Consider the following 42794-nt stretch of genomic DNA (forward strand, 5'->3'; position numbering starts at 1 on the left):
GCATCTCACTTTTTTCGATCAGCTGCCGCACAGCGGCACCGACCCTTCATACTATATCACGCTCTCTACTCAAAATCAAGAGGAAATTTCTAAGAAGTTATCTTTTTTCATTCTCTTTGAAATTCCCCAGTTGAGAAGCGCAAGATTCATCATACCAACGTGACCGCCAAAAAAGCAAGTGAAAAAAATGGAAGGCCTGCAAGAGAGCGAAGCCTTCCTACCGGCACAACCCGTCCACAAGCGGCGGCAGTTCGCCGATCGTGCCAATCACCGCCTGCGGCGACAATTCCGCGGGAAGCAGGGCAGCCCCCTGCCCTTCCGTCTGTCCCCCGCTTTCCCTTTTCCATTTTTCCAGGCAGAGCTGGTTCATCAAGTCGTGCCTGCTCCTGAGACGGGGATCGACGGCACGCAACTCTTCGGGAAGGTCGCGGCAGACAAAGACGGAGAATACACCGCAGCGATTGGCCAACTGCACGTCATGGTCGAGGCGGTCTCCGACATGGGCCACCACCTCTCCTCCGAACGAACGGAGAATGGCCGGGTCAGGCTTGCCCGCGCCCGCCCGCTCCGGCGTCACCACAGCCGCAAAATACTCCGCCAGTCCGAGCGCCTTCATGACAGGCTCCTGATACTTGTAATACCCGTTGGTGACAGCTGCAAGCGCATAGCCTTTCGCCTGCAGGGCGGCCAGCACGGCCGGCACCTCCGCTTCCAGCAGCCGAATTTTGGGCGGTACGGCATGCTTTTGCACGATACTGGCAATCTCCACGCTTTCCCTGACCCCCAAGCGCTCGAGCAGTTCCGACAGCATGCCGTCCCAATCGTACGCTTCTACATATCGTCCCTGCCTCAGCCGCCTTTCATGCTCCCCCACCAACTCCGCAACGACGTCATGGGGCCGGCCCAGCCAACCGGCGACGGCAGCCGCAATTTCCGGGAACACCCATCCGCCAAACGGATTTTGCATCAGCGTACCGTCGAGGTCAAACGTAATCCAGCGTCTCTTTCTCATTTGATCGCCCCCGAAGTCAGGCCTTCAATAAATTGTTTGGACGCGAACAAAAACGCCACGATCATCGGCAGAGACGAAATAGTCAGGCTGGCAAACAGCAGATTCCACTCCGTATCGTATTCCCCGAACAGGGTCAATACCCCCAGCGGAATTGTGCTCAGCTCCTCGCTTTTGAGAAAGATCAGCGGATAGAAAAAATCGTTCCAGACGCCGATCAAATGGACGATGCCCACTGTTGCCAGCGGCGGCTTCATCAGCGGCAGAATGATCTTCCAGTACACCTGAAAACCATTGCAGCCGTCCAGCCGTGCCGACTGGTCCAATTCCGTCGGGAGCGTCTTGAAAAACCCGTAAAAGACAAACACGGCAAAGGGGATTCCGCCGGCCACGTACAGAATCACCAGGGACGTCAGCGTATCCAACAGCTTCAACTGCAGCATGATCATATACAGCGGCAGAATCGCCAGCTTCATCGGCAGCATCAAGCCCAGCATGAAGAAAAACAACACGTACGGATTCCAGCGAAATGGATAGCGGGACAGGTAGAAAGCGGCAAGTGACGAGAGAAACAGGATCAACAAGACAGACAGCCCGCTCACGTAGACGCTGTTCCACACATACGCGCCAAAGTTCACCTTCTCCCACACCAGCTTGTAGTTTTCCAATGACAGCGAAGCGGGCAGACCGAGCGGCGACGTGAGGATCTCCAGATTGGATTTAAACGACGACGCGATCATCAGAAAAACGGGATACAGCATCAAAACGGAAAAAACCAGCAGCACCAGATACTTTGCAAACTGTCCGAGCCTTGCTGTCATGGTCGAACCTCCTACAGTTCGTATTCCTTGCGTTTAAAGAAAAAGAGCAGCACCGCCGTCGCGCTGGAAATCATCAGGAACAGCACGACTGCCAACGCCGAGCCCAGCCCGATGGACTCGCCCCCCTCCACTGACCCGAAGGCCAACCGGTAGAAGTACGTGGCCAGTACATCCGTGGAATAGTAAGGGCCCCCTTGCGACCCCTGCATGGCAAAAATCAGTTCAAACGTTTCAAACGAGCCAATGAACGTCAAAATCGTCATCACCATGATCGACGGCATCGCCAGCGGCAGGGTTATGCGCAGCAGCATGGTCAGTCCGGAGGCCCCGTCAATCTTGGCGGCATCGTATATTTCCGCCGGGATGGCCTGCAGCCCGGCCAGGAAGATCAGCACGGCAAAGCCGAGGCCGTACCAACTGTTGACGAGGATGATTGCGTAGAGGGCCGTATCCGGGTCGCCCAGCCAGGGGCGGGCCCACTCTTCCAGTCCGACATGCTTCAGCAGGGTGTTCAGCGCCCCGTACGTCGGGTTCAAAATCAGGCTAAACAGGAAGCCGACGACGATCACTGACAGCAGCTTGGGCAGAAACAAGACCGTTTTAAAAAACTCCTTGCCGCGAATCCTGCTGTTGATGATCAGGGCGAGCAGGAACGCAACCACCAGCTTGGCGACGATCGTCCCCACGAAAAAGATGACGTTGTGACCGAACCCGCGGAAAAACATCTCTTTAAACGGCGATTCGGTAAACAGGCGCACGAAATTCTCCAGACCAATAAACGCGCCCCGCTTCAATCCGTTCCACTCGTAAAAGCTGTTCAAAAACGCACTGAAGATGGGATAGACCTGAAACCACACGTAAATGACCAAGGCCGGCAGCAGGAACAGGTGAACCAAATGCTTGCTCAGGTTCAGCCCCCGACGCGGAGCGGTCTGCCGCTTTACTTCGGTCGATTTTTCCAACACGGCCATGGGTGAACCCCTCCCGAAAAACAGGGTACAGCCAAGCGCTCCGGCCTGACTGTACCTCTGCTTGAATTTTTTTCCGGCGCGCCGCTACTTGTTCGGCTTGAACCACTTGTCGGCGGACGCCTGGGTCGCTTCCGCCACCTGCTCGACGGTGAGCTTGTTGATGTACATGCCCTGCAACGAATCCTCAAACGTGGTTTTCGTGGTCGGCGTTCCCTCCCCAAAATGAACGAGCATCAGGTACGGGACCATGCTTGCTTCGCTCAGCTGCGTCATTTTTTGCACCAGCGGATGCTTGGGGGTCACGCCGGGAATGGGGCTGACGCGGTTTAGTTCGTCGCTGAACAGTTGGCCAAACTCCTTTGAGGCGAGGAACTCCATGAACAGCTTCGCCTCTTCCGGATGCTTGGACGCCTTCACTATACCGTAGGAGCCGTCCACCCAGTTGACGATCGGCGTGTCGCCGCCTTTCTCTTTGGCCAGCGACGGGATCACGTCAAGAGGCATGTCGGGGTTGTGCTTTTCAAACGTTTCCAGCCGGTAGCTGCCGTTGATGTACATGGCAGCCTTGCCGGTATAGAACAGCGCCTGCGCGTCATTGTCGTCGATTCCCACAAAATCGGGCGGGAAAAATGGTGCCAACTCCCGCATCTTTTTGATCGAATCGAGAAACGCCGGATCGTTGAAGGTGGCCTCGCCCTTCATCAATTTGTCCACGAAGTCGTTGCCGCCGTATGCACTGATGCCAATGACGCTGTGCGTGAGGGAGAGCAGATAGGCCGCTTTGCCGGACTGCGCGATGGGAATGATTCCCTTTTGCTGGAGTGCACGGCACACCTGGAGAAATTCGTCCCAGGTTTGCGGAGGCTGCAGGCCGTTGTCGGCAAACAGCTTTTTGTTGTAAAAGATCACGGCGGAGTTGATCGACAACGGGACGCCGTACACCTTGTGGTCACTGCCCCTGGCTGCGTCCAAATACGACTGCGGAATCTCCTGGAGCCCTTTGAGATCGTCCAGCGGCAGCAGATACCCGGCGTCGGCCATCGCACGGGTGCCCGCATACGGACGAAGCTGCACGATGTCCGGCCCGGTTCCGGAGGTGAGGGAGTTGGTCAGAATGGTGTTGTACTCAGTCGATTTGAACGGTTTGAACTTCACCTTGATCCCGGGATGCTGCCTTTCAAACTCGGCAATAAACACAGCGTACGCATCCTTGTCTTCCGGCCGCCAACTGTACATGACCAGTTCCACCGGCTCCCCTTTGGCCGGTTCACCCCCGCCCGGCTGATCACCCGCAGACGACGACGGACTGCTGCTGCAAGCAGCCAGGACGAACACCAGACATGCACATAACAGCCAGACCCCTGCTCGTTTCATTGTGAATCGCCTCCTTACCCTTTTTTCGCTTGGCTCGCTGTCAACATATCTCTGAAGTATTATTTTACATTTTATTTATAAAATACGAAACATTTTTTCGGTAAACATTTGTACTATTCAGAAAAATAACCAGAAAACGCAAGCACCTCAGGCTTGCCTTCCAAATACAAATAAAAAAAGAGAGACAGACTGCTGTCTGCCTCTCGTGTTGAATCGGTATCCCGATTCATTACATCATGCCCATGCCGCCCATGTCCGGCATGCCGTTGCCTGCTTTGGTCTCTTCCGGTTTGTCAGCCACAACGGCTTCCGTGGTCAGGAACATAGCTGCCACGGATGCAGCGTTGGACAGTGCGGAACGGGTAACTTTTGCAGCGTCTACGATACCTGCATCGATCATGTTTACCCATTCTTCGGTAGCAGCGTTGAAGCCGATGCCAACCGGTTCGTTTTTCAGGCGCTCCACGATGACGGAGCCTTCCAGACCTGCGTTCGCAGCGATTTGACGAACCGGCTCTTCCAGTGCGCGCAGCACGATTTGCACACCCACTGCTTCTTCGCCCTCGGCAACCACTTTCTCAACAGCTTTGATCGCGTTGACGAGCGTGGTACCACCGCCAGGCACGATACCCTCTTCCACTGCAGCGCGAGTGGAGTTGAGTGCGTCCTCGATGCGCAGTTTTTTCTCTTTCAGTTCGGTTTCGGTAGCTGCACCGACTTTGATCACTGCTACGCCGCCAGCCAGTTTTGCCAGGCGTTCTTGCAGTTTTTCACGGTCGAAGTCGGAGGTGGTGTCTTCGATTTGTTGACGGATTTGAGCAACGCGGCTTTCGATTGCAGCCTTGTCGCCTGCACCTTCCACGATCGTGGTGGTTTCTTTGGTAACAACAACTTTACCAGCGCGGCCCAGTTGTTGCAGTTTGGTGGATTTCAGTTCCAGACCCAGTTCTTCGGTGATCACTTCACCGCCGGTCAGGATTGCGATGTCTTGCAGCATAGCTTTGCGGCGGTCGCCGAAGCCAGGCGCCTTAACGGCTACTGCAGTGAAGGTACCGCGCAGTTTGTTTACTACCAGGGTAGCCAGCGCTTCGCCTTCTACATCTTCTGCGATGATCAGGAGCGGTTTGCCGCTTTGTACCACTTGCTCCAGCACCGGCAGGATCTCTTGGATGTTGGAGATCTTCTTGTCGGTGATCAGGATGTACGGATCTTTCAGAACCGCTTCCATTTTGTCGGTGTCGGTGATCATGTACGGGGAAGCGTAGCCGCGGTCAAATTGCATACCTTCTACAACTTCCAGCTCAGTCGTGAAGCCTTTGGACTCTTCAACGGTGATAACGCCGTCTTTGCCCACTTTTTCCATAGCTTCAGCGATCAGTTCGCCCACTTCAGTGCTGTCAGCGGAAATGGACGCAACTTGCGCGATAGCCGCTTTGCTTTCCACCGGTTTCGCGATGGACTTGATTTCTTCAACGGCAGCGCGTACCGCTTTTTCCATACCGCGACGAACAACCATCGGGTTGGCGCCGGCGGTTACGTTTTTCAGACCTTCGCGAATCATCGCATAAGCCAGAACAGTAGCGGTGGTCGTACCGTCACCAGCGATGTCGTTGGTTTTGGTCGCAACTTCTTTCACGAGCTGCGCACCCATATTTTCATAAGCGTCTTCCAGCTCGATCTCCTTCGCGATGGTCACACCGTCGTTGGTGATCAGCGGAGAGCCGAATTTTTTCTCCAGAACCACGTTGCGGCCTTTCGGACCGAGGGTTACTTTCACGGCGTTAGCCAGTGTTTCCACCCCGCGAAGCATCGCGCGGCGTGCGTCTTCAGAGAACTTGATTTGTTTTGCCATCTCAAACTCAACCTCCTGCGTTATGTGTTTTCCGTACGTTCCTTATGTGAAAAGCCTTAGCCGATGATCGCGAGGATATCGGATTCGCGGAGCACGAGGTATTCTTTGTTGTCCACTTTTACTTCGGTGCCGGCGTATTTGGAGAAGATTACCTTGTCGCCTTCTTTCACTTCCAGCGCGATGCGCTCGCCGTTGTCGGCAACGCGGCCGGAACCGACTGCGATTACGCGTCCTTCTTGCGGTTTCTCCTTCGCAGTGTCAGGCAGAACGATACCGCTTGCAGTCGTTTCTTCTTTGGAGATTGGTTCGATTACCACACGGTCACCCAATGGCTTCAGCACAAAAAACACCCTCCTTAAAGTCTAGGTTCATGAAGATGATTGTTGTTAGCACTCGATCGAGGGGAGTGCTAACACCCATTACCTATAATAATGAATCCCTATGTACTTTGCAAGTAGTTTCCCTCACTTTTTTCCATCCGGCCTGTTCTCGTTCCCTCTCATTTTGACAGTCTTTTCTTTGGCATTTGCTAGATTTTCGGTTCTACCAGACCAGCTTGTTCATATAGATAAACCATGAAATCAGACAAGCCATCCAAGGAGGGAACCTGCATGCGCAAATGGATCTGGATCGGCGTGTTCGCCCTCTTGGTCGCGGGCATCGGCCATTTCCTCATCGCGGGCAATTCGTCCGCCATCCTCGCCAACGTCCAGCCGACCACGCTGTATTGGGACGGCAAAGCCGTAACCGGCGTTGATTCGTCCGGGTATTTTCACGACGGTACCCGTTACCTTCCCGCCGCACTTGAATACAAGGGGGTCACGTATGTTCCCCTGTCTTTGATCGGCCGCCATCTGAACAAACCGACAGGCAGGGACGAGGCCAGCCATTCCGCCTGGCTGGGACAAGCACCGGGGGCGGCAAAACGCCCTTCGCCCCAGCAGACAGGCCCTGCCGCAGTCAAACTTCCGCCTGCTCAGTCAGCGACCGCGCCTGCCGAGACCAAACGTCCCGCTCCGAACACTTCCGCCAGCCTGTTCGGCATTTCTCTCGGCATGCCGGCCGAGCAGGTGGTCAAAGTGCTCGGCAAGCCGGCTCGCCAGGAGCCGAGCGGTCTGGGGTACCAGTGGTGGATCTACAACCGCGATCCGGCCCGTTACCTCCAGGTGGGCATCAGTGACGGCAAGGTGGTGGACATCTACTCCAACGCGCCCCAAGCCAAGACCGGCAATGCCTCCATCGGTACCAGCCTGCCGGCTCTTGTCCGCCACTACGACATCGCCCATACCGTCTCGTTTTCCTACATGAACGCCCACGTGCAGATCACCAACCAAAAATACCAGCGGCCGCTGGTCATCGTCGACGGTATCCCCCACATCTTTTACCTGGACAAGCAGAACGGCGACAAGGTGACCGCCATCCGCCTGATTGACACGCTGATGCTCTTGCGCGGCAGCTTTTACGAAACGAAGTGGACGTATCAGGGCGAGGCTCCCAATTTCGATCCCCCTCCGCTGAGCGTAAAGGAGCGGGAGCAGGTGAACACCGCGATGGAACGTCAACTGCTCGACCTGGTCAACGTCGTCCGCTACCGCTACAAACTGCCCCTGCTTACCTGGAGCGACCAGGCCGCCCGCGTCGCCCGCCAGCACAGCCGGGACATGGAGTCCCACGGCTTTTTCGACCACGTCTCCGCCACCACCGGCTTAAATCCATTCCAGCGGCTGCAAAAAGCAGGGATCGCCTACAGCATGGCGGGAGAAAACATCGCCGCCGGCTACCCGGATGCCATCGAAGCCCACGAGAGCTGGATGAACAGCCCCGGTCACCGCAAAAACGTGCTGGAAAAAGGATTCGCCCAACTGGGGGCGGGCGTGGCGACCGACTACTACACCCAGACGTTTCTCACGCTCAAGCAATAAGGACGGGAGTTCTCCCGTCCCGTTTGCCCTTTTTTAAGCCCAGTCCAGCCGCTGCGGGTACGCCGCACCTTCAATCCTGCAGGCGGACGAGCTTTTTTAATCCGTCCACCTCGCCGGCAAACTCGACGACCAGGGTCTCGTACTGCTTGGTGTGCAAAATCATCCAGGGGCGACGGCTGCCCGCCTTGGGCATGACGACAAACATTTCGGCAATGGCGGCGTCGATCTTTGCCGGCCGGTGAACCAACTGCCTTGGCGGCACCAGCGGGATTTTGACGATCAGCGCATGTGAAAGCGGCGGATTCAGCTCCTGCACCCGCCCGCTGACACTGTTCAGGAGAACCTGGGCTTCCGTCTGAAATGCCTCTGTGTTGTCAAAGGTATTCACCACCCGCTCTTCGTCCGTGTCAAACAGTTCTACTTGTTCGGCCGCTTCTGCTTTGACCGCTCCCGTCTGCAGCGGAGAGGCCAGCAGTGCCAGACAGAGAATCAGCCACATGGATGTACACACCTCCTGTTTTCCCGTAGTAGTATGCCCGGCCACCTGCAAAAGTAGAAAGGACGGCATATGCCGCCGACGTCATCTGCATTCCGCCTCACAACGGGCCGGCGTACCTCGTGCTTACGGTTGGTACCGCCGCTCCCTGGTCGGGACCTTTACCGACAGACTGCCCATGCCGGACGCACCAAAAAAAAGCCCCCGCCGCATTTCGGCAGGGGCCTTTGCACGCATCAGCGAACTGCTTCGTCCGCTTCCCATCCGTATTCTTTTTCCCAGGTCTCATCCTCTTTCAGCTGTTTGCGGTAGACGATCCGCGACAGCCAGACGCTCAACTCGTAGAGGAGCAGCAACGGGATAATCACCAGGATGTCGCTGACAATATCCGGCGGCGTCAGCGTAACTCCCACCACCGCCAGACCGAAGTAGGCAATGCGGCGAACCTTCGCCAGCCGCACCGGGTTGAGGATGCGCAGCCGGGTCAGAAACATGACGACAATGGGCAGTTCAAACAAAAACCCGAACGGAATCACCATGTTCATCAGAAACCCGAAGTACTCAGCGATCCCGTAGTTCGGCTTGATGTCCATCCCCAGCGAGATGCCGCTCACGAACTGCATCACCATCGGGAACACCACATAGTAGCCAAACAGGAGGCCGACGACGAACAGCACGCACGCAGCCGGGATGAACATCAGCGTCACGCGCCGCTCGTTGTCGCGAAGACCCGGCGAGACAAACAGCCAGGTCTGATACAGGGCAAACGGCAGCGTCACCACCACCCCGATCAAAAAGGCAAACTGCATGTACACCCTAAGCGCGTCAGACGGGTGCAGGGAGATGAGCGGAACTCCCTCGGTGATCGGCTTTTCCTTCAGATATTCGACAATTGGGCCGGCAGCAAAAAAACCAACAATCAATGCAGCAACAAATACAACCAGCACCCAGATAATCCGTCTGCGCAGCTCAGTCAGGTGCTCCACAACGGTCATTTCACGATCGTCCGACATGTCCACCACCCGGTTACGCCTTGGGCTGTCCGCTTTCGGCCTGCAGCCGCTCCTGTTCCAGCTTTTCCCGAATCTCCTTTTCCAGGCGTTCGCGTTCCAGCCGTTCGCGAATTTCCCGCTCCAGCTTCTCGCGGTCAAGCGCGTCCTTTTCGGTAATCACAGCCTTGGCGGGCTGTTCCTTCACCTTGGATTCGGCTTCGTCATCGTCGTCCTTGGTCAGGCCGCGGGTGGCGTTCTTAAACTCCTTCAACGTGTGACCCACCGCGCGCCCCAGTTCCGGCAGTTTCTTGGGGCCAAACAGCACCAGAGCAAGCACAAGAATCAAGATCAACCCTGGAATCCCAATCGTAGAACCCATTCACATTCACTCCTTTTCTCCATCAGCCAACAGTGTTGCCAGCTAGCATGTGCGCAATCCGCCGTATCCCAACCGGGTCATGTCCGACTCGACGATTCGCTCGCCGGCCAGGATCCGGGGCAAAAACACGTCAAACGAGGTAAACGGCTCGTGCATCACCGCTCCGGGCAGACCCAGTATCGGCACGTCGCCCTTGTAGGCTACCATCAGCATGGAACCGGGCAGCATCGGCGTGCCGTAACGGACCACTTCCGCTCCAACACCGGCAATCGCTCCCGGCGTGCGGTCGTCGGGGTCAACCGACATCCCGCCGGTCACCAGCACCAGATCGACGCCCTCCTCCAGAAAACGGATAATCTCCCGTTCGATCGCTTCCTTGTCGTCGGGAGCAAAGCGCTGCTCCGTCACACGGGAACCGAGCGCCTCCACCTTGGCCCGAATCACGGGGCCGAACTTGTCGGCAATCCGGCCTGAATACACTTCACCGCCAGTGGTGACCACTCCCACTTTCTTTTCGTAAAACGGCTTCACCTGTACGATCGGACCGCTGAAGCCCTGCGCCAGCTCTTCCAGGCGGACGATTCGCGCTTCCTCCATGATCAACGGAATGATCCGCGTGGCGGCCACCGTCTGACCGGGCTGCACCACCTGGTCGCTGTAGATGGTGGACAGGGCGATGCCTTCCAGCGCGTTGATCGCGTGGACGGCTTCTTCGTTAATCTTCGCCAGCCCCAGCCGGGTCGCCTTCAATGACACCTTGCCCTCATAAGGCTCGGTCAGCGTCAGTCCGTCCCCGGACACCGCCCGGGCAATCCGCGTGCCCGCGTCGTCCTCATGAATGTACCCCTCCGGCATCTCCAGCACGTAGATGTGCTCCTTGCCGATGGAGAGCAGCGGTTCGATGTCCGCTTCCGTGATGACATGCCCTTTTTTGAACAGGCGTCCTTTAAATTCGCCGGGCAAAATCTGCGTCATATCGTGGGGAAGCATCATGCCTACCGCTTCCCTCACAGGCACTTCCTTCAGCTTTGGTTTTTCTACCAACCCAATCCTCCCCAATCTTCATTGGCCTCTCCCGTTCCCTGCAAAATGTGCAAGGCATCGGACAGCATGTCTCCAATGGCGTTGAAGCAGATTTCCACGCCGCTGGGATTGCCGGGGAGGTTGATGATCAAGGCGTTACCGCGCGTACCTGCGACAGCGCGAGTCAGCATCGCGCGGCGGGACTGCTGCAATCCGGCCCGACGCATTTCCTCGGCCAGACCCGGAACGGGCCTGTCCATGACCCACGTTGTCACTTCCGGGGTGACGTCGCGCGGACTCAACCCGGTACCGCCGGTGACAATCAACAAATCGCACTTCTCCCGGTCCACCAGCTCGATCATGTTCTCTTTCAGTTCCTCCATGTCGTCCGAGACGGCGCGGTAAATGGCCACATCCACCTGCAGCCACTCACGGGTCAGCTTGCGGATGATCGGGATTCGATCGTCCACCCGGTCTCCTCTTGCAATGGAATCACTTGCCGAAATGACGCCAATTTTCCAGTTGCCCACAGTCCATTCCTCCAATTGTCCTTGCAGTTGTATTGTACACCGTTTTGATCCCGCTGTAGATAGTGCAGTTGGAAAATATGCAAACCTGACACAAAATTGCCGCAGACCGGCATCCACTCAGCGCGGATCGGCTGCCCTGGTCTCAAGCACGCCCGCTTCCGTCACGAGGTAATCGAGACGGACGTCATGCGGCTCTACCGGCACGGATGGCACCACCTGAAAATGGTAGCCGCAGCCGATCAGCATCGGCTTTTGGTCCAGCGAAGCGAGAAACCGGTCGTAGAATCCGCCGCCATAGCCCATCCGACCCCCCTGCCGGTCAAATGCCACACCCGGCACCAGCACCGCGTCCAGCGCAGCCAGATCGGCCTCCTCCGCTTTTTCCGGGTCCGGCTCCATGATCCCGTATGCCCCGGGCCGCAGCATGTCCGGTCCGGTATAGCGGTAGGGTATCAGCCGGCGCTCCGCCACGAGGGTCAGCGGAAGCCATACCTCCTGTCCCCTTTGACGAGCGCTGTCCAGAAACGGGACGATGTCCAGCTCCTCTCGTATCGGATGAAAGGCCATCACGGTCCGGCACGCTGCCAGTTTGGCAAAGGACAGCAAATGACGGCACGCCTCCCGGGAGCGATTGGCCCTTTCCCCGGCAGGCAGCGCTGCCCGCTCGGCCAGCATCTGCCTGCGCAACTCCTGCTTCAACTTGGCCCGTTCCATTCCCAACGATCCCCTCCCTGTTTTCGGTGCCTGCGACGGGAGGCGCAAGGGTTGTCCCCGGCGCGCTCTCTACGCTACACTTGTCTGATAGGATAAATTGCGACGGCGACCGCAAGCACAAAAAAGCGCCGCCCGCCCGCTTGCGGTGCAGGTATGTATTAAAGAGGTGACATGCAATGATATTGCTTCAGGCTGAACATATACACAAAACGTACGGGGTTGAGACTATTTTACAGGACATCTCCCTGCAAATACAAACCGGAGAACGGATCGGACTGGTCGGCGTAAACGGCGCCGGCAAGTCGACATTGATGAAAATCCTCGCCGGTCAGCTCAGCTATGACAGCGGAACCGTCCGGATTCCAAAGGATGTCACTGTCGGCTACCTGGCTCAGGACAGCGGATTGGAATCGGAGCGAACCATCTGGGACGAGATGCTCACCGTGTTCAGTGATCTGCAGGAGGAAGAGCGTGAGCTGCGAAAACTGGAAGCGCTGATGGGCAACCCTGACGTGCTGGCTGACGAGAAACGCTATCAGCAGATTCTCGAGGATTACGCCCGTCGTTCCGAGGCGTTCAAGGAGCGGGGCGGTTACGCCTACGAAGCGGCCATTCGCGGCGTCCTGCACGGGCTGCGGTTTGCCGACATGGACAGCCAGACCCCGATCAAGACGCTGAGCGGCGGGCAGAAAACCCGCCTGGCGCTGGCCAAGCTGCTGCTTCAGGCCCCCAGCGTCCTGCTTTTGGACGAGCCGACCAACTACCTGGATATCGAGACGCTCACCTGGCTGGAAACCTACCTGCAAAACTACCAGGGAGCCATCCTCGTCGTCTCCCACGACCGCTATTTTCTGGACAAGCTGGTGACCGTCGTCTACGAAATCGAGCGAACCCGCGCCACCCGGTACGTGGGCAACTACAGCCGTTTCCTGGAACAAAAGGCGGCGCGGCTGGAGCAGGAATTGAAACGCTACGAAAAGCAGCAGGAGGAGATTGCCCGGCTGGAGGACTTCATCGCCCGCAACATCGCCCGGGCGACCACGACCAAACGGGCCCAGAGCCGGCGCAAGATGCTGGAAAAGATGGAGCGGCTGGAGAAGCCCATCATGCAGAACAAATCGGTACATTTTTCTTTTGATATCGCCAAGATGAGCGGCAACATCGTGATCAAAGCGGCCGACCTGAGCATCGGCTATCCGAATGCCGCCCTCTCCCGCAACCTGACGTTTGAGATCGAGCGGGAAGAACGCGTCGCCCTGGTCGGCCCCAACGGCATCGGCAAATCGACGCTGCTGAAGACGATCGTGCAAAAACTCCCTGCGCTCTCTGGCAGCATCCAGTTGGGCAGCAACGTGACGATCGGCTACTACGACCAGGAGCATCGCGATCTCAACGAGCAAAATACCGTGTTGAACGAGATCTGGGACGAGTACCCGCAGATGCTGGAAAAGGATGTCCGCACCCTCCTGGGCAACTTTCTGTTCAGCGGTGACGACGTGCAGAAGCGCATCTGTGAGCTGTCCGGCGGCGAACGGGCGCGGGTCTCGCTGGCCAAGCTGATGCTGAAGCAGGCCAACTTCCTGATTTTCGACGAGCCGACCAACCACCTGGACATCTACAGCAAGGAAGTGCTGGAAAACGCGCTGTACGATTACCCGGGCACGATCCTGTTCGTCTCCCACGACCGCTACTTCCTGAACAAGATCGCCACCCGCGTGCTGGAGCTCACCCCTGATGGAGTGACCAGCTACCTCGGCAACTACGACTATTACGTGGAGAAAAAACAGGAGTTGGCCCAGCTGGCAGCCGAACAACAGGCACCCTTCGGCAAGAAGCAGGGAACAGCCTCATCCCCCCAGACGGAAAAATCCTCGTACGAGCTGGACAAAGAGGCAAAACGGCGCGAACGTCAGCGTCAGCGCCGGCTGGAGGAGATCGAGGCAATCATTCAGCAGCGGGAAGCCGATATCCGCAAATGGGAGGAAGAGCTGTGCCTGCCCGAGGTGTACAGCGACCACGTGCAAGCCAAAGAGCGAAACGACTTGATCGAGCAGGCGAAAGCGGAGCTGGAGCGGCTCTACGAGGAATGGAGCGAACTCTCCGAAGGGTGATGCCCCGACGATGTTTCCTATAGCCGACTTCCTTCGGGCGGTAAACAGGCGGCACCGGTGCAAGGCGACAGTAAATGGACTTTAAACCCGTCTGTGCCGCCGGGGCCAACCGTCCGGCTGCGATGACGCCAGCAAGGTCAGGATGTGGAGCAGCGCTGCTCCTCCGTCTTTCCCAACGCTGCGTACAAGGCTGGCACAACAAGAAACACGATGCAGGTCGCAGCGGTGATGATCCCGGAATCGTTGAGCAAAAGCCCGGCCAATGCCCCGGCGATCACGCCTGAAAACCCCTTGACCAAAAACGGATAATCGCGGGCCAGATGGCGCAGGTAGCGATCGTTGCAGAGAGCCAGCAGGCCGAGGACGACCAGCGAGACGGCAAACACCTTGCTCCACACTGACACGCGGATCAGCCGCAGGTTCATCTCCAGTTTGCGCTGCACGATCTGAGCCACGTCCGTCCACTCCCCTGAGGCGATCTGCTGCGCCACCCGGCCAATGTGAGTGGGCGGCTGACCGGACAGCAGACTGGCCACCGTCAACGCGACCATCCCTGCCAGGACACCTCCTGCCAACAGCAGGAGGCCTTTTTTTCCCATTCGCCACCCCTGCATCCGCACAAACGCCACGGAGAACCCGACCAGACCGGCGAGAAACCCGCCGGCGTCAGCCCCCAGCCCGGGAGATGCCATGTAATACAGGGTGAAGCCAAACAGGCCGCTGCCGACGACCACGGACAGCGGATCGGTCCCTCTCTCCGCGTCCTCCCGCCTGTCCCGCCGCCACTGAGCGAGCGCTGCAGCAAACAGGATGGCGCTGCCGATCAGCACCCCTTCGTATTCGTTGCCCAACCCGTAAAAACGGGCGCCAATCACCGGATCGTACCCCAGATAGGAACGGCGCATCGCCGGATTGCCGAACATGCCGTCCAACAGCAGCGCCAGCGTGGTCAATCCCGCCACGGCAGACAATCCGGCCGGAAGCGAACGCGCCTGTTCCAGCAGCATGCCCCCCGCCAGCGCAGCTGTGATGACCACCGACAGGACAACCGCTGACGGCACCTTCCAGCCGACCAGCCCCTCCACCAGAAACAGCAGGGGAAACCAGAGCATCGACAGCAGCGCCAGACGGACAACGCGCCGCGCCAGGTTCAGCCTCCCGCCGTCTGTTCGCCTTCCCCACAGCCAGAGGAACGAAGCCGCTCCCAGGATCGCGATCTGCAGCATGACGTACGTGTACAACACGGAAGAACGGTTGGCGTAAATGTGGTGAATCCGCTCCACTTCACGCAGCAGATCGGACACGTTCATTTCCTTCGACAGACGCAGCAGGTGGCCGGTCAGCCGCTCCGGCGGAGGCACGCGCAGCCATGACAGGACGGTAGGCAGTACATCCAGACCGCTGACCACCCCCGTCTGTCTGGTCGTCGCCGAAGTGAGCACCCCCGCCGCTCCTCCCCGCCACAACAGGAGCGGCGTCAGCAGCGCTTTCTCCTTTTGGGCCTGAACATGCGGCGCAGGCGACAGCAGCATCACCAACTGGTCCGGCCTGCGTTCCCTCAGCACCCGGTCCAAAAATGCACCAAGGTCAGACAGTACCTGATCGTACTGACGGGCGAACCGGTCCGGGGCCATGTCGTCCGCCGCTTGATAGAGGCGAGCCAGGTCAGACAGCTGCACGGTAATCAACCCGGAAGTGCGGTCTTCGCGAATCCGGTCGGCAAGGTAGTCGTAGCGAGTCCGCACGCCGTACGGGTAGTCGTCCCGCCGCTCCAGGACTGTAGCGGAGAGATCTCCCCGGGGAACGCGCCCCTGCTCATCCATGGCAAAAAGTACGGCGTGCCGCTGTCGCACGTCGTCGTAATCGCCGTTGCCGTAACTGGCAGCGGGAATGCCATGGCGGGCAAGCGTTTCGCCCAGCAAACCGATCCGGGTGGAGTACGGCTTGGACCGGTTTTCCGCGTGCAGGCGATATATGCCGGGAAACACGACCCGGAAACGAGCCGCGTCTGCCCCGTCGGCTGGACTTAGCTGCCGGGCACGCTCACCTGCCGTCACCCCGGAAGAGAGCAGCTCCTCCGGGTGATACGCCGTACCGCTGCGCTCCGTGTACACGGCCGGTCCGCCGCTGCCGAGCAGCAGGTAGCCATTGGCAGCCGTACGCGCCCCCGGTGTACGGATGGAGAGCGCGCCCGCTTCCGCCTGCTCCAGCCATGTATCCACATGTGGATAGCTGCGCAGGCGGTCCAGCTCCCGAAACGACATCCCTTCCACGAACAACGCCACCACCTGCCTGCCTGCCGGATGGTCTGCTCCGGTTGCATGCACCGGTTTTTCCGCTGTCACAGCAGCACCAACAGCGACTGCGGCAGCCGACGCTTCCGGATTTGCAACAGCCGCCAACAGCAGGCATAGAGCCAGTACCTGCAGCCCTTTTGTTCTCACCAGGCACCCTCCTCTGTTGATAACACCGATACTTTTATCCACAAATTCCACAAAAAAATCCACAGGAAAATGTCGATTTTCCCGGCAATTCTTCGTGTTATCACCAGTATTCACAGGAGCAGGTGAACGCATCCGCCGAAAATTATCCAGAGCCTGTGGATAAAGATGTGACGTGTCAGCTCGCTCTCTTCCGCTCAGCCGGCTGCCGAAAAAAATCGCGGCATTTTCAGCAATTTGTGCGAAAAAAAGAGACCCATACCTGGGTCACCATTGAGGAGATGGAGAGAGAATGGAGAGAAGAAGATGAATGTTATGTAATAAATTCTAACATGAAAATTCATGAAGTCAACCATTTTTCGGAAAAATCCGCAAATAAATGTTAGAAAATATGACATAGGGGATGGTCCAAGCGAGCTCCTTTGACGACCGGCTCAGCGGAAAAACGAAGACGCGGGGACCAACAGGGGACACAAGTCTCACTTCATCGAAACACCCAGATGTTTGTCCCCTGCCCGCGTCTCGTTTTGGAGCGGACTTCATCTGCTTCTGTGCTGGGCGTCAAGCGAGCGAGCGGGCCCGATCTCCCATGCGCCGCGAACTTTGTCTACACGCTGATATAATTTTCTTCCCCACACCGAGATGGAGTCCCTATGAAAAAAAGAGAGCCTGCGGAATCACTTCCGCAAGCCCTCTTTTATCACGATAGGGAAAGACCGGGCACGCCGTTCAAGTCAAGGTCGGCAAACTGGCCTTTCTGGTACTGGATGTACCCGGCGGCTGCGATCATCGCGGCATTGTCGGTACAGAGCGACAGCGGCGGGATGACCAGGGCAATGCCCTCCGCCTCACAGCGCTGCTGCAGCCGTTCACGCAGCCCGCGGTTTGCGGCCACGCCACCGGCCAGCAGCACCTGCCGGGCCTTGTATTCCTTCGCCGCCCGGATCGTTTTTTCCACCAGCACCTCGGTCACTGAATCCTGAAAACTGGCCGCCAGGTCGGCGGGATCGATCGTCTCTCCCCGCTGCGAAGCGTTGTGCAGCGTATTGAGCACCGCCGACTTCAGCCCGCTGAAGCTAAAATCATAGGAGTCGGGTTCCAGCCAGGCGCGCGGCAGCGGCACACGCGGCTCTCCTTCACGGGCCAGCCGGTCGATGTGCGGTCCGCCCGGATAAGGCAGTTTCAGCGCCCGGGCCACTTTGTCGTACGCTTCACCGGCGGCGTCGTCCCGGGTTTCTCCCAGAATCTCGTACTCGCCGTGCGCTCTCATCAGCACCAGCTCGGTGTGGCCGCCCGAGACAACCAGCGCCACCAGTGGAAACTGCATCTCTTCCACCAGCCGGTTGGCGTAGATGTGACCGGCGATGTGATGAACACCGATCAAGGGGATGCCGCGGGCAAAGGATATGGCCTTGGCCGCCGCCACACCCACCAGCAGCGCGCCTACCAGACCGGGGCCGTACGTGACCGCGATGGCATGGATGTCCTCCAGTGACCGGCCTGCCTGGCTCAAGGCCTCCTCGATCGTCAGCGTGATGTTTTCCACATGACGACGGGAGGCCACCTCCGGGACCACCCCGCCGAAGCGTTTGTGTATGTCCGCCTGTGAGGCGATCACGTTTGACAGCACGATGCGGCCGTCCTGCACCACCGCAGCCGACGTCTCATCGCAGCTCGTCTCGATCCCCAAAATGTACGTTGGTTCCCCCGAGTCCTTGTGCGCCTGGTATGCCTGCCGCACGCGTTCCTCGTAGCGGGAAGGTTCTCTTCTGTTCATTGCAGTGTCACCCACATTATGATCGCGTCTTCGTTATTGTCCGAATAGTAGTGTTTGCGCAGCCCCCGCTCCTCAAAGCCCAGTTTGGCGTACAAGCGTCGGGCCACGGTGTTGGACGGGCGCACTTCCAGCGTCATGCTCCTTGCTCCATACGCCACGGCCACTTCCATCATTTTACGCATCAGCCGCTCCCCGATCTTTTTCCCCCGCCAGGCGGGGTGCACGGCCACGTTGGTAATGTGCGCCTCGTCCAGCACAACCCACATCCCGCAGTAGGCAATTACCTTGTTTTCCCGGTTCACGACAACGACGTAGCGTGCGTTGGGGTTTCTTGTCAGTTCGTTGACAAACGCATCGGGCGGCCAGGGTGTGGTAAACGACAGCCGCTCCAGTTCCGCAACCGCTTGTACGTCGGCCAGTGTCATAAAGCGAAATCCTACCGGTTCTTGTTGCTCCATGCCTCTACTCCTTTTGGGAACCCTCCTGATTTTGGGCCAGCCACTTTGCTTCTGCTTCTGCCAGTTGCAGATACTCGGGCACCAGGGCATGCGCCGATCCGGCGTGCTCGATCTCGCCCAGTGCCAAAAGGCCGATATGGGCCGCCCGCGGATGGTTGTGCGAAGCCGGAGCAAACCGGGCTTGATCTCCCAGCGCCGCCGCAATCGTCTCCCGATGCAATCGGACGTCTTCGCCCAGGAACAGGATCGGTTCTCCTGCGGCTTCTTTGCACAGCAGCGGCAGCCAGTCGGAGAGCAGGATGATGCGTTCGGCCAACTGGACCTCGACCGCCTCCATTCCTGCTGTCCGGTACGCTCCGCTGTAAACTTGTCCCCGCCGCGCGTCGAACAAGGGAACGATCAGTCCCGGAAAGCCCAGCGCGTTTTGCGCCACCGCCTGCAGGCTGGAGACGCCGACGACGGGCAGGTTCAGCGCCCAAGCGATGCTTTTGGCCGTGGCGACGCCGATGCGGACACCTGTATACGATCCGGGTCCTTTTGCCACGCCGATGCCGGCAAGCTGTTCCGGCCGCGTGTCCGTCTCGTCCAACAGCCGGGAGACGCAGTCCATCAGGCGAACGGAGTGGTTTTTTTGCTGGTTGGTGGTCACTTCCGCCAGCACACGTCCCTCCTCCACCACGGCTACGCTCAATACCAGGTTGGACGTGTCAATCGCCAGTACGCGCATCACTATCAAACTCCTCGCACAAAGTCACATACCGCTCTCCCTGCGGCACGAATTCGATGCGGCGGGTGTCCGCCCCCTCGTTTCGCAAGATGATCGTCAGCCGCTCCTGCGGCAGCACATCCTCGATCAGGGAAGCCCATTCGACCACGCAGACTCCATCACCGAAAAAATACTCGTCCAGGCCGAGCGACTCCACATCGTCCCCCACCCGGTAGACGTCCATGTGATAAAGCGGCAGCCGTCCCTGATACTCTTTTATGATGGTAAACGTCGGACTGTTCACCACCTGCTTCACGCCCAGACCGCGGGCCAGTCCCTGGGTGAAAGTCGTCTTGCCGGCGCCCAGGTCACCCTCCAGCGCCAGAAAGTCGCCTGGCCGCAACCGTTCCGCCAGACGTTCGGCAAACTGCTGGGTCTCCGCGACTCCGGACAGCGTCCACCTGTATGTCATCCCTGTCATCCTCTCTTGTCAGTCGGCTTGTGCAAAATGATTGTAGCCCGCTTTTGCCATCGGACCGCATACGCCGTCGCGGCACAGCGTGACGGACGGTCCGCCCTTTTCCACGCGGCCGATAATGCGAAAGGATATGCCCGATTGGGCACATTGCCGCGCAAGCGTCTCCGCGCCCGCCGGGTCCACCGTGCCTGCCAACTGATAGTCTTCGCCTCCGTACAGCGCCCAGTCCAGCGGGTCCCTGCCCGCCTGTGCGGCGTACGCACGGGTCGCTTCGTGCATCGGCACCTGCGCGGCGTCCACCACCAGGCTCACGCCGCTCGCTTCTGCGATCTCCCACAGCTCGGAGGCAAGCCCGTCGCTGATGTCGTTCAGCGCCCCCGCCGCTCCGGACGCAAGCAGCAGGCGTCCTGCCTCAATCTGCGCCGCGGGCCGCTGGTGGCAGGCGACAAGCTCCGACCACTCAGACGGCACGCGCGCTCCCGCGTCTCTGGTCTGCAGCAGCAGATGAAGTCCTGCGGCCGATCCTCCCAGGTGACCGGTCACAAACACGAGTTGCCCCGGCCGTGCACCCGAGCGGCGAAGCGCCCGCCCCTTTTCCACTTCCCCCAATACAGTCACGGACAGGTGCAGGGCGTCGGGCGCCGCCACCGTATCCCCGCCGATCACCCGGACGCCATACGCAGCGCACGCCTCGTAAATCCCGTCGTAGATTTCCCGGCATTCCGCCGCTGTCCAGTGCGGGGGTACGGCGATGCTGACCAGGGCAAAGCGGGCGATCCCGCCCATTGCCGCCACGTCGCTGATGTTGCTGATAACCGCCTTGTAACCGATATCGCTCGGCTTCATCGTCTCCCGCAGAAAATGGACGGTTTCCGCCATGGCGTCACAGCAAGCGACTACCTCCATGCCCGGGGAGGGGGAAAAGACGGCGGCATCGTCGCCAATTCCCACGGAAAGCCCGTTTCCTTCCTGGCCGGCCGAACGGCTCGTCCACTGGCGGATGAGCGAAAATTCGTCGTGCGCCACCGCGAACGCTCCTTTTTCCACATAGTGCATTCATTATACCGTTGTCGTCCAAAAGCACGCAAGGAAGAGGGCTTTCCCTGACAAGCCCTGTTGTCTCCCGCGCGCTCCCCGCCGACAGTCAGCTGCCGTCCGCCCGCGCCAGCTCCCTGAGCGACAGCTTGCCCCGGCAGCGGCCGCAGCGGTACCGAGCCGGATTCATCTTTCGCTTGCGCTTGTAGCGCATGCCGCACTCCCGGCAGACCAGTTCGTACCGGTAGGGCAGCCGCGTCCGTCCGCCGCTTACCTGCTGGCAGTACCGGCTGCCGCCCACCTGTTTCAACAGCTCGCGAAACTCCCGGTCGCGGTGCCGATACCCCCGTTTTTCCAGGTGCAGGTGGTAGTGGCACAGCTCGTGTTTGATGATGCCGATCAGTTCCGCTTCTCCGTGCTCTTGCAGATGGCGGGGATTTAATTCGATATCGTGTGAATGAAGCAAGTACCGCCCGCCTGTCGTGCGCAACCGCCGGTTAAAGCGGGCGCGATGGCGAAACGACTTGCCAAAAAACGCCTCCGAGATGGTTTCCACCAGCGTCTGCAATTCCTGATCCGTCATGGGTTCCTCCCCGTCCTCCGCCTGTCCCCTCGACCTCTCCCGCACGTATTGAAAAGTAACGGATGAATGAGCTACACTTGTTGGGAAAGACACGTAGAATGGTGGAGGACTTATGCGTTATCTGATCTTGCAGGAACAGACCGGGCTGCGCTTTGTCGCCATGCCCGAATCCCATATGTACCAACTGGTCGCATTGCTCAAACGGCTGCACAAGGAGATCGGCAAGCTGACGATCGCCGACCGTCCGGAATTGCCCGTCATCATCGCCGAGTGCACCGGACTGGAACTGCTGAGCGACGCCTGCCCAATCGAAGAGGGCCTCGCTTACGTCAGCCGTCTGGAGCGCTGTTTTGCCGCGCTTCAGGAGAGCGAGTATCCGCTCATTTCCCTGCTCACGGAAATCCGCGCCCTGCAGGCGCAGCTTGAGTTTTTGAACGAAGAGGAATAAGCATCGCAAAGAAACAGGTACCTCCGGCGCGTCTTCGGCATACATTGCCTATAGATGATTGACGCCAGGAGGTACTCTCATGCCACAGTGGATGCGCAGGCAACTGCAGCGTGCCTTCTTCGGAAAGGACGTGCGGCAGATTCGCCTGTTGAACAGTTGCTGGTTTTTATATTTGGAAAAGCACGGCGGCCGCTTGGAGTAAGCAGAGGCCGCTTTTTTTTGCGTGCAGGCGGCCTCCCTCGGCCGAGACGGAAGGACGTCCGGGCACTTACTCCTCTGGGGCAATCATCGTCAAGCCGACGCGCTGCCGCTGTTCATCAATCTCCACCACCCAGACGTCGACGATGTCGCCCACCGTCACCACGTCCAGCGGGTGCTTGACAAAGCCTTTGCGCATCCGGGAGATGTGGACAAGACCGTCGTTTTTCAGCCCGATGTCCACAAACGCCCCGAAATCCACCACGTTGCGGACCGTGCCCTGCAGCTTCATTCCCACGGACAAGTCGGAGAGCTGGAGGACGTCGCTGCGCAGCAGGGGCTTGGGCAGTTCGTCCCGCGGGTCACGTCCGGGGCGCAGCAGGCTGTCGACAATATCGGCAAGCGTCGGTTCGCCAATCTCCAATTGCCGCGCCGTTTCCGCCAGATCCAGCGCCTGCAGCCGTTCGCGGCAGGTCTGGCTGCCGATCTCATCGGGAGTGATGCCGATGATCGCCAGCAGTTTGTGCACCGCCGCGTAGGATTCGGGGTGGATCGGCGTTTTGTCCAGCGGATTGACGCCGTCCATGATCCGCAAAAAGCCGATGCACTGTTCATACGTTTTGGCCCCGAGGCGAGGCACGTCTTTCAACTGCGAGCGATCGGTGAACTTTCCGATCTCCTCCCGCTTCTTCACGATGTTGCTCGCCACTTGGCGGGTAATGCCGGAAACGTACTGCAAGAGGGAGGGGGAAGCGGTATTGACGTCCACCCCGACGTGGTTGACCGCCGACTCCACGACGAACTGCAGGCTTTCCGCCAGGCGGGACTGGGAGACGTCGTGCTGGTATTGGCCGACGCCAATTGATTTGGGGTCGATCTTGACCAGCTCAGCCAGCGGGTCCTGCAAACGGCGGGCGATCGATACGGCGCTGCGCTCGGCCACGTCCAGATCGGGAAATTCCTCCTTGGCCAGTTCCGAAGCGGAGTAGACAGAGGCGCCCGCCTCGTTGACGATGATGTAAAACACGCTCTGCTTTAGCTCCTTCAAGACCCCGGCGATGAATTGTTCCGTCTCCCGCGAGGCCGTTCCGTTGCCGATGGCGACGACGTGCACGCCGTATGTTTCGATCAGCTCCACAACCTTGGCTTTCGCTTCCGCCACCTTGTTGGCAGGCGGCGTCGGGTAGATGACGGCCACCTCCAGCAGTTTGCCGGTCTCGTCCACGATGGCCAGCTTGCAGCCGGTCCGGTAGGCCGGGTCAACGCCCAGCACCACTTTGCCCTTCAGCGGAGGCTGCAGCAAGAGATTGCGGAGGTTTTCCGCGAAAATGTGAATCGCCCTCTCTTCTGCCTTCTCCGTCAGCTCTGACCGCACTTCCCGCTCGATCGACGGGGCGATCAGGCGCTTGTAGCTGTCTTCCACAGCCGCTCCCAGCCAGGGGCGGGCCACCGTCTCCCGGGTGATGACGCGTTTTTTCAGATAGGCGAGAATCTCCTCCACTGGCGCCTCGACCGCAACCTTGAGGATGCCTTCGTTCTCGCCCCGGTTGATCGCCAGCACGCGGTGGGGAACCACCTTTTTCAGCGGCTCGCTGAATGCGTAGTACATCTGGTAGACGTTTTTCCCGTCCGCTTCTTCCGCCTTTTGCTCCGACACCAGCACCCCTTTCTGGAACGTCCGCTGCCGGACCCACTGCCGAATCTCTGCATCGTCCGAGAGTTGTTCAGCTACGATGTCCATTGCTCCCTGCAGCGCCTGCTCCGCTGACTCCACGCCTTTTTCTGGGTTGAGGTACGCGGCCGCCTCAGCTGCCGGGTCACCCGCCGCAGGCAACCCCAACAGGTACATGGCCAATGGCTCCAAGCCCTTTTCCTTAGCCATCGTGGCCCGGGTCCGCCGCTTCTGCCGGTACGGCCGGTACAAATCCTCCACTTCCTGCAGCTTGACGGCGCGTTCGATGGCCGCCTTCAGCTCGTCGGTCAGTTTGCCCTGCTCCTCGATCAGCCGGATAACCTCTTCCTTGCGCACGGACAGGTTGCGCAAATAGCGAACGCGCTCGTCAATGGCGCGAATCTGTGTTTCGTCCAGCTGCCCGGTCATTTCCTTGCGGTACCGGGCGATGAAGGGCACCGTATTGCCTTCGTCCAGCAAGGCGATCGTGCGCTCCACCTGATGCGGCTTGACGCCCGTCTCCTGCGCGATCGTCTGGATCATCAACGTTTGGTCCATTCCGTACCTCCTGCTCTCATCCTACGCGGTTATTGTATCACAACCGTCAAATCGCCCCCAGCGCGCATCGGACCAAAAAACGGAGGTGATCTCCACCTCCGCCGTCGTTTGCGTTATGATGTCGGGTTGTCAGCTTGCAGCGCCGCGCGCAGTTTACCGAGAGCCCTGCGCTGCAGCCGCGAAACGTGCATCTGGGACATGCCCAGCAGATCCCCTGCCTGCTTTTGGCTCAAATTCCGAAAAAACGTAAGATGAATGATGGCCTGTTCCCGTTGGTCCAAAGCATGCAGGGCGCGGTCCAGCATCAATTGCCGGTCGATCCGGTTATACCCTTCCTCTTCTACCCCGACCATGTCCAGAAGCGAGACGGCGTTGCCGTCGCTGTCCGACTCCAGCTCGCTGTCGATCGACAGGGAATAGTAGCTCCGTCCCATCTCCAGCGTCTCCAGCACGTCCTCCTCACTGATGCCGAGCGCTTCCGCGATTTCCGCAATCTGCGGGGAGCGCTGCAGGCGGGCAGTCAGTTCGTCCGCGATACGCTTGATCTTCGGGCTCAGCTCCTTGATCCGCCGGGGGACGTGGACGCTCCAGGTCTTGTCGCGGATGTAGCGTTTGATCTCCCCGACAATGGTCGGCACGGCAAAACTCTCAAACGTGCGGCCCAGCGCAGGGTCAAACCGGCGTAAGGAGGCAAGCAGCCCGAGCATGCCCACCTGAAACACGTCCTCGTAGGAAATCCGGCCGCGCACGAATTTTCTCGCAAGCGTCTCGACGAGTGGGGTATAGGCGCGCACCAGTGTCTCCTGCAGACCGGGGTCCCCTGTCTCACGAAACGCGCCGACCAGCCGTATCAGTTCTTCGCGGCTAGGCTTCCGCTTCGGAATCCGCCCGGTCATCACAAGCCACCCCATCCCCCCGCAGGTACTTGGTCATGGTGACCGTCACTCCCTCGCTCACCTGAACGTCCACCTCGTCCATCAGCGCATGGATCAGGAACAGCCCCAGTCCTCCTTCGGCCACGTCATCGAGGTCGGCATCGGGGTGGATTGGCCGCAAATCTGCCGGCTCTCTGTCAAACCAAAACCCTTTCCCCTGATCGGCCACTTCGATGACCAGGCGATCCGGGAAGACACGGCAGGTGACGCTCAGCTCCATCTCCTCGGCGGCGCGGTCGTAAGCGTGATTCACCGCATTGGTACAGGCCTCGGCCACCGCCAGCTTGATGTCTTCGATCTCCTCGTAGGCAAATCCCATCCGGTTGGCAATGCCCGAAACAGTCAGGCGGACAACGCCCACATACTCCGCCTGGGCTGGCAGCGTCAGTCGGATCACATCGGCCTCAGGTCGTTGCGCCATTCGTCGCTCTCTCCTTTGCGGGGAACAATTCGTTCATACAATCCGGTGAGCCGAAACAGCCGCTCCACCCGCGGCGACAGGCGTTCCACAAGGAGCCGGCAGCCCGTCTGCCTGCACACTTTCATCGCCGCGACAAAAATCCCGATCCCCGTGCTGTCCATGTATTCAACGGCTGTCAGATCCACAGCGACGCTCCTTACGTCCGGCTGGTTGACCAGCGGCAGCAGGCGCTCCTTTAGCTGCGGCCCCGTATAGGCGTCAATTTCCCCTGCGAGTACCAGCACGTGTTCACCGCCGTTGCTCGTGTGCGTAATCGTCAGGTCCATCCGAACTCCCTCCCGTATGCTGTGCTCACGTCCGTCGAAGTACGATCATGGTGTAATCATCCGGCAGTTCAAACTGGGAGAGGAGCAGCAGCCTGTGGTAGAGACGGTTGGCCATCTCCTGGGCCGGCACTCCCACTTCCCCCTGCAGATAGGAAACCAGCTCCTCCCGTTGGAAGTACGCCCGTCCTACCTTGCGTTCCGTCACGCCGTCCGTCAACAGGATGAGGCAATCTCCCGGTTCGAGCTCGACTTCCCGCTCCTCGTACGTGCTTCCCGGCGCAATCCCCAGAGCTGCGCCCCTGCCTTCGAGATCGTAAAAGCGGTCCTCGGCCCGCCGGTACAAAAAGCCCGGTTCATGTCCCGCCGTCGCGTAGCAAAAGCGGTGAACATCCGCGTCGTAACGGCCGTACACCATCGTGACAAACATGCTCGGATCGAGGTTCCGCTCCACGACATTGTTCAAATGACGCAGGATGCCTGCCGGCCCCAGCTCCATCTCGCCCAGGCCGTCGATCGCGTATTTGAGCATCGACATGCACATGGCGGCGGGGATACCCTTCCCCGTTATGTCGGCGATCGCGAGGCTGAACCTGTGACTGTCGTGGCAGACAAAATCGTAGTAGTCGCCGCTCATCTGTTTGGCCGGCACACTGACCAACCCTACATCCACACCGGGGCAGGAGGGCAGCCGCTGCGGCAGCAGTGCCTGCTGCATCGCGGAAGCTACGGCGATTTCCGACTCCAACTGCTGGTGCCGGCTCCGCCAACTGTGAATCGAGCGGTACGCGTTCCCATACTCGATCATGATTTCCGTCAAAATCTGAAACGACTCCCGGACGAACTCGGGAACCGGCCCCAAACGCTCCAGCGCCCGTCCGTGCAGGTCGGCGAGCTCTTCCGGGGAGACGTTGCGGGCCAAGAGCTGCTTGCCCAACTGCTGGGCGCCGTACAAAGGGGCTTCTCCTTTGCCCTCCCGGTAATCTCTCAACAACCGTGCATACTGTTCTTCCAGGTCGTCATACGTCAATCGGGGTCACCTCCCCCCGCTTCGTTCCGCCACTTGACGACGATGACACGCGTTCCTTTTCCGGGAACGCTCTCCAGAAAAAACTCGTCCATCATCCGCTTCACACCCGGCAGTCCGGCTCCCAAACCGCCTGAGGTGGAATACCCGTCCTCCATCGCCTTGCGCATATCGGCGATGCCCGGACCGGTGTCGGCAGCCGTGATCCGCAACCCGATACGGCTGTCCCGCTCCACCTGTTCGATGAAAATCGTGCCGCTGCCCGCGTACAGGTAGATGTTGCGGGCCAATTCGGAAATGGTGGTGGCGATGCGGGACTGCATGATGGTGCCAAAGCCCAATTGTCTCGCCATGTTGCGGCCGATCTGCCTGGCCGTGACAATGTCCGCCTCTGTAGCGATGTTGACTTGTTCTGAAAAAGGCTCTGTCACAACCGGAAACTCCTTCCATCTGCACTTGTCACCGATCCGATTTAGCAAAACGTGTCAATTTTTGTCTACGAAATCATTTCGCTGCCGCTGTTTTGAATCCCTGCCCCGACAGCAAAAAAACCACTTGCTGCACAAGTGGTTTTTGCTGTCTGAGCATCAGGCAAACGATTAAAAGTCAATGAGTCCCAGGCTGATCTGCAGGGATTCATTGACGCGATCCATCATCTCGTCGTCCAGATGCGTTATCTTATCGGTCAGCCGTTGTTTGTCAATGGTTCGAATCTGTTCCAGCAGAATTACGGAGTCACGGTCAAATCCGTACGTTTTTGCGTCAATCTCTACATGCGTCGGCAGTTTAGCCTTCTGAATCTGCGCCGTAATGGCGGCGACGATGACCGTTGGACTAAAGCGATTGCCAATATCGTTTTGAATCACTAAAACAGGCCGTACGCCTCCCTGTTCAGAGCCAACGACCGGTGACAGGTCAGCGAAAAACACATCGCCACGTTTGACAATCACAAGTCACACCCCGCTAACTAAGCGGATAAGAGTATGGTCAGCCTCTTCCTCTGCGCCAAATGCCTCCGATGCCATTTTCAGATTGATTTTCGCCATTTCCATGTAACCTTTTTGCATGGTTTCGCGAATGACACGCTTTTTGCGCTCTTTCAAGTAAAGGTGCATCGCCTGGCGAATAAACTCGCTGCGATTGGATTTTTCTTTCTGAATAACGCCATCCACTTCCTGAAGCAGGTGATGTGGCAAGCTGATCATGATGCGTTTCGTGTTAGACTTAGACAAGACAAATCCACCTCCAACCATGACCGTAACATCCCGCAGACTCGTTCCACCGCGATCCAGTAGGAACAATACCATTATGTCGAACCATTTTCAAAAATATACCTGTCCGATCGCTGTTAGGCAAAAAAAAGCCTGTTTTGCGCTCTAGTTGTATTCGCGTTCCATCCGCAAATTCCTGCCTGATGTCGAGTGCTAGTTATTTACACTTTGTGACAGGGCACGCTGACCCGTCAGTAAATGGTACACGTCCACCACTTTGCCGTCCCGCAGATAGACGCGCGGGATGCGGTGATCAAGCATGCACGCGACCTCGTAATTAATCGTCCCCAAACAATCGGCCACTTCATCCAGCGAGATTTCCTCGTCCCCCTGTCTGCCGTACAGCACCACCTCATCACCTACCCGTGCCGTTCCGTGATCGATCCTGACCATGATCTGGTCCATGCAGACCCTGCCGACCACCGGCGCCCGACAGCCATTTACCAAAACCGATCCGCGATTGGACAGCAGCCGCGAAAACCCGTCGGCATACCCGATCGGCAGCGAGGCAATCTGCTCGCCCGGCTGCGCAGTGTACGTCGCCCCATAGCTGATCGTATAGGGCGGTTCGGTCATGTGCTTGAGATGGGCAATCCGGGTCTTCAGGGAAAGCGCAGGGACCAGCTGCACGCGAGCCTGCTGCTTCATGTAGGCGGATGGGTATAGTCCGTATAAACCTATGCCTAAACGGATCGTATCATACCCCCATTCGGGAAAGGCGATGGAGGCAGCGGTATTGGCGCAGTGAACGCGCGGCAAACGCCTGCCCGTCTCCCGCAAGGCACGCAAATACGACTGGAACCGCTCGTGCTGCTCGCAGACAAGCGTGACATCCGGTTCGTCGGCAGTAGCAAAATGCGTAAAAATGCCCGCCCAGCGGAGCAGGGGACTGTTTTCGAGCGCTTCCACCACGGCAAACAGCTCGTCTTTGGAGCGCACACCAAGCCTGCCCATGCCCGTATCCACCTTGATGTGAATACCGACAGGCTTGGCCGACGCCTCCTGCAGCAAGCGATTCGCCTCCGTCATCCAATCGGCATGGTAGGCGGTCAGCTCCACCTCCCAGCGGCTGGCGGTCACCACTGAATCCGTCGGCGTATAGCCGAGCACCAGGATGGGCGCGGTGATCCCCGCCTTCCTCAGCACGATCGCTTCGTCCAGCATCGCTACGGCGAGCGAGTTCGCCCCGCTGTCCAGCGCTTCCCTGCCGACGTGAAAGGCGCCGTGTCCGTAGCCGTCCGCCTTGACCACGGCCATGATGCCGGTGGAAGCCGGTATGTGGCGGCGGAACGCCTGCACATTGGCCCGAATCGCATCCAGATCCACTTCAACCCAGGTATCGCGGCAGTACGGTTTCATGTCGTTCGTTATCTCCTCTTTTGCAGCTTTTGATAGACAAACAGCCGTTCGTTGAGGTGGTTGAGGAACTGCCGGGACACCATCAACGAATGCCGCTTGCCGCCCAACTTGTACAAATGGCGGCCTTCAAAAATCGGCTCCACTTCCGACAACGGATATCTCGTCTCCCGACCGCCCATGGAAACGATCAGATGCGTCTTGGTCAGCTTGTACGACGGCCGCAGCGTATACTTGTACACAAATGGCGCAAGGCAGACGACCGCGATCGCGATGGCAAAGGCAAGCACTTTGAAAGCCGGTGATTGTGTGTTGAAAAATTGAGACAACAAGAGCATCCCGACCACAAAGAATAGCGTCTCCATAATGCGCATTTTCATGTTTTTTCGCAGCAGCAGGTCTTTGTAGCCGGACTCTTCCTGGTACAAAATCTCATCGGACGTTTTTTTCATGGATGATGCTTCACCTCATCGCGTAGTTACTTCGACTTTATCGCTTTCTGACGCTGTATGTCAATTCGCTTGTCGCGGGCAGTATGTACTTTTCGTCCACCCCGCTGCTATTCCCGGCAACCCGCTGAAATTCCCGGCACTGCAGTCGATGCGAAAGAGACAGCCCCATACACGACAAAAAAGGACGGCGAATGCCGTCCCGATTGATTATTTACCGCTCACGCCGTACGTGGATTGGGCCACCTTGACCATTTCCTCTTCCGGCAGGTCGCCGGTTAGCGTAAATTCCACGCCGTCCAGTTCCCAGCTCAGGTAGCGCTGATTGTCAGCATTTTGGATCAGCACCCCGATGGTGAAGCCCAGATCGACCGGAACCCCCTGCTCCGAGGACACCGATGTCGCCGTGGGGCGCGCTTCAATCAACTTGTAGTTGTACAAACCCTTGTACTCCAATACGACCGTCCGTTCACCGTCCCGGGTAACCGGCTCGATGTCGCCCTGCTTCACGCCTTCGGGGATGTAGGTGGGCACAATGACGCCGAACTGGCTGGATGGCGGTTTGCTTGTGTCGTTTGCCTGCGACAGCGTCGGCACCACCGGCAGCGAACTGGTGCTCATGTTGCGGTCTTTGTCAAACGCATCCTTGTCAAATTGCGGGTTGAACACAAAGTCGGTAAAGTTGATCGTAACCAGTGTATTCATATTGGAATCCATGATTTCCGCACGCGTCGGCTTCAGCTCCTCCGTCAGCCAGATCTTCTGCCTGGTCAGGGAGCGATTGCCGGAGTAATTGGCCTTGACTTCAAATACGTACTGCTTGTCGTCCATTTCCATCTTGCGTTCCGTGTCGTCAATGATGCTGCGGGCCAGCGTCTCGTACAGATAGAGCGGACCGTTGTTTTCCGGCCAGCCGCTCTGGAAGCGGAAGCTCTTGTTGAGATGCGGCGTCAGGACAAACACCCCTTCATTGTTGCGCAGGATGATCTGCGTAATGCCTCGCTGTTTGGACGTGAGCGCGACACGGTAGTTGGTCGGTTTTTCGTACCACACCGACACGTCGTACTCCATCGCCGTGGAGCCAGTCTGCATCGTCAGTACGGCCTGAGATTTGTAGCCGGCCATCTTGTCCAGCGTGCTGCTCAGGTCATCCACCACATCGTCCGGTGTTTTCTGACCGAAGCAGCCGCCGAGCAGCAGGGAAAAGACCAACAAGAAAACCAGTGGAAAAGCTGCCCGTTTCATTCAAAGAACTCCTCCTTGTCTGCTAATTTCGACAAAGAAGGGCACCCCTGTCTATTTCCTGGGAAATCTGTCAGTCTTTCGCCTCTTCCGCGCACATCGTGTCAATAATCCGTTCGGGTATCGGGGACGCGACATCGCCTTGATCGGCTGAAGACTTACCCTATCTGTTAGAGCAGGTAGTCCCTCCTGATCTACGCGATATAAATCTATGTCCATCCTCGTCCCGATATGCAGACAAGTTTTACAGTTCTTCCACTACAACCTGCGCCACGGCATAATCCCGGCTGTGAGAAATGCTGAGGTGAACCCGTACCCGCTCCGGTGTGAGTCCGACTCGCTCCAGCGCCTCCCTGCTGATGCGCAGGTCCGGCTTGCCTGTGTCTGAAGAGAAGATTTCCAGATCGTGAAAGCCTACCTGGCTGCCAATCCCGGTGCCGAGCGCCTTTGCCGCCGCTTCCTTGGCAGCAAACCGGCCGGCCAGATATTCCGCCCGCCGCGCCTTCTCCTTCCCGTCCAGCAGTGCTTTTTCCGCGTCCGTAAACAGGCGGTCAAGCGCTTTCGTACGCCGTTCGATCAGCGCCTGTACGCGTCCGATTTCCACAATGTCCGTGCCAATTCCCACGATCATACACAATCCCGCTCCCCATTCTTTGATTATGCAGTGACGATATCACCCCATTCTATTATTGGCAAGTGCTGCATCAAATCAAAAAACAAACCCCCGCAAAAAAGCGGGGGTGATTGTTCCTGTTATTCGGTAGGTTGCTGCGCTTGCTGAGCAGATTTCGCAGCGGATTGCTGGTTTTGACGGCGTACTTCCGATACGTTGGTTTCGCTTGCAAATTCGGTAGCGGTGTTTTGCGCAGCTTGTTGTTGCGCTTGGTTGGCACCTGCTTGTTTGTTTTGTTTCGGCATCGTCCATTCACCTCCTCCATGTCACTGAATATAATGTGCACCGCTAGCTATGTATCTATTCCACCTGATTTTTCCTCATCATGCAGCGAAACCACACGGGGACGGCTCAAGGGGCGGTGTCGGTTCGCTGTGGTTTTTGGGCATTCTAAGTGCCGATGGCGGCAGGAGTTCCCCTGTCCCGCCGCGAAGTATTCCCTTTCATTTGAGTACGAAAGGAGCAAACCCACATGGCTCGTACGGTCATTGTCTACACACAGCCTACTTGCGGCCCCTGCCAGGAGGAAAAATTATGGCTGACGCAGCAAAACATCCCGTTTGAGGACCGCGATATCCGCAAAAATGACGCCTATTTCCAGGAAGCGATCCAACTGGGAGCGAGCATGACGCCTGTTACCCTGATCGTAAACGAAGACGGCGAGCAAATCGTCGTTCACGGCTTTGACAAGGAGCAGTTAAAAAAAGCGTTGAATCTCTCTTGATTCAACGCTTCAGACTGAAGACAAACTGTACTTTTTCATTGAGGTTCCGCAAGGATACAATCTTTCCATCGTTGTCAGGCCGAAAGGCCTGCACATTGATCAACCGAAGGTGGAGATAAAGTACGGGCATGGAGTGATGGGCCAAGCGAGCTCCTTTGACGACCGACTTAGCGGAAAAACGAAGACGCGGGAATCAACAGGGGACACAAGTCTCACTTCATCGAAATACCCAGATGTTTGTCCCCTGCCCGCGTCTCGTTTTGGAGCGGACATCATTCGCTTCTGTGCTGGGCGTCAAGCGAGCGAGCGGGCCCGATCTCCCATGCGCCGCAGACTTTGTCTACACGCTGAAGCGTTGAATCTCTCTTGATTCAACGCTTTTTTCCTGATTAAAGAAATTTTATGCGTAAACATTATAAAGCCGCTTCCAATGCAGAAGCGGCTTCGCCAAATACTTTGGCGCACAGTCGTTTATTATGCGAGCGATTGCACACTCGCTTGTTTTTTCTCCTTGATGAGAGGCGACAGGTCCGGCAAGTGCGAAAGAATCTGCTTTACGGCAGGTGGGCACTCCGTGTTCAGGGAGTAAAACACCCAGGGACCCATGCGCTTCTCCTTCACCAACCCGTGTGTTTTCAATTTGGCCAAGTGCTGGGAAACAGATGGTTGGGATGTTTGCAAAATCTCCACGAGATCGCGTACACAGAAAGACTGTACCTGCAGGAGAGCCATGATCGTCAAGCGTGTTTTGTCGCCGAGAAGCTTGTAGATCTCAGACAAATACAGCACCTGAGTCAAATCCACATCCATAATACCCCACCTTTGCCTTGCATATCTGTTTATCAGTATACAATACACACATAAGGCAGGGAAGATATGATGTCGACAGTTCCGTGAACACCAATCAGACGTCTCTTGTCTTCATTGCTTCCACCAGGCGGTCCGCTGTCCGGGCGGCCAGCGCCATCACCGTGTTGGTCGGATTGGCGCCGCCTGAGGTGACAAACGTGGAAGCACCCGCGATGAACAAGTTGGGAATGTCGTGGGTTTGCCCGAATTCATTGACTACCGACGTCGACGGGTCCTTGCCCATCCGGCAGCCGCCCATCAGGTGGGCCGTGTCGTCGACGACGTGCTGCGGTGTGCCGCCCATCGCTTCAATCAGCCGTTTCATCTGCTCGATGGCGTGCGCGATCAGCTTTTTGTCGTTTTCACCGTAGGAAAAGGTCACTTTAGGAATCGGCAGACCGTACTCGTCCTTCTCGTCGCTCAACGTGACGGCGTTGTCGGGATTGGGAAGCACCTCTCCGACGAGCGTGATCCGGGCGTAGTAGTTGTAATCCAGCATCGTCTCCCGCAAGGCTTTTCCCCACAATAAGGTGCCGTCCATCCGTTCCGCCGCAATCCCACCGGCCATCGCCACCGGTCTGGCTCCATGGGCGCTGAGCGTGTACCCCCGGGCAAATCCCCGGTTCCGGTCCGTCTCGTAAAAATGCTGGGTCAACGCAAGCACAGGCGTCCCTTTGTACAGGCGCACTTCTTCCGGAAGCAGTCCGTACACGTCCTGACTGGAGTGGGTCATGATCGCCTTGCCCACCCACCCGCTGGAATTGGCCAGTCCGTCGGGAAAATGGGGCGTGGCAGAATTGAGCAGCAGGCGCGGCGTCTCCACGACATAGCCGGCGAGAATCACCACCCGGGCTGTCTGCTTGTAGGTGTCGTTGCCGTGTTGAAAGAGAACGCCGGTAACGCGCGTCCCATCGGTGAGAATCTGCGTCACCATGCAGTCGGACAGCACTTCCGCTCCCGCCTGGATCGCTTTCGGGATGTGGTGAATCAAGCCGCTGTACTTGGCGTTGGGCATGCAGCCCTGGTTGCAAAATCCACGGTTGATGCAGGGAGGCCGGCCGTCAAACGGCGCGGACAAAATGGCCAGCGGCGCGACGACGCTGTCGAAGCCCAATTTTGCGCACGCTTCGCGAAACAACTGGGAGTTGGCGCTGATCGGCTCCCGCACCGGAAACGGATACGGCCCGTTGAACGGCCCCCAGGGGAAGTAATCGGGACCGGACACGGCAATTTCCCGCTCGATCTTGTCGTAGTAGGGAGCCAGGTCCTGATAGCGGATCGGCCAGTCTTCGCCTACACCATCCACTGTCTTGGTCATGAAGTCGCTCTCGTGAAACCGCAGGAAAACCCCGGTAAAATGAACCGTGCCGCCCCCTACGCCCCTTCCCGAGTTGTTGTGCCCCAGCCGCAGCGGATTGTTCCCGTCGACCAGGCGGGTCTCCTGCCAGCCGAGGTTTTTCATCGCCAATTCGTCACTGGCAAAATCGGTCTGCGGATTCCAGAAGGGGCCGGCTTCGATCACGACGACGCGCAGCCCGGCCTTGGCCAGTTCGTATGCCAGCACGCCGCCTGCCGCCCCCGCCCCGACGATACAGACATCCGCCCCGTCCGCGTACCGGCGCTGATCCAGCCGCTTGGAACGATGCCCTTCATAATGGTCGATGTGATGCGTAACCCGGTCCTTATTCTCCATCCGCTTTCGCCTCCCAGGGATCCACCAGTCCTTTTTCCACGCGCACATAGCCGCGCGGATACGCCGGTCCTCCGTAGCCGATGTCCGACCAGACCAGGGGGTGAGAGTAATACGCCTCCACCGTGTCGCGGAGCAGCTTGGTGAAAAAGTCGACGGGGTTCAGCTGCGCCCAGGCGGTCGTAGCGGGAACCTGCCCGGCAGCCACCGCTTCCAGCACAGCCTGCTGCTCTTCCCGCTTCAAGCCGGGAAATTCCTCGCCGTACATCTCGCGGCTGGCCTCGTTGACTCCGGCCAAGCCCAGAAGGTACAACTGCTGTTTGGGCGGCACCCCCACTTTCCGCTGCGATTCACCGATCGGACTGGCGGCCGTTTCGTCCAGATGCTGGACCACGTACGTCAGCACCTCCAGCCGGTGGTCATCCACCAGCACGCTGACGATGGACTGCAGCAGTATCGCTTCCGTTTTGGTAAAAAAACGACAGGCCACTTGCGGAGTGCGCCGCTTGGCCACGATGTTCCGGGTGTGAGGGTCCCAGGCCTCGTGTTCCTCCCACACGTCATACGATGGGTAACGGCTCGTTTTCGCCATGCCGCCTCACCCCCAGTACAGGGCCAGCAGCCCCAGGGCCGAGATCGCTGTCATTAGCAGCGGCAGCATAATGGGCGGGCCAACCAAAAAGTTTTGGCTCTGGGAATACCCGCCTACGCGCTGTCCCACTCCCGCAGTATGCAGATAGGCTCCGTACAGACTGCCAACCAAGCCAATCCACATAAACAGGGCAAACAGCACGCGCAGCCACCCCGCATTGTAAAAAGCCAGGACGATGGCGGTCACGGCAAACAAAGGCCCTTCGATCACCGGCACCCACATCTCCCAGCGGCGAAAGTTTTGCCGGGCGTGGAACAGTGTCACCTGAACAGACAGCATCGCAAACGCAAGTCCCACAAACAAGAGCAGCACCCGCTCAAGGGGCCAGCCTTGCCACATTGGTCATCTCCTCCTAGGAATCACATGTTCATCACCAGTGCTGTCCCTATTTTTTCCTCGATTTCCAGCGGCTATTCTCCCAATCGCGGCTCACTGCCCCAAAGACCCGAACCCAGCACAACAAAAAAAGGCCAGCCTGTCCACAGGCTGACCATGAGCGACCCGTTTATCCCGAAATAAGCAGCGTGAGATACAGGCCAGTCAACGTGAAAAACAATGTGGGCACGGTAAGGACGATCCCGGTGCGGAAATACTGGCCCCAGGTAATCGTCACACCCTTGCGCCCCAGTACGTGCAGCCAAAGCAGTGTCGCCAGCGAACCGATTGGCGTAATTTTGGGCCCCAGATCACAACCGATGACGTTGGCGTAGACGAGCGCTTCGCGAACCACCCCCGCAGTCGCCGTGCCCTGGACTGCCAACGCGTCAAACATCACCGTCGGCAAATTGTTCATCACCGAGGACAGCACTGCTGCAGTAAAGCCCGTCCCAACGGTCGCGGCAAACAGCCCGTGGACGGACAGCACATCCAGCCAGTCTCTCACCCAGTCGGTCAAGCGGGCGTTGTGCAGCCCCCAGACGACCACGTACATCCCGATGGAAAAAATCACGACCACCCACGGCGCCTCTTTCACAATCCGGCGCGGTTGAATCGCCGCGCTCTTTCTCGCTGCCAGGTAAAACGCTGCAGCCGCCCCGGCAATCAGCAGCGACACGGGAAGGTGCAGCCATTCACTAGCGAAAAAACCGGCCAAGAGAACGGCCAGAATCGGCCATGACAGGCGAAACAGCTCCTGATCCCGAATGGCCTCACGCGGCTCTTTCAGGTGGGTCAGGTCGCAGCTTCGGGGGATGCTGCGGCGAAAATACCAAAACAGCACCAGCAGGCTGGCCCCCACCGATACCAGCGTGGGCAGCAGCATCCTGCCCGCGTATGCGGCAAAGCCGATGCCGAAATAGTCGGCCGATACGATGTTGACCAGGTTGCTGACCACAAACGGCAAGGAGCTGGTGTCAGCGATAAAACCGCTGGCCATCACAAAAGCGAGCACCACCCGCCCGTCCAGCTGCAGGGCGCGCACCTGCGCGAGAACGATCGGCGTCAGGATCAGGGCCGTCCCGTCGTTGGTAAACAAGGCGGAAACGACCGTGCCCAACAGAATCACATAGACAAACATCTTCCGGCCGCTGCCTTTGGCCAATCGGACCATGTGCAGCGCCGCCCACTCAAAAAAGCCGATTTCATCCAGGATCAAGGATATGACGATGATGCCGACCAGGCTGATGGTGGCGTTCCACACGATGCCCGTCACTTCTCCGACGTCTGCCAGCGTGACCACCCCGCAGGCCAGTGCCAGCAGCGCGCCGCCGACAGCCGGATACCCGATCGACAGTCCGCGCGGCTGCCAGATGACTAGAGTCAAGGTAACTGCAAAAATGATGAATGCAAGCCAGACCACTGTTGTTTCTCCTCTCGCTCATCCCCCGCTGTGTCTGTTGTGTACGCGCGGCGGGACACATACATGAAAAAGAGCGAACCTCAAAAAGGCCGCTCTTCTTATATTACGATACTGTGGAGTTATCCGAAACGCCCCGTGATGTAATCTTCTGTCCGCTTGTCGTTCGGATGTTGGAAGATGACCGGAGTGGCGTCGTATTCCACCAGTTCTCCGTTGAGGAAAAACGCCGTCTTGTCGGAGATGCGGGCCGCCTGCTGCATGTTGTGGGTGACGATGACGATCGTGTAGGTACCCTTCAGCGTGAGCAGGAGCTCCTCGATCTTCGCCGTGGAGATCGGATCGAGCGCCGACGTCGGTTCGTCCATCAGCAAAATCTGCGGTTGGACCGCCAGCGCGCGGGCGATGCAGAGACGCTGCTGCTGACCGCCAGAGAGACCGTACGCCGGCTTTTTCAGCACGTCTTTTACCTCGTCCCAGAGCGCGGCTGCCCTCAGGCTGTTTTCCACGATCTCGTCCAGCGTGACGCGGTCCGTTATGCCGTGCAGACGCGGACCGTAGGCGATGTTGTCGTAAATGCTTTTCGGAAACGGGTTGGGCTGCTGAAACACCATCCCGATGTTTTTGCGCAGACGCTCCACGTCCACGTTGGGGCCATAGATGTCTTCGCCAAACACCTTGACCGTTCCCGTGATGCGCGTGTGCGGAACGTAGTCGTTCATGCGGTTCAGCGTCCGCAAAAACGTGGATTTTCCGCATCCCGACGGGCCGATCAGGGCCGTGATCGAGTGGGGTTCCACATCGAGATGGATATGATGAAGAGCTTGCTGTTTGCCGTAGTAGAGATTCAACTCACGAACCGAAATGACGCTCATGCGGTAATCGCTCCTTCGTTTCTCGTCTTCTCGATCGCGTCGCGGTGGACCACGAGGCCCTCCACCATGCAGTCAACCTGCGCGGCGAAGAGCTAGTCGCATTCAACATGCGGGCAATTCGACAGAGGGAGATTCAGCCGAAACGGCCGCTGATATAATCTTCCGTTTTCTTGTTTTGCGGCGCGGTGAAGATTTTCGACGTGTCGTTCATTTCCACCAGTTCTCCCATCAGGAAAAACGCCGTCTTGTCGGAGATGCGGGCAGCCTGGTGCAAATTGTGCGTCACGATCACAATAGTGTACTCTTCCTTCAAATCCAGCACCAGTTCTTCAATTTTCATCGTGGAAATCGGGTCCAGCGCGGAAGCCGGTTCGTCCAGCAGCAGAATCGTCGGCTGCATGGCGATCGCCCGGGCGATGCACAGCCGCTGCTGCTGGCCTCCGGACAGGGAGAGCGCAGACTCGTGCAGCCGGTCTTTCACTTCATCCCAGAGCGCTGCCTTGCGCAGGCTTTTCTCCACCAGCTCGTCCAGATCCCGCTTGTCATGCACGCCGTGAAAACGGGGAGCGAACGCAATGTTTTCGTAAATCGATTTGAAAAACGGATTGGCCCGCTGAAACACCATGCCGACCACCTGGCGCAGTCCTTCGATGGTGATCTTCTCGCTGTTCACCTCAATCCCGTCCACCACGATCGAACCGGTGACGCGGCAGCTGTCAACGAGGTCGTTCATCCTGTTCAGGCTGCGCAGGAGCGTTGATTTTCCGCAGCCTGATGGTCCGATAAACGCCGTGACCGCATTGCGTTCAATGTCCATGTTGATATTGGAAACGGCGCGTTTTTCGCCGTAGTACACAGAGACGTTGCGCATTTGAATGATCGTATCAACCGCTGTACCTGTTTGCATGGCGTTTATCCCTCCCCTAATTCGTTCCCGAAGTCATTTTCTTGTACAGCCAGCTGCCAAACCAACGGGCACCGAGATTGAACACGAGCACAGCCAGGACGAGAATGGCAGCCGCCCCGTCGGCGACGTCCCGGGCATCGGGGGTCAGCCCTTCGCTGTTTACTTTCCAAATGTGCACGGCAAGTGTTTCAGCCGGGCGGAACGGATTGAGCGGAGACGTCGGGCTGAACAGGGAAAAATCGGTGAAATTCAAGGTGGGAGACGACATTCCGGCGGTAAACAGCAGCGCCGCCGCTTCCCCGAAAACCCTGCCGGAAGCCAGAATCGCGCCGGTAATTATGCCCGGCAGCGCCGCCGGCAGAATGACGGAAACAATCGTCCGCCACTTGGTAATCCCCAGCGCCAGACTGGCCTCCTTTTGGCTGCGGGGGACGTTTCGCAGGGCATCCTCGGTAATCCGCACCAGCAGGGGGAGGTTAAACACGGTCAGGGCCAAGGCGCCGGACAGCAGGGAATATCCCCATCCAGTCATGTTGACGAACACCAGCAGCCCAAACAGGCCGACGACGATGGATGGAAGGGAAGACAACACTTCGATGCTCAACCGGATAAACTGGGTAAACCGATTATCGGGAGCGTATTCAGCCATGTAGATGCCGGCCCCGATTCCCAGCGGCAGGGCAATCAGCATGGTCAGCACCAGCAGGTAGATGGAGTTGAACAACTGCGGCCCTACTCCCCCGCCTGCATTGACAATGTCGGGCGGAGAGGTGAGAAAGTCGAACGTTAGCTTGTGCCATCCCTGCGAGAGGATGAAGCCAAGCAGCCCCATCAGTGTGCCGATGATCAACAGCGCAATCAGTGTAAGAACAACCGTGGCCGCGCGATCAATAACTTTTGCTCTCATTTGGTCACCATCTTCCTTCTGCCGAGAATGCGCAAGACCATGATGAAGACAAACGACATCAGCAGAAGCAGGAGCGCCATGGACCACAGGGCGTTGTTGTAGGGCGTCCCCTGGATCGTGTTACCCATATTCAGCGTAATCGCGCTGGTCAGGGTGCTGATCGGATCGAGCAGGCCGCCCGGCAGCCTGGTGGTGTTGCCAATCACCATCTGCACAGCCAGCGCCTCCCCGAACGCACGGGCCATCCCCAACACGACAGCGGTCAGGCACCCCGGCAGCGCAGAATGAAGCACCACATTCCAAATCGTCTGCCAACGGGTCGCTCCCAGCGCGAGCGAGGCGTTGCGCAAATCCTGCGGCACAGCCTCAATGGCGTCCATCGCCACACTGGTAATCGTCGGCAGAATCATCAGGGCCAACACGAGCCCCCCAGCCAACAGGCTGAACCCCAAAACGTCAAACTGCTCGCGGATAAACGGCACCAGCAAGGTAAGACCAACGTAGCCGTACACGACCGACGGAATGCCCACCAGCAGTTCGATGACCGGCTTGAGCACTTTTTTTCCGAACCCCGGGAACATTTCCGTCATGAAAATGGCTGCGCCAATGCCCAACGGGGCCGCAATGAGAGCAGCCAGCAGGGTGACGAGAGACGAGCCGAGAATAAACGGCAGCACGCCGTATACAGCCGGTTCACCTTCCGGGTCCCATTTTACCCCGATCAAAAACTCGCCCAGGCTCACCCCGTTGACCAGGAACGTCGACAGCCCTTTGGAGGCGATAAAATACGTGATGGACAGCACGACAACCACCAGCACACCGGCGCACGCCATGGCGATAAAACGGCCAGTAACGTTCTCTGTAAACTGACGCTTGTTGTACGTCAGCAGCTTGCGATCGATCGCGGACGTCCGTTCCCCGACTTCCGACGTGCGGTCTGCGCTGATGCGGTTGTTTACGATGATTGACCCTTCCGAACGATGGCTCATACTCTCCCTCCATATGAATCAACGAACATATAAATCAGCGAAACACGCAAAATGAGGGGCAAGTGCCCCCCCACCCCTCATTCTGCTGCCGATTGTCTGTCCATTATTTTTGGGTTACATTGCCTTGGGCGTCGCGCTCCACCTTCATGTCGGTGATGGGCAGGAAGCCCAGGTCCGTGACGGTTTTCTTCTGTACCTCATCGCTCAGAATGAAGTCGAGAAACGCTTTTGCCGTGCCGGTCGGTTCCCCTTTGGTGTACATGTGTTCATACGCCCATACCGGATACTTGTTCGCGGCGATGTTTTCCGCAGAGGCTTCCACGCCGTCCAGTTTCAGCGCTTTTACCGAATCGTCGATGTAGGAAAGCGCCAGGTAGCCGATTGCACCCGGAGTTTCGGCTACGATTTTGCGGACAGTGCCGGAGGAGTCCTCGGTGATGCCTTCTGCTTCGTCATGGCCGTCCAGCGCGAATTTGTGGAAGGTGGCGCGAGTGCCGGAGCTCTTCGGACGGTTGACCAGCGTTACTTTCAGATCTGGGCCGCCTACTTCCTTCCAGTTGGTGATTTTGCCGGTGAAAATGTCAATCAACTGCTGCTTGGTCAGATTGTCAACCGTGACTTTCGGGCTTACCACCGCTGCCATCCCGACTACCGCCACTTTATGGTCAACCAGTTCGTTGGCCGGAATGCCTTGTTTCTCCTCGGCGAAGATGTCGGAGTTGCCGATGGTGGCTGCCCCGCTGGCAACCTGGCTCAAACCGGTGCCACTGCCGCCGCCCTGCACCTGAATTTGCACGCCCGGATTCTTGGCCGTGAAGTCTTTGGCAGCTTGTTCGACGAGCGGCTGCAGCGCGGTGGAACCTACGGCGGTTACCGACTCGCCGGATACGGAAGATCCGTTGTTTTGCGTATTGCCTTGTTGTTCCGGTTGTGCCGGAGCCGCGTTGTTGCTTCCGCATCCCGCCAGAAGCGCCCCTGCCACGGTCAGCACCATAAGCAATTTGCCGAGCTTTTTCATCTGATGAAAATCCTCCTTAATCATCGGTTTGGATTGTTTCTCTTTCCATGAACAAACTATATCGCTCGAATGTTGCTGAATTGTGGTGCCATTGTAAAGCTTTCATAAAGTTTGCCGATTCGCCCATGCCCCTTCCATAAATC

The 42794-nt window shown here is 58.1% G+C and carries 47 protein-coding genes; 5 read left to right on the forward strand and 42 right to left on the reverse strand.

Annotated features, from left to right (window positions below; all coding sequences use genetic code 11):
* Nucleotides 1-217: 217 nt before the first annotated feature.
* The 6 genes from KDN35_RS17855 to groES form a co-directional block, all read right to left on the reverse strand.
* On the reverse strand, nt 218-1012 hold the full coding sequence (locus tag KDN35_RS17855) for an HAD family hydrolase (RefSeq protein WP_171566211.1): 795 nt from the start codon (nt 1010-1012) through the stop codon (nt 218-220).
* Nucleotides 1009-1830, reverse strand: coding sequence for a carbohydrate ABC transporter permease (locus KDN35_RS17860; RefSeq protein WP_171566210.1), 822 nt, complete (start codon nt 1828-1830; stop codon nt 1009-1011). The genes KDN35_RS17855 and KDN35_RS17860 overlap by 4 nt, the downstream gene beginning before the upstream one ends.
* An 11-nt stretch (nt 1831-1841) precedes the next feature.
* Nucleotides 1842-2801 (reverse strand): carbohydrate ABC transporter permease, encoded by a 960-nt coding sequence (locus KDN35_RS17865; RefSeq protein ID WP_212133469.1) that lies wholly within the window; start codon nt 2799-2801, stop codon nt 1842-1844.
* An 84-nt stretch (nt 2802-2885) separates the two neighbouring features.
* The gene (locus KDN35_RS17870) at nt 2886-4175 is read right to left on the reverse strand and encodes an ABC transporter substrate-binding protein (RefSeq protein WP_212133473.1); all 1290 of its coding nucleotides are present in this window, start codon (nt 4173-4175) and stop codon (nt 2886-2888) included.
* 229 nt (nt 4176-4404) lie between these two features.
* Nucleotides 4405-6027 (reverse strand): chaperonin GroEL, encoded by a 1623-nt coding sequence (gene groL, locus KDN35_RS17875; protein ID WP_171566207.1) that lies wholly within the window; start codon nt 6025-6027, stop codon nt 4405-4407.
* 56 nt (nt 6028-6083) lie between these two features.
* Nucleotides 6084-6368 carry a co-chaperone GroES gene (gene groES / locus KDN35_RS17880; RefSeq protein WP_171566206.1) on the reverse strand — a complete coding sequence of 95 codons (285 nt, stop codon included), beginning with the start codon at nt 6366-6368 and terminating at the stop codon, nt 6084-6086.
* Between the two features lie 270 nt (nt 6369-6638).
* On the opposite strand from groES, the gene KDN35_RS17885 reads away from it, so the two are divergent.
* A complete protein-coding gene (locus KDN35_RS17885) occupies nt 6639-7949 on the forward strand; it encodes a CAP domain-containing protein (protein ID WP_212133474.1) in 1311 nt (436 codons plus the stop codon).
* Between the two features lie 70 nt (nt 7950-8019).
* On the opposite strand, the gene KDN35_RS17890 is transcribed toward KDN35_RS17885, so the two are convergent.
* The 6 genes from KDN35_RS17890 to KDN35_RS17915 form a co-directional block, all read right to left on the reverse strand.
* The gene (locus KDN35_RS17890; RefSeq protein ID WP_171566204.1) at nt 8020-8448 is read right to left on the reverse strand and encodes a hypothetical protein; all 429 of its coding nucleotides are present in this window, start codon (nt 8446-8448) and stop codon (nt 8020-8022) included.
* 233 nt (nt 8449-8681) lie between these two features.
* A complete protein-coding gene (gene tatC, locus KDN35_RS17895; protein ID WP_171566203.1) occupies nt 8682-9458 on the reverse strand; it encodes a twin-arginine translocase subunit TatC in 777 nt (258 codons plus the stop codon).
* Between the two features lie 13 nt (nt 9459-9471).
* Nucleotides 9472-9816, reverse strand: a complete 345-nt coding sequence (tatA, locus tag KDN35_RS20145) for a twin-arginine translocase TatA/TatE family subunit (protein ID WP_171566202.1) — start codon at nt 9814-9816, stop codon at nt 9472-9474.
* A gap of 42 nt (nt 9817-9858) precedes the next feature.
* Nucleotides 9859-10860, reverse strand: a complete 1002-nt coding sequence (locus tag KDN35_RS17905) for a molybdopterin-binding protein (RefSeq protein ID WP_171566201.1) — start codon at nt 10858-10860, stop codon at nt 9859-9861.
* Nucleotides 10854-11369 carry a MogA/MoaB family molybdenum cofactor biosynthesis protein gene (locus KDN35_RS17910; protein ID WP_171566200.1) on the reverse strand — a complete coding sequence of 172 codons (516 nt, stop codon included), beginning with the start codon at nt 11367-11369 and terminating at the stop codon, nt 10854-10856. The genes KDN35_RS17905 and KDN35_RS17910 overlap by 7 nt, the downstream gene beginning before the upstream one ends.
* A gap of 117 nt (nt 11370-11486) precedes the next feature.
* Nucleotides 11487-12083 (reverse strand): 5-formyltetrahydrofolate cyclo-ligase, encoded by a 597-nt coding sequence (locus tag KDN35_RS17915; RefSeq protein ID WP_171566231.1) that lies wholly within the window; start codon nt 12081-12083, stop codon nt 11487-11489.
* A 176-nt stretch (nt 12084-12259) separates the two neighbouring features.
* Between KDN35_RS17915 and abc-f the strand changes: the two genes are divergently transcribed.
* Nucleotides 12260-14194 carry a ribosomal protection-like ABC-F family protein gene (gene abc-f / locus KDN35_RS17920; protein ID WP_171566199.1) on the forward strand — a complete coding sequence of 645 codons (1935 nt, stop codon included), beginning with the start codon at nt 12260-12262 and terminating at the stop codon, nt 14192-14194.
* A 137-nt stretch (nt 14195-14331) separates the two neighbouring features.
* Here abc-f and KDN35_RS17925 read toward each other — a convergent pair whose 3' ends face one another.
* The 7 genes from KDN35_RS17925 to KDN35_RS17955 form a co-directional block, all read right to left on the reverse strand.
* Nucleotides 14332-16638: a hypothetical protein gene (locus tag KDN35_RS17925; RefSeq protein ID WP_171566197.1), complete on the reverse strand. Its 2307-nt coding sequence runs from the start codon at nt 16636-16638 to the stop codon at nt 14332-14334.
* 697 nt (nt 16639-17335) lie between these two features.
* Nucleotides 17336-18412 carry a tRNA (adenosine(37)-N6)-threonylcarbamoyltransferase complex transferase subunit TsaD gene (tsaD, locus tag KDN35_RS17930; RefSeq protein WP_171566196.1) on the reverse strand — a complete coding sequence of 359 codons (1077 nt, stop codon included), beginning with the start codon at nt 18410-18412 and terminating at the stop codon, nt 17336-17338.
* Nucleotides 18409-18870, reverse strand: coding sequence for a ribosomal protein S18-alanine N-acetyltransferase (rimI, locus tag KDN35_RS17935; RefSeq protein WP_171566195.1), 462 nt, complete (start codon nt 18868-18870; stop codon nt 18409-18411). The genes tsaD and rimI overlap by 4 nt, the downstream gene beginning before the upstream one ends.
* A gap of 4 nt (nt 18871-18874) precedes the next feature.
* The gene (tsaB, locus tag KDN35_RS17940; protein WP_171566193.1) at nt 18875-19597 is read right to left on the reverse strand and encodes a tRNA (adenosine(37)-N6)-threonylcarbamoyltransferase complex dimerization subunit type 1 TsaB; all 723 of its coding nucleotides are present in this window, start codon (nt 19595-19597) and stop codon (nt 18875-18877) included.
* The gene (tsaE, locus tag KDN35_RS17945) at nt 19578-20048 is read right to left on the reverse strand and encodes a tRNA (adenosine(37)-N6)-threonylcarbamoyltransferase complex ATPase subunit type 1 TsaE (protein ID WP_171566192.1); all 471 of its coding nucleotides are present in this window, start codon (nt 20046-20048) and stop codon (nt 19578-19580) included. The genes tsaB and tsaE overlap by 20 nt, the downstream gene beginning before the upstream one ends.
* An 18-nt stretch (nt 20049-20066) precedes the next feature.
* Nucleotides 20067-21080 carry a thiamine-phosphate kinase gene (gene thiL, locus KDN35_RS17950; RefSeq protein WP_212133475.1) on the reverse strand — a complete coding sequence of 338 codons (1014 nt, stop codon included), beginning with the start codon at nt 21078-21080 and terminating at the stop codon, nt 20067-20069.
* Between the two features lie 118 nt (nt 21081-21198).
* Nucleotides 21199-21672, reverse strand: coding sequence for a SprT family protein (locus KDN35_RS17955; RefSeq protein WP_171566190.1), 474 nt, complete (start codon nt 21670-21672; stop codon nt 21199-21201).
* A 112-nt stretch (nt 21673-21784) separates the two neighbouring features.
* Here KDN35_RS17955 and KDN35_RS17960 point away from each other — a divergent pair, with 112 nt between their 5' ends.
* Together KDN35_RS17960 and cmpA are read left to right on the forward strand one after the other, a co-directional pair.
* On the forward strand, nt 21785-22120 hold the full coding sequence (locus KDN35_RS17960) for a hydrolase/acyltransferase (RefSeq protein WP_171566189.1): 336 nt from the start codon (nt 21785-21787) through the stop codon (nt 22118-22120).
* A gap of 79 nt (nt 22121-22199) precedes the next feature.
* Nucleotides 22200-22322: a cortex morphogenetic protein CmpA gene (cmpA, locus tag KDN35_RS17965; RefSeq protein WP_171566187.1), complete on the forward strand. Its 123-nt coding sequence runs from the start codon at nt 22200-22202 to the stop codon at nt 22320-22322.
* Nucleotides 22323-22388: 66 nt separating this feature from the next.
* Here the strand turns inward: cmpA and KDN35_RS17970 are convergent, their stop codons facing one another.
* From KDN35_RS17970 to KDN35_RS18030, 13 genes are all read right to left on the reverse strand, one after another.
* Nucleotides 22389-24548 carry a Tex family protein gene (locus KDN35_RS17970; RefSeq protein ID WP_212133476.1) on the reverse strand — a complete coding sequence of 720 codons (2160 nt, stop codon included), beginning with the start codon at nt 24546-24548 and terminating at the stop codon, nt 22389-22391.
* 113 nt (nt 24549-24661) lie between these two features.
* Complete coding sequence (gene sigB, locus KDN35_RS17975; RefSeq protein ID WP_212133477.1) at nt 24662-25444, reverse strand: RNA polymerase sigma factor SigB; 783 nt, start codon at nt 25442-25444, stop codon at nt 24662-24664.
* Nucleotides 25413-25904: an anti-sigma B factor RsbW gene (gene rsbW, locus KDN35_RS17980; protein WP_171566182.1), complete on the reverse strand. Its 492-nt coding sequence runs from the start codon at nt 25902-25904 to the stop codon at nt 25413-25415. The genes sigB and rsbW overlap by 32 nt, the downstream gene beginning before the upstream one ends.
* A complete protein-coding gene (locus KDN35_RS17985; RefSeq protein ID WP_171566180.1) occupies nt 25877-26230 on the reverse strand; it encodes an anti-sigma factor antagonist in 354 nt (117 codons plus the stop codon). Before KDN35_RS17985 ends, rsbW begins: the two co-directional genes overlap by 28 nt.
* Nucleotides 26231-26255: 25 nt before the next feature.
* Nucleotides 26256-27257, reverse strand: a complete 1002-nt coding sequence (locus KDN35_RS17990) for a PP2C family protein-serine/threonine phosphatase (protein ID WP_171566178.1) — start codon at nt 27255-27257, stop codon at nt 26256-26258.
* Nucleotides 27254-27685, reverse strand: a complete 432-nt coding sequence (locus KDN35_RS17995; protein ID WP_230077681.1) for an anti-sigma regulatory factor — start codon at nt 27683-27685, stop codon at nt 27254-27256. Before KDN35_RS17995 ends, KDN35_RS17990 begins: the two co-directional genes overlap by 4 nt.
* A 168-nt stretch (nt 27686-27853) precedes the next feature.
* The gene (locus KDN35_RS18000) at nt 27854-28204 is read right to left on the reverse strand and encodes a type II toxin-antitoxin system PemK/MazF family toxin (RefSeq protein WP_005830205.1); all 351 of its coding nucleotides are present in this window, start codon (nt 28202-28204) and stop codon (nt 27854-27856) included.
* 3 nt (nt 28205-28207) lie between these two features.
* The gene (locus tag KDN35_RS18005) at nt 28208-28507 is read right to left on the reverse strand and encodes a CopG family ribbon-helix-helix protein (RefSeq protein ID WP_171566177.1); all 300 of its coding nucleotides are present in this window, start codon (nt 28505-28507) and stop codon (nt 28208-28210) included.
* A gap of 171 nt (nt 28508-28678) precedes the next feature.
* Nucleotides 28679-29884 carry an alanine racemase gene (gene alr, locus KDN35_RS18010; RefSeq protein WP_171566176.1) on the reverse strand — a complete coding sequence of 402 codons (1206 nt, stop codon included), beginning with the start codon at nt 29882-29884 and terminating at the stop codon, nt 28679-28681.
* An 8-nt stretch (nt 29885-29892) separates the two neighbouring features.
* Nucleotides 29893-30333 (reverse strand): hypothetical protein, encoded by a 441-nt coding sequence (locus KDN35_RS18015; RefSeq protein WP_171566174.1) that lies wholly within the window; start codon nt 30331-30333, stop codon nt 29893-29895.
* A 207-nt stretch (nt 30334-30540) separates the two neighbouring features.
* Nucleotides 30541-31575 carry a DUF4367 domain-containing protein gene (locus KDN35_RS18020; RefSeq protein WP_171566173.1) on the reverse strand — a complete coding sequence of 345 codons (1035 nt, stop codon included), beginning with the start codon at nt 31573-31575 and terminating at the stop codon, nt 30541-30543.
* Nucleotides 31576-31816: 241 nt separating this feature from the next.
* Nucleotides 31817-32203, reverse strand: a complete 387-nt coding sequence (gene acpS / locus KDN35_RS18025) for a holo-ACP synthase (RefSeq protein WP_171566171.1) — start codon at nt 32201-32203, stop codon at nt 31817-31819.
* 122 nt (nt 32204-32325) lie between these two features.
* Nucleotides 32326-32490, reverse strand: a complete 165-nt coding sequence (locus KDN35_RS18030) for a gamma-type small acid-soluble spore protein (RefSeq protein WP_171566170.1) — start codon at nt 32488-32490, stop codon at nt 32326-32328.
* 227 nt (nt 32491-32717) lie between these two features.
* Between KDN35_RS18030 and KDN35_RS18035 the strand changes: the two genes are divergently transcribed.
* On the forward strand, nt 32718-32969 hold the full coding sequence (locus tag KDN35_RS18035; RefSeq protein WP_171566169.1) for a glutaredoxin family protein: 252 nt from the start codon (nt 32718-32720) through the stop codon (nt 32967-32969).
* A gap of 474 nt (nt 32970-33443) precedes the next feature.
* On the opposite strand, the gene KDN35_RS18040 is transcribed toward KDN35_RS18035, so the two are convergent.
* The 10 genes from KDN35_RS18040 to KDN35_RS18085 form a co-directional block, all read right to left on the reverse strand.
* Nucleotides 33444-33779, reverse strand: coding sequence for an ArsR/SmtB family transcription factor (locus KDN35_RS18040; RefSeq protein ID WP_171566167.1), 336 nt, complete (start codon nt 33777-33779; stop codon nt 33444-33446).
* A gap of 94 nt (nt 33780-33873) precedes the next feature.
* A complete protein-coding gene (locus KDN35_RS18045; protein WP_212133478.1) occupies nt 33874-35511 on the reverse strand; it encodes a GMC family oxidoreductase in 1638 nt (545 codons plus the stop codon).
* Nucleotides 35501-36100, reverse strand: a complete 600-nt coding sequence (locus tag KDN35_RS18050) for a gluconate 2-dehydrogenase subunit 3 family protein (protein WP_171566164.1) — start codon at nt 36098-36100, stop codon at nt 35501-35503. The genes KDN35_RS18045 and KDN35_RS18050 overlap by 11 nt, the downstream gene beginning before the upstream one ends.
* Before the next feature lie 6 nt (nt 36101-36106).
* Entirely contained in the window at nt 36107-36499 is a 393-nt protein-coding gene (locus KDN35_RS18055) for a hypothetical protein (RefSeq protein WP_171566163.1), read from the reverse strand.
* A gap of 166 nt (nt 36500-36665) precedes the next feature.
* On the reverse strand, nt 36666-37958 hold the full coding sequence (locus KDN35_RS18060; RefSeq protein WP_212133480.1) for an arsenic transporter: 1293 nt from the start codon (nt 37956-37958) through the stop codon (nt 36666-36668).
* A 119-nt stretch (nt 37959-38077) separates the two neighbouring features.
* Nucleotides 38078-38830, reverse strand: coding sequence for a phosphate ABC transporter ATP-binding protein PstB (gene pstB, locus KDN35_RS18065; RefSeq protein ID WP_171566160.1), 753 nt, complete (start codon nt 38828-38830; stop codon nt 38078-38080).
* A 133-nt stretch (nt 38831-38963) separates the two neighbouring features.
* A complete protein-coding gene (pstB, locus tag KDN35_RS18070; protein ID WP_171566159.1) occupies nt 38964-39737 on the reverse strand; it encodes a phosphate ABC transporter ATP-binding protein PstB in 774 nt (257 codons plus the stop codon).
* 16 nt (nt 39738-39753) lie between these two features.
* Entirely contained in the window at nt 39754-40644 is an 891-nt protein-coding gene (gene pstA, locus KDN35_RS18075; protein ID WP_212133482.1) for a phosphate ABC transporter permease PstA, read from the reverse strand.
* Nucleotides 40641-41633, reverse strand: a complete 993-nt coding sequence (gene pstC / locus KDN35_RS18080; RefSeq protein ID WP_249179188.1) for a phosphate ABC transporter permease subunit PstC — start codon at nt 41631-41633, stop codon at nt 40641-40643. The genes pstA and pstC overlap by 4 nt, the downstream gene beginning before the upstream one ends.
* A 103-nt stretch (nt 41634-41736) precedes the next feature.
* Nucleotides 41737-42651, reverse strand: a complete 915-nt coding sequence (locus KDN35_RS18085) for a phosphate ABC transporter substrate-binding protein (RefSeq protein WP_212133484.1) — start codon at nt 42649-42651, stop codon at nt 41737-41739.
* Nucleotides 42652-42794: the final 143 nt, after the last annotated feature.

Source organism: Brevibacillus sp. NL20B1 (assembly GCF_018195675.1).
Taxonomy (GTDB): domain Bacteria; phylum Bacillota; class Bacilli; order Brevibacillales; family Brevibacillaceae; genus Brevibacillus; species Brevibacillus aydinogluensis.

Bases quoted from the DNA above. Each gene is read 5' to 3' on its own strand.
- KDN35_RS18030 (WP_171566170.1), bottom strand. From the start codon at position 32,490: ATGCCGAAACAAAACAAACAAGCAGGTGCCAACCAAGCGCAACAACAA.
- KDN35_RS18050 (WP_171566164.1), bottom strand. From the start codon at position 36,100: ATGGCGAAAACGAGCCGTTACCCATCGTATGACGTGTGGGAGGAACAC.
- pstA (WP_212133482.1), bottom strand. From the start codon at position 40,644: ATGAGAGCAAAAGTTATTGATCGCGCGGCCACGGTTGTTCTTACACTG.
- rsbW (WP_171566182.1), bottom strand. From the start codon at position 25,904: ATGGCGCAACGACCTGAGGCCGATGTGATCCGACTGACGCTGCCAGCC.
- KDN35_RS18040 (WP_171566167.1), bottom strand. From the start codon at position 33,779: ATGGATGTGGATTTGACTCAGGTGCTGTATTTGTCTGAGATCTACAAG.
- sigB (WP_212133477.1), bottom strand. From the start codon at position 25,444: ATGACCGGGCGGATTCCGAAGCGGAAGCCTAGCCGCGAAGAACTGATA.
- KDN35_RS17855 (WP_171566211.1), bottom strand. From the start codon at position 1,012: ATGAGAAAGAGACGCTGGATTACGTTTGACCTCGACGGTACGCTGATG.
- KDN35_RS17865 (WP_212133469.1), bottom strand. From the start codon at position 2,801: ATGGCCGTGTTGGAAAAATCGACCGAAGTAAAGCGGCAGACCGCTCCG.
- alr (WP_171566176.1), bottom strand. From the start codon at position 29,884: ATGAAACCGTACTGCCGCGATACCTGGGTTGAAGTGGATCTGGATGCG.
- KDN35_RS17885 (WP_212133474.1), top strand. From the start codon at position 6,639: ATGCGCAAATGGATCTGGATCGGCGTGTTCGCCCTCTTGGTCGCGGGC.
- cmpA (WP_171566187.1), top strand. From the start codon at position 22,200: ATGCCACAGTGGATGCGCAGGCAACTGCAGCGTGCCTTCTTCGGAAAG.
- KDN35_RS17890 (WP_171566204.1), bottom strand. From the start codon at position 8,448: ATGTGGCTGATTCTCTGTCTGGCACTGCTGGCCTCTCCGCTGCAGACG.
- KDN35_RS18005 (WP_171566177.1), bottom strand. From the start codon at position 28,507: ATGGTTGGAGGTGGATTTGTCTTGTCTAAGTCTAACACGAAACGCATC.
- tsaD (WP_171566196.1), bottom strand. From the start codon at position 18,412: ATGAACAGAAGAGAACCTTCCCGCTACGAGGAACGCGTGCGGCAGGCA.
- KDN35_RS17985 (WP_171566180.1), bottom strand. From the start codon at position 26,230: ATGGACCTGACGATTACGCACACGAGCAACGGCGGTGAACACGTGCTG.
- tsaB (WP_171566193.1), bottom strand. From the start codon at position 19,597: ATGCGCGTACTGGCGATTGACACGTCCAACCTGGTATTGAGCGTAGCC.
- tsaE (WP_171566192.1), bottom strand. From the start codon at position 20,048: ATGACATACAGGTGGACGCTGTCCGGAGTCGCGGAGACCCAGCAGTTT.
- KDN35_RS17955 (WP_171566190.1), bottom strand. From the start codon at position 21,672: ATGACGGATCAGGAATTGCAGACGCTGGTGGAAACCATCTCGGAGGCG.
- pstB (WP_171566160.1), bottom strand. From the start codon at position 38,830: ATGAGCGTCATTTCGGTTCGTGAGTTGAATCTCTACTACGGCAAACAG.
- KDN35_RS18045 (WP_212133478.1), bottom strand. From the start codon at position 35,511: ATGGAGAATAAGGACCGGGTTACGCATCACATCGACCATTATGAAGGG.
- KDN35_RS17870 (WP_212133473.1), bottom strand. From the start codon at position 4,175: ATGAAACGAGCAGGGGTCTGGCTGTTATGTGCATGTCTGGTGTTCGTC.
- abc-f (WP_171566199.1), top strand. From the start codon at position 12,260: ATGATATTGCTTCAGGCTGAACATATACACAAAACGTACGGGGTTGAG.
- pstC (WP_249179188.1), bottom strand. From the start codon at position 41,633: ATGAGCCATCGTTCGGAAGGGTCAATCATCGTAAACAACCGCATCAGC.
- KDN35_RS17915 (WP_171566231.1), bottom strand. From the start codon at position 12,083: ATGGAACGGGCCAAGTTGAAGCAGGAGTTGCGCAGGCAGATGCTGGCC.
- KDN35_RS18015 (WP_171566174.1), bottom strand. From the start codon at position 30,333: ATGAAAAAAACGTCCGATGAGATTTTGTACCAGGAAGAGTCCGGCTAC.
- pstB (WP_171566159.1), bottom strand. From the start codon at position 39,737: ATGCAAACAGGTACAGCGGTTGATACGATCATTCAAATGCGCAACGTC.
- KDN35_RS17860 (WP_171566210.1), bottom strand. From the start codon at position 1,830: ATGACAGCAAGGCTCGGACAGTTTGCAAAGTATCTGGTGCTGCTGGTT.
- KDN35_RS18085 (WP_212133484.1), bottom strand. From the start codon at position 42,651: ATGAAAAAGCTCGGCAAATTGCTTATGGTGCTGACCGTGGCAGGGGCG.
- groL (WP_171566207.1), bottom strand. From the start codon at position 6,027: ATGGCAAAACAAATCAAGTTCTCTGAAGACGCACGCCGCGCGATGCTT.
- KDN35_RS18055 (WP_171566163.1), bottom strand. From the start codon at position 36,499: ATGTGGCAAGGCTGGCCCCTTGAGCGGGTGCTGCTCTTGTTTGTGGGA.
- tatA (WP_171566202.1), bottom strand. From the start codon at position 9,816: ATGGGTTCTACGATTGGGATTCCAGGGTTGATCTTGATTCTTGTGCTT.
- KDN35_RS18035 (WP_171566169.1), top strand. From the start codon at position 32,718: ATGGCTCGTACGGTCATTGTCTACACACAGCCTACTTGCGGCCCCTGC.
- KDN35_RS17960 (WP_171566189.1), top strand. From the start codon at position 21,785: ATGCGTTATCTGATCTTGCAGGAACAGACCGGGCTGCGCTTTGTCGCC.
- rimI (WP_171566195.1), bottom strand. From the start codon at position 18,870: ATGGAGCAACAAGAACCGGTAGGATTTCGCTTTATGACACTGGCCGAC.
- KDN35_RS17970 (WP_212133476.1), bottom strand. From the start codon at position 24,548: ATGGACCAAACGTTGATGATCCAGACGATCGCGCAGGAGACGGGCGTC.
- tatC (WP_171566203.1), bottom strand. From the start codon at position 9,458: ATGTCGGACGATCGTGAAATGACCGTTGTGGAGCACCTGACTGAGCTG.
- acpS (WP_171566171.1), bottom strand. From the start codon at position 32,203: ATGATCGTGGGAATTGGCACGGACATTGTGGAAATCGGACGCGTACAG.
- KDN35_RS18020 (WP_171566173.1), bottom strand. From the start codon at position 31,575: ATGAAACGGGCAGCTTTTCCACTGGTTTTCTTGTTGGTCTTTTCCCTG.